This window comes from Enterococcus pallens ATCC BAA-351 (assembly GCF_000407485.1).
Taxonomy (GTDB): Bacteria; Bacillota; Bacilli; order Lactobacillales; family Enterococcaceae; genus Enterococcus_A; species Enterococcus_A pallens.
In genome coordinates, this window is the sequence record NZ_ASWD01000002.1 from 1 (window position 1) to 57,671 (window position 57,671).

Annotated in this window: 56 protein-coding genes, 1 tRNA gene, 1 rRNA gene and 1 other annotated feature (1 of these 59 running past the window's edge); of the genes, 15 read left to right on the forward strand and 43 right to left on the reverse strand. The window is 38.3% G+C overall.

Translation table 11 applies throughout. The features are described 5' to 3' along the window. From I588_RS27245 to I588_RS06685, 3 genes are all read right to left on the reverse strand, one after another. Window positions 1–81: ribosomal RNA gene (locus tag I588_RS27245) — 16S ribosomal RNA — on the reverse strand; the annotation flags it as partial. Window positions 82–518: 437 nt separating this feature from the next. Continuing rightward, entirely contained in the window at window positions 519–1,349 is an 831-nt protein-coding gene (locus tag I588_RS06680) for an endonuclease/exonuclease/phosphatase family protein (RefSeq protein ID WP_010755814.1), read from the reverse strand. A 14-nt stretch (window positions 1,350–1,363) separates the two neighbouring features. Next, on the reverse strand, window positions 1,364–3,547 hold the full coding sequence (locus I588_RS06685; protein ID WP_010755813.1) for a PTS transporter subunit IIBC: 2,184 nt from the start codon (window positions 3,545–3,547) through the stop codon (window positions 1,364–1,366). A 202-nt stretch (window positions 3,548–3,749) separates the two neighbouring features. Here I588_RS06685 and I588_RS06690 point away from each other — a divergent pair, with 202 nt between their 5' ends. The 6 genes from I588_RS06690 to I588_RS06715 all read left to right on the forward strand — a co-directional run bounded on the left by I588_RS06690 (window position 3,750) and on the right by I588_RS06715 (window position 11,184). After that, window positions 3,750–6,029 carry a glycoside hydrolase family 65 protein gene (locus I588_RS06690; protein WP_010755812.1) on the forward strand — a complete coding sequence of 760 codons (2,280 nt, stop codon included), beginning with the start codon at window positions 3,750–3,752 and terminating at the stop codon, window positions 6,027–6,029. A 1-nt stretch (window position 6,030) separates the two neighbouring features. Further along, the gene (gene pgmB, locus I588_RS06695) at window positions 6,031–6,693 is read left to right on the forward strand and encodes a beta-phosphoglucomutase (RefSeq protein WP_010755811.1); all 663 of its coding nucleotides are present in this window, start codon (window positions 6,031–6,033) and stop codon (window positions 6,691–6,693) included. A gap of 20 nt (window positions 6,694–6,713) precedes the next feature. After that, a complete protein-coding gene (locus I588_RS06700) occupies window positions 6,714–7,733 on the forward strand; it encodes a LacI family DNA-binding transcriptional regulator (RefSeq protein ID WP_010755810.1) in 1,020 nt (339 codons plus the stop codon). A 72-nt stretch (window positions 7,734–7,805) separates the two neighbouring features. After that, a complete protein-coding gene (locus tag I588_RS06705; RefSeq protein ID WP_010755809.1) occupies window positions 7,806–8,597 on the forward strand; it encodes a metallophosphoesterase in 792 nt (263 codons plus the stop codon). Window positions 8,598–8,758: 161 nt separating this feature from the next. Next, window positions 8,759–9,610: a MurR/RpiR family transcriptional regulator gene (locus tag I588_RS06710; RefSeq protein WP_010755808.1), complete on the forward strand. Its 852-nt coding sequence runs from the start codon at window positions 8,759–8,761 to the stop codon at window positions 9,608–9,610. A 413-nt stretch (window positions 9,611–10,023) separates the two neighbouring features. Further along, on the forward strand, window positions 10,024–11,184 hold the full coding sequence (locus I588_RS06715; RefSeq protein ID WP_010755807.1) for a hypothetical protein: 1,161 nt from the start codon (window positions 10,024–10,026) through the stop codon (window positions 11,182–11,184). Between the two features lie 378 nt (window positions 11,185–11,562). Here the strand turns inward: I588_RS06715 and sufB are convergent, their stop codons facing one another. The 17 genes from sufB to I588_RS06800 form a co-directional block, all read right to left on the reverse strand. Next, entirely contained in the window at window positions 11,563–12,957 is a 1,395-nt protein-coding gene (gene sufB, locus I588_RS06720) for a Fe-S cluster assembly protein SufB (protein ID WP_010755806.1), read from the reverse strand. A gap of 11 nt (window positions 12,958–12,968) precedes the next feature. Beyond that, window positions 12,969–13,442 carry a Fe-S cluster assembly sulfur transfer protein SufU gene (sufU, locus tag I588_RS06725; RefSeq protein ID WP_010755805.1) on the reverse strand — a complete coding sequence of 158 codons (474 nt, stop codon included), beginning with the start codon at window positions 13,440–13,442 and terminating at the stop codon, window positions 12,969–12,971. Then, window positions 13,429–14,664: a cysteine desulfurase gene (locus tag I588_RS06730; RefSeq protein WP_010755804.1), complete on the reverse strand. Its 1,236-nt coding sequence runs from the start codon at window positions 14,662–14,664 to the stop codon at window positions 13,429–13,431. The genes sufU and I588_RS06730 overlap by 14 nt, the downstream gene beginning before the upstream one ends. Next, window positions 14,664–15,941, reverse strand: coding sequence for a Fe-S cluster assembly protein SufD (gene sufD / locus I588_RS06735; RefSeq protein ID WP_010755803.1), 1,278 nt, complete (start codon window positions 15,939–15,941; stop codon window positions 14,664–14,666). Before sufD ends, I588_RS06730 begins: the two co-directional genes overlap by 1 nt. A 12-nt stretch (window positions 15,942–15,953) precedes the next feature. After that, on the reverse strand, window positions 15,954–16,724 hold the full coding sequence (sufC, locus tag I588_RS06740) for a Fe-S cluster assembly ATPase SufC (RefSeq protein ID WP_010755802.1): 771 nt from the start codon (window positions 16,722–16,724) through the stop codon (window positions 15,954–15,956). A 164-nt stretch (window positions 16,725–16,888) separates the two neighbouring features. Next, window positions 16,889–17,659, reverse strand: coding sequence for a DeoR/GlpR family DNA-binding transcription regulator (locus I588_RS06745; RefSeq protein WP_010755801.1), 771 nt, complete (start codon window positions 17,657–17,659; stop codon window positions 16,889–16,891). A 112-nt stretch (window positions 17,660–17,771) separates the two neighbouring features. Further along, the gene (locus I588_RS06750) at window positions 17,772–18,632 is read right to left on the reverse strand and encodes a ketose-bisphosphate aldolase (RefSeq protein ID WP_010755800.1); all 861 of its coding nucleotides are present in this window, start codon (window positions 18,630–18,632) and stop codon (window positions 17,772–17,774) included. Then, window positions 18,632–20,035 carry a PTS fructose transporter subunit IIC gene (locus I588_RS06755; RefSeq protein ID WP_010755799.1) on the reverse strand — a complete coding sequence of 468 codons (1,404 nt, stop codon included), beginning with the start codon at window positions 20,033–20,035 and terminating at the stop codon, window positions 18,632–18,634. The genes I588_RS06750 and I588_RS06755 overlap by 1 nt, the downstream gene beginning before the upstream one ends. Window positions 20,036–20,065: 30 nt before the next feature. Beyond that, window positions 20,066–20,530: a PTS sugar transporter subunit IIA gene (locus I588_RS06760; RefSeq protein ID WP_010755798.1), complete on the reverse strand. Its 465-nt coding sequence runs from the start codon at window positions 20,528–20,530 to the stop codon at window positions 20,066–20,068. 274 nt (window positions 20,531–20,804) lie between these two features. Further along, entirely contained in the window at window positions 20,805–21,650 is an 846-nt protein-coding gene (locus tag I588_RS06765; protein WP_010755797.1) for a MetQ/NlpA family ABC transporter substrate-binding protein, read from the reverse strand. Between the two features lie 18 nt (window positions 21,651–21,668). Further along, the gene (locus I588_RS06770) at window positions 21,669–22,355 is read right to left on the reverse strand and encodes a methionine ABC transporter permease (RefSeq protein WP_010755796.1); all 687 of its coding nucleotides are present in this window, start codon (window positions 22,353–22,355) and stop codon (window positions 21,669–21,671) included. After that, window positions 22,348–23,382 (reverse strand): methionine ABC transporter ATP-binding protein, encoded by a 1,035-nt coding sequence (locus I588_RS06775; RefSeq protein ID WP_010755795.1) that lies wholly within the window; start codon window positions 23,380–23,382, stop codon window positions 22,348–22,350. The genes I588_RS06770 and I588_RS06775 overlap by 8 nt, the downstream gene beginning before the upstream one ends. Before the next feature lie 54 nt (window positions 23,383–23,436). Further along, window positions 23,437–23,690, reverse strand: a binding site (T-box leader). A 63-nt stretch (window positions 23,691–23,753) separates the two neighbouring features. After that, window positions 23,754–24,086 carry a glycine cleavage system H family protein gene (locus I588_RS06780; RefSeq protein WP_010755794.1) on the reverse strand — a complete coding sequence of 111 codons (333 nt, stop codon included), beginning with the start codon at window positions 24,084–24,086 and terminating at the stop codon, window positions 23,754–23,756. Window position 24,087: 1 nt separating this feature from the next. Then, window positions 24,088–24,444, reverse strand: a complete 357-nt coding sequence (locus I588_RS06785; protein ID WP_010755793.1) for an arsenate reductase family protein — start codon at window positions 24,442–24,444, stop codon at window positions 24,088–24,090. Next, on the reverse strand, window positions 24,437–25,630 hold the full coding sequence (locus tag I588_RS06790; protein ID WP_010755792.1) for an FtsW/RodA/SpoVE family cell cycle protein: 1,194 nt from the start codon (window positions 25,628–25,630) through the stop codon (window positions 24,437–24,439). The genes I588_RS06785 and I588_RS06790 overlap by 8 nt, the downstream gene beginning before the upstream one ends. Window positions 25,631–25,718: 88 nt before the next feature. After that, complete coding sequence (locus I588_RS06795; protein ID WP_010755791.1) at window positions 25,719–26,348, reverse strand: DUF1361 domain-containing protein; 630 nt, start codon at window positions 26,346–26,348, stop codon at window positions 25,719–25,721. Window positions 26,349–26,499: 151 nt separating this feature from the next. Then, a tRNA-Thr gene (locus I588_RS06800) sits at window positions 26,500–26,572 on the reverse strand. Window positions 26,573–26,707: 135 nt separating this feature from the next. Here I588_RS06800 and I588_RS06805 point away from each other — a divergent pair. Further along, window positions 26,708–26,947, forward strand: a complete 240-nt coding sequence (locus tag I588_RS06805; RefSeq protein WP_010755790.1) for a hypothetical protein — start codon at window positions 26,708–26,710, stop codon at window positions 26,945–26,947. A 24-nt stretch (window positions 26,948–26,971) separates the two neighbouring features. Here the strand turns inward: I588_RS06805 and upp are convergent, their stop codons facing one another. The 6 genes from upp to I588_RS06835 all read right to left on the reverse strand — a co-directional run bounded on the left by upp (window position 26,972) and on the right by I588_RS06835 (window position 32,673). Then, window positions 26,972–27,601 carry a uracil phosphoribosyltransferase gene (upp, locus tag I588_RS06810; protein ID WP_010755789.1) on the reverse strand — a complete coding sequence of 210 codons (630 nt, stop codon included), beginning with the start codon at window positions 27,599–27,601 and terminating at the stop codon, window positions 26,972–26,974. A gap of 70 nt (window positions 27,602–27,671) precedes the next feature. Beyond that, entirely contained in the window at window positions 27,672–28,910 is a 1,239-nt protein-coding gene (gene glyA, locus I588_RS06815; RefSeq protein ID WP_034692592.1) for a serine hydroxymethyltransferase, read from the reverse strand. A 70-nt stretch (window positions 28,911–28,980) separates the two neighbouring features. Further along, entirely contained in the window at window positions 28,981–29,994 is a 1,014-nt protein-coding gene (locus I588_RS06820) for an L-threonylcarbamoyladenylate synthase (protein WP_010755787.1), read from the reverse strand. A gap of 197 nt (window positions 29,995–30,191) precedes the next feature. Beyond that, a complete protein-coding gene (gene prmC / locus I588_RS06825) occupies window positions 30,192–31,025 on the reverse strand; it encodes a peptide chain release factor N(5)-glutamine methyltransferase (protein ID WP_010755786.1) in 834 nt (277 codons plus the stop codon). Beyond that, window positions 31,018–32,091, reverse strand: coding sequence for a peptide chain release factor 1 (gene prfA, locus I588_RS06830; protein ID WP_010755785.1), 1,074 nt, complete (start codon window positions 32,089–32,091; stop codon window positions 31,018–31,020). The genes prmC and prfA overlap by 8 nt, the downstream gene beginning before the upstream one ends. Continuing rightward, window positions 32,092–32,673: a thymidine kinase gene (locus I588_RS06835; RefSeq protein WP_010755784.1), complete on the reverse strand. Its 582-nt coding sequence runs from the start codon at window positions 32,671–32,673 to the stop codon at window positions 32,092–32,094. 234 nt (window positions 32,674–32,907) lie between these two features. Between I588_RS06835 and I588_RS06840 the strand changes: the two genes are divergently transcribed. From I588_RS06840 to I588_RS06850, 3 genes are all read left to right on the forward strand, one after another. After that, window positions 32,908–34,305: a TrkH family potassium uptake protein gene (locus tag I588_RS06840; protein WP_010755783.1), complete on the forward strand. Its 1,398-nt coding sequence runs from the start codon at window positions 32,908–32,910 to the stop codon at window positions 34,303–34,305. A gap of 115 nt (window positions 34,306–34,420) precedes the next feature. Further along, window positions 34,421–35,773, forward strand: a complete 1,353-nt coding sequence (locus I588_RS06845) for a Mur ligase family protein (RefSeq protein WP_010755782.1) — start codon at window positions 34,421–34,423, stop codon at window positions 35,771–35,773. Next, window positions 35,766–36,458 carry a type 1 glutamine amidotransferase gene (locus I588_RS06850; protein WP_010755781.1) on the forward strand — a complete coding sequence of 231 codons (693 nt, stop codon included), beginning with the start codon at window positions 35,766–35,768 and terminating at the stop codon, window positions 36,456–36,458. Before I588_RS06845 ends, I588_RS06850 begins: the two co-directional genes overlap by 8 nt. Window positions 36,459–36,503: 45 nt before the next feature. On the opposite strand, the gene manA is transcribed toward I588_RS06850, so the two are convergent. The 12 genes from manA to I588_RS06910 all read right to left on the reverse strand — a co-directional run bounded on the left by manA (window position 36,504) and on the right by I588_RS06910 (window position 48,292). Continuing rightward, window positions 36,504–37,451 (reverse strand): mannose-6-phosphate isomerase, class I, encoded by a 948-nt coding sequence (gene manA, locus I588_RS06855; protein WP_010755780.1) that lies wholly within the window; start codon window positions 37,449–37,451, stop codon window positions 36,504–36,506. 13 nt (window positions 37,452–37,464) lie between these two features. Beyond that, window positions 37,465–38,496: a serine hydrolase domain-containing protein gene (locus I588_RS06860; protein WP_010755779.1), complete on the reverse strand. Its 1,032-nt coding sequence runs from the start codon at window positions 38,494–38,496 to the stop codon at window positions 37,465–37,467. 47 nt (window positions 38,497–38,543) lie between these two features. Beyond that, window positions 38,544–39,365 carry a VOC family protein gene (locus I588_RS06865; protein WP_010755778.1) on the reverse strand — a complete coding sequence of 274 codons (822 nt, stop codon included), beginning with the start codon at window positions 39,363–39,365 and terminating at the stop codon, window positions 38,544–38,546. 499 nt (window positions 39,366–39,864) lie between these two features. Continuing rightward, window positions 39,865–40,419, reverse strand: coding sequence for a DUF4428 domain-containing protein (locus I588_RS06870; RefSeq protein ID WP_010755777.1), 555 nt, complete (start codon window positions 40,417–40,419; stop codon window positions 39,865–39,867). After that, window positions 40,397–41,884, reverse strand: coding sequence for a xylulokinase (locus I588_RS06875; RefSeq protein ID WP_010755776.1), 1,488 nt, complete (start codon window positions 41,882–41,884; stop codon window positions 40,397–40,399). The genes I588_RS06870 and I588_RS06875 overlap by 23 nt, the downstream gene beginning before the upstream one ends. A gap of 17 nt (window positions 41,885–41,901) precedes the next feature. Then, window positions 41,902–42,945, reverse strand: a complete 1,044-nt coding sequence (locus I588_RS06880) for a zinc-dependent alcohol dehydrogenase (RefSeq protein WP_010755775.1) — start codon at window positions 42,943–42,945, stop codon at window positions 41,902–41,904. Between the two features lie 15 nt (window positions 42,946–42,960). After that, window positions 42,961–43,791: a PTS system mannose/fructose/sorbose family transporter subunit IID gene (locus I588_RS06885; protein WP_010755774.1), complete on the reverse strand. Its 831-nt coding sequence runs from the start codon at window positions 43,789–43,791 to the stop codon at window positions 42,961–42,963. Then, window positions 43,784–44,548, reverse strand: a complete 765-nt coding sequence (locus I588_RS06890; protein WP_010755773.1) for a PTS mannose/fructose/sorbose/N-acetylgalactosamine transporter subunit IIC — start codon at window positions 44,546–44,548, stop codon at window positions 43,784–43,786. The genes I588_RS06885 and I588_RS06890 overlap by 8 nt, the downstream gene beginning before the upstream one ends. Before the next feature lie 23 nt (window positions 44,549–44,571). After that, window positions 44,572–45,048, reverse strand: a complete 477-nt coding sequence (locus I588_RS06895) for a PTS sugar transporter subunit IIB (protein ID WP_010755772.1) — start codon at window positions 45,046–45,048, stop codon at window positions 44,572–44,574. A gap of 43 nt (window positions 45,049–45,091) precedes the next feature. After that, window positions 45,092–45,505: a PTS sugar transporter subunit IIA gene (locus tag I588_RS06900; RefSeq protein WP_010755771.1), complete on the reverse strand. Its 414-nt coding sequence runs from the start codon at window positions 45,503–45,505 to the stop codon at window positions 45,092–45,094. A 20-nt stretch (window positions 45,506–45,525) separates the two neighbouring features. Further along, window positions 45,526–47,427 (reverse strand): BglG family transcription antiterminator, encoded by a 1,902-nt coding sequence (locus I588_RS06905; RefSeq protein WP_010755770.1) that lies wholly within the window; start codon window positions 47,425–47,427, stop codon window positions 45,526–45,528. Between the two features lie 28 nt (window positions 47,428–47,455). Next, window positions 47,456–48,292 (reverse strand): class II aldolase, encoded by an 837-nt coding sequence (locus I588_RS06910; protein WP_034692393.1) that lies wholly within the window; start codon window positions 48,290–48,292, stop codon window positions 47,456–47,458. A gap of 496 nt (window positions 48,293–48,788) precedes the next feature. Between I588_RS06910 and I588_RS06915 the strand changes: the two genes are divergently transcribed. The 3 genes from I588_RS06915 (at window position 48,789) to I588_RS06925 (ending at window position 50,450) form a co-directional block, all read left to right on the forward strand. Continuing rightward, the gene (locus I588_RS06915; RefSeq protein WP_010755768.1) at window positions 48,789–49,178 is read left to right on the forward strand and encodes a DUF805 domain-containing protein; all 390 of its coding nucleotides are present in this window, start codon (window positions 48,789–48,791) and stop codon (window positions 49,176–49,178) included. A 194-nt stretch (window positions 49,179–49,372) separates the two neighbouring features. Beyond that, complete coding sequence (locus tag I588_RS06920; protein WP_010755767.1) at window positions 49,373–49,681, forward strand: rhodanese-like domain-containing protein; 309 nt, start codon at window positions 49,373–49,375, stop codon at window positions 49,679–49,681. Window positions 49,682–49,829: 148 nt separating this feature from the next. Then, on the forward strand, window positions 49,830–50,450 hold the full coding sequence (locus tag I588_RS06925) for an FMN-dependent NADH-azoreductase (RefSeq protein ID WP_010755766.1): 621 nt from the start codon (window positions 49,830–49,832) through the stop codon (window positions 50,448–50,450). A gap of 84 nt (window positions 50,451–50,534) precedes the next feature. On the opposite strand, the gene I588_RS06930 is transcribed toward I588_RS06925, so the two are convergent. Together I588_RS06930 and I588_RS06935 are read right to left on the reverse strand one after the other, a co-directional pair. Then, entirely contained in the window at window positions 50,535–51,704 is a 1,170-nt protein-coding gene (locus tag I588_RS06930) for an AI-2E family transporter (protein ID WP_010755765.1), read from the reverse strand. Between the two features lie 10 nt (window positions 51,705–51,714). Further along, complete coding sequence (locus tag I588_RS06935; protein ID WP_010755764.1) at window positions 51,715–52,059, reverse strand: PTS glucitol/sorbitol transporter subunit IIA; 345 nt, start codon at window positions 52,057–52,059, stop codon at window positions 51,715–51,717. 106 nt (window positions 52,060–52,165) lie between these two features. On the opposite strand from I588_RS06935, the gene I588_RS06940 reads away from it, so the two are divergent. Both I588_RS06940 and I588_RS27565 read left to right on the forward strand, forming a co-directional pair. Next, entirely contained in the window at window positions 52,166–53,185 is a 1,020-nt protein-coding gene (locus tag I588_RS06940) for a lactonase family protein (RefSeq protein WP_010755763.1), read from the forward strand. 15 nt (window positions 53,186–53,200) lie between these two features. Further along, window positions 53,201–53,362, forward strand: coding sequence for a hypothetical protein (locus I588_RS27565; protein WP_010755762.1), 162 nt, complete (start codon window positions 53,201–53,203; stop codon window positions 53,360–53,362). A gap of 239 nt (window positions 53,363–53,601) precedes the next feature. Here I588_RS27565 and I588_RS06945 read toward each other — a convergent pair whose 3' ends face one another. The 3 genes from I588_RS06945 to I588_RS06955 form a co-directional block, all read right to left on the reverse strand. Continuing rightward, window positions 53,602–54,021, reverse strand: coding sequence for a hypothetical protein (locus I588_RS06945; RefSeq protein WP_010755761.1), 420 nt, complete (start codon window positions 54,019–54,021; stop codon window positions 53,602–53,604). A 76-nt stretch (window positions 54,022–54,097) separates the two neighbouring features. Further along, entirely contained in the window at window positions 54,098–56,770 is a 2,673-nt protein-coding gene (locus tag I588_RS06950) for a cation-translocating P-type ATPase (protein ID WP_010755760.1), read from the reverse strand. 245 nt (window positions 56,771–57,015) lie between these two features. After that, window positions 57,016–57,671 carry the 3' portion of a tRNA 2-thiocytidine(32) synthetase TtcA gene (locus tag I588_RS06955; RefSeq protein WP_010755759.1) on the reverse strand. It continues 109 nt past the right edge of the window, so the window shows 656 of its 765 coding nt (coding positions 110–765); its start codon lies beyond the right edge, outside the window; the stop codon is at window positions 57,016–57,018.

Sequence of the window (57,671 nt, forward strand, 5' to 3'; positions counted from 1 at the left end):
ATGAAAGAAAAAGCGTTCGACTTGCATGTATTAGGCACGCCGCCAGCGTTCGTCCTGAGCCAGGATCAAACTCTCATAAAAAGTGTTTGAAACAGTCTTGCGACTGTTCAGCTCAATTTAAAAATTGATTCGCTAGCAATTGCTTGCTATGTTGTTTGCTTCTATTATATAGAAGCGCCCTACACATTTGGTTTGTTTTATTCGTTCAGTTTTCAAAGGTCTACTATATGATAAATCTGACAATCCGTTGTAAAACTTGTCGTTCCAACAACTTTTATATCATATCAGTTGCTTCATAATTAGTCAAGAACTTTTTTCATCTTTTTTCTGAAAAAATGAAATTATCAATCAGCAACTTTCATATCATATCTTTTATCAAAACGTTTGTCAACAAAAAGTTTTCCGAATATTTTCGTGAATTTTTTCTTTTTGCAGCAACGTTTTGTATCATATCATATACAGGGAGAATGTCAACAGCTTTGCCTAATTTTTTTCATAAAAAAACTGGTCCTATTAATCTAAGACCAGTTAATCTCTGCTTCTATCCCTAAATGATCGCTAATTAGCGGCAAATCTTTTCCGTCAAATACAGTTTTATACTTATTTACACGGAATGCAGCTTGATTGAAAATATAGTCTATTCGAATGCTTGTATGATTATTTTGCCAACCATCAATAGCTTTTTCAACCGTTCCTCTTCCATAACGAACCTCAGCCTGCTTATAGCTGTCCAAAAAGTTTAAAGGACTTTCCATTATTAATTGGTAGCCTTGGTCAGCTACTTCATCAGAATTGTTGAAGTCCCCCATGATCATCATTGGAAGAGATATTTTTTTTGCTTCGTTTTCCAATTGTTGCCACTCATAAGAGAAGCCTTCTGATGAAGAAATCCACCATGAAAAGTGACCATTAATTACTACAAAGTCTCTTCCCTGATGATTCGTCTTACTTATTAGGACATTTCTTGTGCGGTAATCTTTAGGATCAGCGCTTTCCGAAATAAGCAGTGAATAAGAGGCAAGGGGACTTTTTGATAAAAGCCCTACCCCTTCATGATAAATGTCATACCCAATATGGTTATATACCCAACTCCAGTAATAATTACAGCCTAATTCGTTCAGTCTATTCACCAGTAATAGCATAAAATTGTCTTCACGAATTGCTTTTTGCTTCAATACAGGCTGAAAATAATTGTTGGTAGTTATTTTGGCAGCGTTTCTACCTTGATTAACTTCTTGTAACGAAACTAAATAATAGTCATTTTTTTTGATTGTTTGTGCCAAAACCTCAATTTGCTTTCCCAGGTCCTCTTCCATATAGCTATGTGTGTTTAATGTTAATACCTTCATAAAACCCCACCTTCTTAGCTATCAATACTACCAATGCTTTCTCCTTTTTTCACTTGTCCAGTTTTATCAAAGTGATACGCTTCTATTTTTTCACCATTAGTGAAGATAACAATCATTGTAGTTAGCTTACCAGCTTTCTCAATCTCCGCCAAATTTACCTTAGCAATAGGCGTTCCTGCTTCAACCATCTGTCCCTCGTCGACTACTATATTAAACGGTCCGCCTTTTAAATCTACTGTATCAATACCCATATGAATCAATACTTCAATACCATTAGACGTTTCTAAACCAATGGCATGTCTTGTTGGAAAAACAGAGGTCACTTTTCCAGTCAGCGGGCTTACAATTTCACCGTTATCAGGGATGATTGCAAAACCTTCGCCCATCATCTTTTGTGAAAACACATCATCTTCAACTTGATCAATCGCGATTAGCTCTCCATCAGCTGGTGCGACTAACTGTGTATTCGCTCCAGAAAAATTAGTTTCTATTTTTTCAACAGGAGTTGTTGTGCTTTCTACCGAAACAGTTGGAATCTCAGCACCGGAATCTAATAAATCTTGAATATCTGATTTAAGAATATCTGCCTTCGGACCATAAACTGCCTGAACGCCATTATCCTTTACTAAAAGACCCATTGCTCCAGCTTTCTTCCATTGTGCTTCGTTGCCGACCTTTTGATTATCATTTACTGAAACCCGCAGTCGAGTCATACAAGCATCAACATCAGAAATATTGTTCGATCCACCAAGCAGATTAATAATTTGAACAATTTGAGAATTAGCATCCGCGGTTCCACTGTTGCTTGCAGTCGCTTCATCTGCCCCTTCATTTTCATAGTTACCATTTCTTCCTGGCGTAGCATAATTGAATTTTTTTATCATAAAATTCGCAACAAAATAAGTGAAAAAACCAAAGACAATGGTAACAATAACAAAGTTTAAGAAGTCACCGCCGATTCCTGCATTTAATCCCATCGGCAAGCGTGTCAATAATTCAATGTTACCAAATGAGTGAACTCGCAAATTAATGATGTCTGCCATCGCAAATGCGGCTCCTTGAATAACAGAATAAACAGCATACAATGGTGCTGCAACAAACATAAACATATACTCCAAAGGTTCCGTAACGCCTGTTAAGAATACCGCTGCTGCTGCTGAAACGTACATTGACTTGTATTGTTTAACTTTATCTTTATCAACATTGCGGTACATAGCAACAGTTAGCCCCATCAAAATACCCGATGAGCCAATCATTTGTCCTACTTTAAAACGCGCTGGTGTCCATTGCTCTAAAACTTGTGCATATTGTGCAGTATCTCCTGCGCCACGTAAGTTTACTAAATCTGTTGCCCATGCCAGCCAAAGAGGGTCTTGTCCAAATACTTGTTGTCCTGCCTGAGCTCCAGTCAGTATTTCATATGTTCCACCAAGAGCTGTATAGTTAATTGGAATAGTTAACATATGATGTAGCCCGAAAGGCAATAGCAATCGTTCCAAAGTACCGAACAAGAATGGTGCTAGGATTGGTGCTGTGTCTTGTGATTCAGCAATCCATTTACCAAATTCGTTAATTCCCGTTTGGATAACCGGCCATACTAACGCTAAAATTAAAGAAACTATTACGGAACGGAAAATGACTACAAATGGTACAAACCGCTTCCCATTAAAAAAGGTTAACACTTCAGGCAGTTTTCTGAAATTATAGTATTTATTATAAGCGGTCGCACCAACAAAACCTGCAATAATTCCGACGAAAACCCCCATATTTAGCGCTGGAGCTTCCAATACACTAGTGAAATAACCATCTACCATAATTTCTTGGCCTAAAAGCGTATGCGTAATTGCTTCAGGATTCGCTAACATTTCACTAGTTACGCCAAAAATTGCTCCTGTAATACGATTAATTAGAATAAATGCCAAACCAGCTGCAAATGCCCCTCCAGCTTTCTCTTTTGCCCAGCTTCCGCCGATTGCTAAAGCGAACAACACGTGAAGATTTCCGATAACCGCCCAACCGATATTCTCAATTACACTACCAGTCGTTACCAACCATCCTAAATTCTCACTAATCATAGGCAATGATTTACCAATACTAATCATCAGTCCAGCAGCAGGCATTACTGCAATAACAACCATTAATGCTTTACCGAACTTTTGCCAAAACTCAAAACTAAAAATACCTTTGATCCCTTTCATAAGACCTCTCCTTTAAAAAAATTATTAATGCAATCGGTTGCGCTGTTTTGCATTATACACTGCAAAAATACTTTTGTAAACTCTTCCAACAAAATTAATTATTTACTATAATGGTGATTTTTGTCAAGATTTAAGCTTTTACTTGACTAACGCAACCGATTGCGTATATGATAAAAGAAAAAGCACGCTTAGGAGGAAGAACATGAACCAAATTCAACGATTATTTGATATTGACCCTTGGAAAATCCGTACAACCACATTAGATAAACAAAACCGCCGCTTACAAGAATCCCTTACTAGTATCGGAAACGGATATATGGGACTGCGAGGCAACTTTGAAGAAACCTATAGTGGAGATCATCATAAAGGAACCTATTTAGCTGGCATTTGGTATCCTGATAAGACAAGAGTCGGCTGGTGGAAAAACGGCTATCCTGATTATTTTGGAAAAGTAATTAACGCAATTGATTTTTTACAAATGAAAATTTTCATTAATGAAGTGGAAGTTGATTTAGCTAAACAGGAAATGGTAGATTTCGAGTTAGAGCTAAATATGCAAAACGGTGTTCTATCCCGCTCGTTTACAGTAGTGTTAGGCGATGCTAAAGTCCGCTTTTCTTTTGAACGCTTTTTGAGTATTGTCAAGAAAGAATTAGCAGTGATTAAATTAACCGCCGAATGCCTTTCAGGCGATGCAACCATTAAGATCATTTCTAGTTTAGACAACAATATCCAAAACGAAGACAGCAATTACGAAGAAATGTTTTGGATTGAAAAAGAACGCGGCCACAAAGAAGAGATTAGTTTTTTGACTGCTCAAACTGTTCCAAATAACTTTGGAATTGAACAATTTTCAATCACTGCTGCTATGAAGCATCTTGGTACCCTGGAAGCACAAGTGCAACATGATGATCAACTAATCGTCTCTGAGCAATTCGAATGGACTTTGACTGCTGGCGAAGCTGCTGAAGTAGAAAAACGAGTAGTGATTTTAACGAGTCGAGATCTTCCAGAAGCCAAACAGCGGGAAGCAGCTGCGGAATTGCTAACTACTTATGATCAAACTTACGACGAGCTGTACAAAGAACAAAGCGCTGCTTGGGCAAAACGTTGGGAATTAGCAGATGTATTAATTGAAGGTGACGATGAAGCTCAGCAAGGAATTCGCTACAATATTTTCCAGCTATTCTCTACTTATTACGGCGATGATGAACGATTAAATATCGGGCCTAAAGGTTTCACTGGTGAAAAATATGGTGGTGCAACTTACTGGGATACTGAGGCCTATGCAGTACCAATGTATTTGGCTTTAGCAAAACCTGAAGTCTCTAAAAATCTATTGAAATATCGGCATAACCAATTGCCAGAAGCAAAAATTAATGCTCAAAAGCAAGGGTTAAAAGGTGCACTCTATCCGATGGTCACTTTTACAGGGATTGAATGCCATAATGAATGGGAGATCACCTTTGAGGAAATCCATCGGAATGGTGCGATCGCTTATGCTATCTACAATTATACAAACTATACAGGTGATGATAACTATTTGAAACAAGAAGGCTTAGAAGTGTTAACTGAAATCGCACGCTTTTGGGCTGACCGGGTACACTTTTCGAAACGCAATCAAAAATATATGATTCATGGTGTGACTGGTCCTAACGAATATGAAAACAACATTAACAACAATTGGTATACCAACACTATCGCAAGGTGGGTACTAAAATATACCTTGGAAAACTATTTACGATATCAGGATAGTACTTCTGTTATCATTACTAAAGAAGAACAAGTCAAATGGCAAGACATAATCGAAAATATGTACCTACCAGAGGATAAAGAACTAGGCGTGTTTGTTCAACATGATACTTTCTTAGATAAGGATCTTATGCCAGTAAGTGATCTTGCGCCAGAGGATCGTCCCCTTAATCAAAAATGGTCCTGGGACAAAATTTTGCGTTCTTGCTTTATTAAACAGGCAGATGTTTTGCAAGGAATTTATTTCTTTAATGACCAATTCAGCATAGAGGAAAAGAAAAGAAACTTTGAATTCTATGAACCAATGACAGTTCACGAGTCTTCTTTGTCCCCTTCCGTCCACGCAGTTTTAGCTGCTGAACTAGGAAAAGAAGAGAAATCGGTTGAGATGTATCAACGTACAGCTCGCTTAGACTTGGATAACTACAATAATGATACACAAGATGGCCTGCATATCACCTCTATGACCGGCAGCTGGCTAGCTATTGTCCAAGGTTTTGCCCAAATGAAGACCTTTAACAACAAATTAAGCTTCGCACCATTTTTACCTAGCAAATGGCAAAGCTATTCTTTCCATATTAATTATCGTGGACGTCTAATTGCTGTTGCAGTGAATGGAGATGAGGTTGCATTGAGCCTTAAAGAAGGTACACCATTTAACGTGGACATTTACAACCAAACAGTGGAGTTAGTTAACGAAGTGACTGTTCCACTAATTAAGGAGGGCTAACATGTTTAAGGGCGTACTTTTTGATCTTGATGGTGTTATTACAGACACCGCTGAGTACCATTATCAAGCTTGGAAAAAACTGGGAGCTGAAATAGGAATTACCATTGACCGCAAATTTAATGAACAGTTAAAAGGAGTCAGTCGCGACGATTCACTTACACGTATGCTGGAATACGGTGGGAAATCTACTGAATTTACACCTCAGCAATTTGTAGAATTAGCTGCTCGAAAAAATAAAAATTACGTAGAGATGATTCAAAAAGTCTCGCCAAATGATGTATATCCTGGTATTTTAGAACTGTTAGAAAATTTAAAACAAGCAGGAATCAAAATTTCATTAGCATCAGCTAGTAAGAATGGTCCATTTCTACTGAAACAAATGAGGTTAACTAATTATTTTGACGGCATCGCCGACCCTGCCAAAGTACAAGCAGGAAAACCTGCTCCAGATATTTTTATTGAAGCTGCTAAGATTGTCGGATTAACGCCGCATGAATGCATTGGAATTGAAGATGCTCAAGCTGGAATCACTGCTATCAAAGCCAGTGGTGCATTACCAATCGGTGTAGGAAAACCCGAACAGCTAGGTCACGACATCGCGCTTGTAGCATCTACTAAAGAATTAACCTTAGAATTTTTAGACGACTGCTGGAAAAAACAGTAGCCGAGAGAAGGGAGAGAATCATGACTGTTACTGTAAAAGATGTTGCAAAAAAAGCCGGAGTCTCTCCTTCTACCGTTTCTCGCGTAATTAACGATCATCCTAGTATCTCAAGTGAAACAAAAAAGAAGATTCGCCAGATTATGGAGGACATGGGCTATTTTCCTAATGTTACCGCTCGTAATTTAGGTAAACAACGAGCCAATTCTTTAGGAGTGATACTTCCGCCATTGGATTCCAGCGAACGAATCGGTAACCCGCTATATCTAGAGTTGATTAATGCTATTAACGAAACAGCCCATGATTTTCAGGTGACTACCGCTGTCGCTTCTGCTACGACAGCAAAAAGTTTATTAGAGAATGTCACACGGATGCATCGACAAAAACAGGTGGACGGATTTATTTTGACCTATTCAGAAAAAGATGATCCTATAGCAAAATATCTATACGAAAAGCAGGTTCCCTTCACTTTAATCGGACGGCCGGCAGAAAAGGAAGCCGAAATTGTCTATGTCGATAACGATAACCAGCTGCTAGGTAAGCAAGCTGCCGAATTTTTGTTGTCAAAGGGACATAAAAACATTTTGTTTGCCTCAAACGTGAATCAGCAAATAATCTTTTTCGAACGCTACTTCGGGTATCAAGAAGCGCTTATGCTGGCAAATCTGCCGACACATCCACCCATTACTTTGATTCAACCGGAAGATTATGCTACCTTTCCTGAGATTATTGAGGAAACAAAAGCAACAGCTCTAGTGGTAATCGATGATATTTTTGCTCTGCGAATTATCCAATTAGCGAATCTTTATGGCTATCAGGTACCCGATGATCTATCTATCATCAGTTTCAATAATTCAATTTTTGCGACCTTAGTACACCCTTACTTAACAACTATTGACATTGATATATCTGATTTAGGACGTTTAGGTACGCAAAAGCTCATGGAGCAAATCGAAAATCAACCAAGTAACGGTGTCCAATTAGTTGTACCACATCAATTGATCCAAAGAGAAACTGTCATCGAAAATCCTAAGAATCAATAAAAAGCTGAAGGCGCAACTTGTGGCCTTCAGTCTTTTTTCGCTATACTGCACAAATAGAAAGAAGGAACAAACATGCTGATTATTCTATTAGGTATAGCACTCTTTATATTGTACGCTCGATATGAAACCTTTAATTTAAAAGAAAAGCATTTTAGTCTGAAAAAGGAACCACAAATAAAAATCACAGAAGAGTCCACGGGTTCTTTCACAATTGCACATATTAGCGACGTCCATTTCTCAAGGTTCTATTCTGCAAAACGTTTTTCAAAAATTGTTGCTGCGATTAATCGACAGTCACCCGATGTCATTGTATTCACCGGCGATCTAGTAGAAGATTTTCGCTATTGGCGAAAAAAAGATTGTTCCGGAATCATCCGACAGTTGAAGGCTTTACAAGCAAATCAAGGGAAATTTGCTATTCTAGGAAATCACGACTATCAATCTGATGGCCAACAGCACGTACAAAACCTCTTAATAGAAAGCGGCTTTAAACTTTTAGATAATCGAACACAGTTAGTAAACTCCATTAGTCTTTCTGGGATTGAAGATAGTCAAGGAGGTAAACCCGACTATTCAATTACACCCCTACCAGCTGATTTTTCAGTTTTATTGCTTCACGAACCAGATCAGGTGAATCAAGTGCAGTTCCTATCAGCATTTGATTTGGTTTTAGCAGGACATAGTCATGGAGGTCAGCTTCGATTTCCTGGAGTCACTTACCGAAACCAAGGATCTAAAAAATATTGGGCAGGTACCTATCATCTATCTGATAAAACGATGCTTATCGTAAATACCGGTTTAGGAACTACAGGACCTCCATTACGGTTTCGTGTTATCCCTGAAATTCTTTATCTTCATTTGTGAAACCTCATCCCTCTATGATTTAGCGGTTTGAATGCTATTTCGAAACAAACGACAACGGAAAATAGAAATAATTATAGTCATTCATCATAAATCATTAAAATTTGAGGCGTAGTCTCGTGAAAAAAATGATATAATAAAGAAAAACGGAAAAGAGGTAGATTATGAGCGTTCTTTCCCATATGGACAGCATGAAAAAGGATATGTCTGCTGCCGAAAAGAAAATTTATCGCTTCATCTGCGATAATAAGGAGTCTATTCCTAATATGACAGCAAGCGAAATTGCTGCCGGTGCAGGATCAAGTGCACCAACAGTTGTACGTTTTTCAAAAAAGATGGGGTACAATAGTTTAACAGCTTTTAAAATCAGCCTTTCCGCTGAAACAAAGCAGCCTGCAGAAATTACTGGTTATAGTGATGTTGATCCAAATGATCCTTTCCAAGTACTAAAACACAAAGTAGCAACGAATGCCCAATTCACAATTAGCGAAACAAGTGAACTTTTTAATGAGAAAATTTTCAATGAAACTTGTAAACTCATTGAATCTGCTAATTTTTGCTTTGTTTCTGGTATAGGTGCCTCACGTTTAGCCGCAGATGACTTTGCACAAAAATGGACTCGCCTTGGTAAAAACGTAGTTTACGAAACAGATTATAACCTGCTCTTGCCGCAATTGGTTACTAATGCTAAGCATAGCGTACTATTTCTAGTTTCGAATTCAGGAAAAACGCCAGAAATGGTTGCATTTGCTGAAACTGCCAAAAGCTTAGGAATACCAATTATTGCTTTGACACAATTTGGTCAGAACCGTTTATCAAAACTAGCGGATATTCATTTACAGACATCTCGACCGATGGAAGCCGAAGCTCGCAGTGCGGCAACTAATTCGATAATCGCGCAATTTATTACCATCGATCTATTGTTCTATTTGTACACTAGAAGAAATCAAAAATATGCTAAGAAGATTTTGAATACACGTCACGCTATTGACACGTATCGGCAGAAGTATTTCTAATTTAAGCATCGAAGTTCTTGGCCAATCAGCCGGCACTTCGATGTTTTTTTATCAAATACCCTTTCCGAAATTAATCTTTTTCTAATTTTATTAACAAGTTAGTTAAAAGTTACATTGTGTAGTCAAGAGGTTATTTTTGTTAAATCTCCCCCAATATATAGTAATTACAGCTGATTTTACTATTGGCAAAAAAACTTTCAATAACACCCTTAATAAGTTAAAAAAATATTTGATTACAACGCAAAAATTGTTCCATAAAATAAATTTTGTTTAAAAAAACTGAGAGTAAACGCTTTCTTAGTTTAAAATACCTAATGATTCCACTAGAATCTACTATCTTATTTACTTAATACAAGGTAAACTATAGATATAAAATGTAGGATTTCCTATTTATACGGAGGGCGAGATTAGCAATGAAAGCGAAGAAAAAAAAACAGTTAAAAGCACAATTTTTAAAAGAATCTCCTTTATTTAAATTAAAAAAGGAAACTAAGGCGCTCCTTAAAAACGGAGAGAATCCTTATTTCCTTGCCTTAGACTGTTTGTATCACCGTTACCATATCACACATTTCGATAAATCTGATGAGCAATTAATGAATTTTCTTGAACGTTACTTATTAGAATTAATTGAACCTGTTAACTATCATGTCGGTCAGGAGCAATTATTGCATGACATGGGAAAATATCAGCACTTGTTAGAAACATATTATCTATTAAAAAATGATCCATCCGCATTTAAGCAAAGTGTTGAATGGCTGCAAGAGTTTTTTACCGATCAAATAGAAACAATCAAGCAATGGCCGGATCAGTTTATCCTAAGTATTTTTTCTGTAATAAAAGAAAACAATGCATTTTATTTTGTTAATGAGAGAGACCAGCAGAAATATTTAATCAAAAATTTTAAGGCATTAAACCTAAAAAGCCTAGCAGCCAGAAAGCTTCGTGTGATCGCTTTGATTGTTCCAATTGGAGAAGACTATATTTCTACCCCACCAATTATTAGCGATCCAGACCAAGTTATTTTGGCAGCTTTAAGAAAAACATCTGCTGAAGAAGCTGCTGAAGATACAATCTTGTGGTATACCAGCTTCTTACACGATCAAATTGGCGAAGATATGGATGAGGTATTCGAAAGACTAGATAAGAAGTTTAGTGAAGAATTAGGTGATACTGCTGGTTGGGACGATGAAGCAGACAAGGAGGATCCACCTTTTTATCCCGCGCAAAGGCAAGCCCTTGAAACTCCAGAAGGTTTTGCACGCAGACTGTTGGCTCAGGATGAAACGCTAAACGAGTTTATTTATCGTGAGCAAATGATGACCTTCTTAGTACAAATTATTAATCGTTTTCCTCAAATGTTTTTTGCAAAATCCAATGCTTTTTCTTTACTGGAAGCTTTAAGAGACATTTTTACAGACGAAGAAGTTGACGATGAACAGTTTGAAATGTACAGCAATTTTGCTTCTCTTTTCTGGTACGGTTTTTTAAGAGAAAATATGGCTGATGAAATTAAAGAAATTGAACCTTATCAGGTTTCTAAAGATTATTGGTTTGAACAATTTATGTCTTGTTAATTCAAAAATGAGACTCCCTGATAATGCTTTTACGTTTTACTTTAAGCGTTGAATCCACTTAAACTTCAAACCAAGTAAGTGATCAAAATACTGAATGCAATGATTAAAGTTAGACTAGTCTCCAACTTTAGTCATTGCAAACAGTCATTTGAACACTTTTTTATTTTTCTATTGAGGAGCATTAATAAATACGCAGTTTACCATTCCTTGATAATTATTAGGTTCTAATAATTGCTCCCTTTTATACCTGATCAAGAATACGTAAAAAAAGCATAGAACTCATTTCTCTTACATAAAGTCTTTACACTTTAGTTTTAAATGAAGTAAAAAGGTTCTAAATACTGATTATTCCCAGTATCTAGAACCTTATTCTACTGATTAACCGACTGATCCTTCCATTTCAAACTGAATCAGACGATTTAATTCTACTGCATATTCCATTGGTAATTCCTTCGTAAATGGTTCAACAAATCCCATAACAATCATCTCAGTCGCTTCCTGTTCCGAAATACCACGACTCATTAGATAATACAGCTGTTCCTCAGAAATTTTAGAAACCTTGGCCTCATGCTCCAAAGAAACATTACCATTCATGATTTCGTTGTAAGGAATCGTATCCGAACGGGAAATGTCATCCATGATAATTGTATCACACTCAATGTGGCTAAATGAGCCTTCACTATTACGAGTAAAGCGAACTGTTCCACGATAATCTACTGCTCCGCCATCCTTCGCAATTGACTTAGAAACAATAGAACTAGAGGTATTTGGTGCATTATGAATCATTCGTGCACCATTGTCTAATACAATATTCTTTCCAGCAACAGCGATTGACAACATAGTACCACGAGCGCCTTTACCATTCATGTAAACACTCGGGTATTTCATAGTAACTTTAGAACCTAAGTTGCCATCGACCCATTCCATAGTAGCATTCTCTTGTGCTTGGCCTCTCTTAGTTTCTAAACTGTAAACATTATTGGACCAATTCTGAATCGTCGTATAACGACAATAGCCATCTTTTTTAACAAAAACTTCTACCACAGCTGCGTGCAGACTATCTGACGAATAAGTCGGAGCCGTACAGCCTTCAACATAATTGATGCTGGCGCCTTCATCTACAATAATCAAGGTACGTTCAAATTGTCCCGTATTGGCTGCATTGATTCGGAAATATGATTGAATTGGAATATCAGTTTGAACCCCTTTTGGTACGTAAATAAAGGTTCCACCTGACCAAGCAGCTGAATTTAAAGCAGCCAATTTATTATCTGATGGCGGTACCAAGGTACCAAAATATTCTTTAAACAATTCAGGATATTCCTTCAATGCAGAGTCGGTATCCGTAAAGACGATCCCTAATTTCTCAAATTCATCCTTCATATTATGGTAAACCACTTCTGACTCATACTGGGCCGAAGCACCTGCTAAGTATGCGCGTTCTGCTTCAGGAATTCCTAAGCGTTCAAAGGTTGTTTTGATTTCTTCAGGAACATCGTCCCAGTCACGAGCAGGCTTATTGCTTGATTTGATATAATAATTAATTTTATTGAAATCTAGGTCACTTAAATCTGGACCATAATCAGGCATATCTAGTTTGTAGAATGTTTCCAGAGATTTCAAACGAAACTCTAGCATCCACTCAGGTTCTCCTTTAACGCGGGAGATTTCGCGAATTACTTCTTCCGACAAACCTTCACCAGTCGTAAAGACGGGTTTTACATCGTCGTGGAAGCCAAATTGGTACTCATCTTGCAGTTCAGGTACAGTCATAGTTCCCGCTCCTATTCTTTATGAAATTGACCAGCTGTCGCTTTTCCCTCTTCATCAGTTAACGCTTTTCCTAAAGCTTTCCAAGCCAAAGTAGAGCACTTGATTCGAGCAGGAAACTTAGCTACCCCGCTAAGCATTGCCGCTTCACCTAAAGCATCAGTATCTTCGTCAGATAGTTGGTTGCCTTGAACCATTTGGGCAAAGCTGACAGCTAAATGTTCTGCTTCTTCAACACTTTTTCCGATCACAGCATCTGTCATCATGGATGCACTGGCTGTACTGATAGAACAACCGCTGCCGGAGAATGCAATATCATTGATTACACCGTCTTTAACCGACAGTTCTAGTTCAATGACATCACCACAGGTTGGATTGTTCATCTCGATTGTACGGGTAGACTCATTCAGCTTCCCAAAATGATGTGGGCGAGATGAATGGTCTAAAATTACTTGACGATACAAATTGTCTAATCTAGATAGCGCCATTTTTAAAAAACTCCTTTGTGGCTTCTAAAGCAAAAATTAAACGATCAGCATCAGCTTTTGTATTATAGAAATAAAAGCTGGCCCGAGCAGTTGCCGGCAAATTCAAGTATTTCATCAAAGGCTGTGCACAATGGTGTCCTGCTCTCACCGCAACTCCCTCCATGTCAAGGGCGGTTGCTAAGTCATGAGGATGCACACCCTCCAAGTTAAAGGATAAAACACCTGTATGACTTTCAGCGTCCTGCGGCCCATAAACAGTCAGGCCTTCAATAGCCTGCAGCTTAGGCAACACGTAATCAACTAGCTCTTGCTCATATTGATGAATATTATCCATCCCAATAGCAGTCAAATAATCAATGGCTGAGCCTAAAGCAATGGCACCAGCAATATTGGGTGTTCCTGCTTCAAATTTCCAAGGCAGTTCTTTCCACGTGCTGTCATACAAATTAACAAAATCGATCATTTCCCCGCCAAATTCAACGGGTTCCATTTGCTCTAAAAGCGTTCTTTTGCCATATAATACACCAATTCCAGTCGGACCGCACATCTTATGTCCACTAAAAGCAAAGAAATCACAATCTAATGCTTGAACATCTACCTTCATGTGAGGAGTTGATTGAGCACCGTCTACAATCATGATCGCTCCATTTTCATGAGCAAGCTCTGTTAACTGACTAATTGGATTAACCACACCTAAAACATTGGATACTTGAGCAACTGAAACAATCGCTGTTCTTTCATTGATCACCTGCTGCGCTTCTCCCAGATCAATAACCCCGTATTCATCCATAGAAAGATATCGCAGTTTAGCACCTTTACGCTTTGCCAGTTGTTGCCAAGGGATAATGTTCGAATGATGCTCCATAAAAGAAATGACAATTTCATCACCTTCGTTTACGAAAGCATCCCCATAGCTGCGGGACAACCAGTTTAACCCAGTTGTTGTTCCCCGGGTAAACAGGACCTCAGCAGTTTCTCTTGCATTGATAAAAGCTCGCGCCTTTTCCCGAGCACCTTCATACTTCGCGGTAGCCCGTTCCGCTAATGTATGAACCCCACGATGAACGTTGGCATTATCATTTTCATAGTAATAGCGCATAGCATCTAATACTTGTTTAGGCTTTTGCGTAGTCGCTGCATTGTCTAAGTAGACTAACGGTTCATCATTTACTTCTTGAAAAAGAATCGGAAAATCTTCCCGAACTTTGGTAAAATCGATCATTATTTTTTCAACTTCCCTTCGATCGTATCGATCAGTTGATCTTGAGCAGCTTTCACCGGAATAGCAGTTAAGACAGGGCCTAAAAATCCACGAATGACCAAACGTTCAGCTTCATCTTTAGCTAGACCACGACTCATTAAATAGAATAATTCATCAGGATCTACCCGACCAACACTAGCAGCATGTCCAGCAGTGACTTCATTTTCTTCAATCAGCAGAATTGGATTGGCATCACCCCGTGACTTAGTCGACAACATCAAAACACGGCTTTCTTGTTGTGCATCTGCTCCTTTTGCACCTCGTAAAATATGACCAATTCCGTTAAAGGTTAACGTTGATTTTTCTAGAATAACTCCGTGCTGTAAAATATGACCAATCGTATGCGGTGCTTTGTTGGTCACACGAGTATCAATTCCTTGAATTTGCTTACCCGTACTGATAGCAACAATTTTTACTTCAGAATGAGCACCTTCACCAACTAAATCGGAATCAAAATCTGCAATCACATTACCATCATTCATAATCCCGATTGCCCAGTCGATCATTGAATCTCGCATCAAGTAGCCGCGACGATTCATATAAGTTGCCATATTATTGCCTAAAGTATCGATTGCTGAGAACTTAATACGAGCACCCGGTTTAGCAATAACTTCTACCACGACATTCCCAGATATCTTTTTAGCCTCAGCACCTTGAGAATCAAAACGCTCCAAGTAAGAGAACTCACTATTTTCTTCAGCAATAATTAGGATATGTTTAAAGAAATGCGCGTCGTCATTGCCATTATGGATGAACAACGATTCCAACGCTTCCTCAATTACAACATTTTTAGGAACATACAAGAAAACGCCATTGTTCATAAAAGCTGCATGCAAAGCAGTCAGTGAATTCTCATCCATGGGAACAGCCTGCTGCATATAATACTCTTTAACCAATTCTGAATGTTCTTTCATCGCTGTCATTAGATCAGTAAAAATGACACCTTTTTCAACTAATTCAGGTGAAATTTGTTCAAATATTGTTGTATCTCCTGCTTGAACAACCATTGGATTGTCTGCCATTTGTTCAAAATCAGGAACTGTCCCTGCTTCCAATTGACGTTCCGGCTTTACATTATACAAATTCCAACGAGCAAATTTTACTTTTTCGATGACCGGTAACGGCAAATCTTCAATCTTTTCCAAAGCAGCCAATCGAAGGTCAGTCATCCATTGAGGTTCTTCCCATGAAGCAGAATAAGACTTCACGGCATCAAGATAATCTATCCATTTTGTCATTTATCTTGCCTCCTACACTTCTTCTTTGTATTCAATACCTAATTCAGCTGAGATACCAGCATAACCTTCAGATTCCAGACGTTTTGCCAATTCAGAATCACCAGTTAGTACCACTCGGCCATCCATCATGATATGAACCACGTCAGGTACAATATAATTTAACAGGCGTTGATAGTGAGTGATGATTAACGCTCCAAAGTTATCTCCGCGCATCGCATTGATTCCTTTTGATACAACCTTCAAGGCATCAATATCCAATCCTGAATCGATCTCGTCCAAAATAGCAAAAGTTGGTTCAATCATCAACAATTGAAGAATTTCATTCCGTTTCTTTTCGCCGCCAGAAAAGCCTTCGTTTAAGTAGCGTTCCGCCATTTCTTCCGGCATATTCAGCAATTCCATTTTAGCATCTAATTTTTTCAAAAAGTTCATGACTGAAATCTTGTCTGCTTCTTCACGACCCGCATTCATTGCTGCTCGCATAAATTCAGCATTGCTGATTCCAGGGATTTCGCTAGGGTACTGCATGGCTAAAAACAAACCTAAACGTGCCCGTTCATCCACTTCTAATTCCAAAACATTGGTTCCGTCAAACAAGATTTCTCCTTGTGTAACTTCGTAATTAGGATTTCCCATAATTGCTGCTGAAAGGGTTGATTTACCCGTTCCGTTTGGCCCCATGATGGCATGGATTTCTCCAGTTTTCATCGTTAAGTTGACGCCTTTTAAAATTTCTTTATCTTCAATGGATACATGCAAATCTTTAATCTCTAAAACAGACATGAAATTCCCTCCAAAATATTTTTTCGTTCTCACCTATTTTAGACTAATTGAGAATGTAATTCAAACTAATTCGGTCATTTTCTAAAAGAAAACTAGAATTTGTTTAGAATCATTCTTGTATTAGCGCAATTAGAAAATTATACACTCGCCTGAACCAGAACTATCTAGTACAAACACTTTATATGATGATTGTGTAATTTCTTCATTTTTTCCGCTGCTAATGGTTGATCGGTGATCAAATAATCAATTTCATGGCAAGCAATCCCTTGATACATGTATTTATGATCCAACTTATCAGCGGTTGCTAATACCACCAATTGATTGGCTTGTCGACGAAAGGCCTTCTTCATAAACGCTTCACCTTCGTGTGTTTCAGTAACACCATGCTCAAAATCTAGTCCTCGGCAACCGATAAAAGCCATGTCAGCATTATAACTTAGACTGTCATTATAAGCTTTTGATCCATTGATCGTTGCCCGCTTTGGTACAATTGACCCACCCAATATAGAAACATGCGCTGAAGTAAATTCGCTTAACATAGCCGCAGTCAGTACTCCGTTAGTTATAATTTGTAACCCGTCAAACTTACTTAGATTCTTAATCAAATGCAGACTAGTTGTACTGGAATCCAGAAAAATCACCATGTCGTCCTTGATCAAGGTTGCAGCAACATTAGCTATGTACTGCTTATTGTCCTCTTCATCCAACCGAGTGACCTTCATTAAATAAGGTACATCAATTTTTTTATTATCAACAATCATCGCTCCACCGCGTGTTCGACGAATTAGTCCACTTTTTTCCAGCATGATTAAATCTCGTTTAACAGTAGCCTCACTATAATTCACCAGTTCAATTAAATCGACTACACGGGCAAATTGATTCACCTTCAAATAATTGACAATCTGCTGCTGACGATCTTCAATGACACTTAGCATAAAATATTGCTCCTCTCTATATGATGGTTGCTAATTCAATTTTAGCGTTCATTGAAAAAGAAAGGCAACCCTTTTTGTTTGTAGCCAAAAGGGTTGCCTTTCTTATTGTTGATTAATATAAATCAGCCTTACCTACTGTTTGAAGTACCGTCATTTTATGACGTACAACAGCTTTTACTTTTTCATTTGCCCCTGGGAAAACATCTCCTGGCTCAAGCATGTCAGGATTCTCTGATAAAATTTCCCGCAAAGCATCAAAGAAAACACTCTTTAAATCGGAACTTAAATTTACCTTAGCTACTCCATGTTTCACAGCTTCACTTACTTCTGAATCTGGATTACCAGAGCCACCATGTAGAACAAAAGGAATATCAATTCGTTTATTTAACTCCTTAAGCAATTCAATGTTCAGCTTAGGCGTCATATTTTTTGGATAAAGTCCATGAGCCGTTCCAATTGCAACTGCTAATGTATCAATTCCTGTTTCCTTAACGAAGGTCTCTGCCTGATCTGGATCGGTGTAAATAATATTGGCAGATCCACCTTCTGCAGAACCGTTGTTGCCAATTGTTCCTAATTCCGCTTCCACCGAAACATTCACGTTATGCGCTAATTCAACAACCTGTTTAGTTATAGCCAAATTATCCTCATAAGGCTGAGCAGAAGCATCAATCATTACGGAGGTGTAACCATTGCGAATCGCTCGCATAACATCTTTGATCGTACCACCATGATCCATGTGAATTACCACTGGAACACTGCTGTTATGGGCATATTCACGGGCTGCCGCGACAAACTCATTATTCAGATAAGCAATCTCATCAGGATGGATTTCTAAGATAACTGGTGCATTTTGAACCTCAGCTTCTTCCATAATTGCCTTCATCATGTCATAACTGCAAATGTTAAATGCAGGCACTGCAAACTTATTTTCTTTAGCAACAGCCAGTAAATCCTTCATTGTATATAACATTATACTTCCACCTCATTAGTTAATTTTTCTTCTGTTTCTTCTATTGTTACAGGTTTCTTTAACAAGCCAACCGACAAAGCGGTGACAACTGTTCCTGCCACCAAAGCTAGAAGATACATTGGCAGGTTGTTCATTACATTAGGAATCAGCATTACCCATATTCCGCCGTGGGGAGCCATTGAAGTTACACCAGCTGCCATTGAAATACCCGCCGCTGTAGCTGATCCCAGCATTAGGCTTGGGATAACCCGGATAGGATCGGCCACTGCAAAAGGAATGGCCCCTTCAGTGATATAAGAAGCGCCTAAAATCCAGCAGGACTGTCCGGATGTCCGCTCTTCTTTGGTAAATTTATTTTTGAACAAGATAGTAGCTAGCGCCAGTCCTAGAGGCGGTGTCATTCCTGCTGCCATACAAGCTGCGATTGGTGCATTTACTCCCGCAGACATTAAACCAATTGAAAAGGTAGAAATAGATTTGTTAATTGGGCCTCCCATGTCCGCTGCCATCATTACACCGATCAGTAGACCAAACAGCAATCCCGAGGTATTACCAAGTCCGTTTAACCAAGAAGTCAATGCATCTAAAACCCATGCAATTGGCTGATCGATCAAAAAGACCATGGCTAAACCGATCAATAAAATAGAGACTAATGGAACTACAATTAGTTGGTAAATAGCCGCAAATTGTTTTTTGATAGAAATTTTATTTGCCATGAAGTTAGTCACATAACCTGCTAACAGACCGCCAATCATCCCGCCTAAAAATCCTGATCCACCATTTGCGGCAAGTAAGCCCGCGACGATTCCTGGAGCAAATCCTGGCTTGCCAGCTATCGAACTAGCAATTCCTGCTCCTAACGCTGGTACCATCATGGCAAAGGCTGTACCACCGCCAATAGTAGAAAGTGCACCTGCCAACACATTGTAATCCGCTGACTCAGGATCAGACGCGGTGATACCAAATGCAAAACTCAGTGCAATAATGATTCCACCCGCAATGACAAATGGCAGCATGTAGTTTACACCATTCATAAAGTGATTATAGATTCCTGCTTTTTGCTGGGAAGACTCAGCTTTTTTTTCAGAAGATACTCGCATCGTCCCTTGATTGTTTAGCGCTTCTTCAATAACTTTCTCTGCTTCCTTAATAGCTCTACCAGTTGAAACTCGCTTAACCTCTTTGCCAGCAAAACGAGATAGGTCAATGTCTTTATCCACCGCAATAATAATGGCGTCTGCTGCTTCGATCTCAGCCCTTGTTAATTCATTTTCAACTTTAGCTCCCTGCGTTTCAAACTTTGCTTGATATCCCAAGCTGGCTGCAGTTACTTCTAGCTTTTCCGCCGACATATAAGTGTGGGCAATCCCTGTAGGACAAGCAGTAATTCCGACAATCTTCATAATGATTCCTCCCATTTCTTCTCGACCAATTTAAGAAACTGTTTCGGTCGTATTTCCAATAATTTTCATTACTTCATCTGAACTAGCAGCCGCTTTTAATTGATCTCTAAACTCCTTATTCATGAGTTTTCGAGATAATGTACTTAAAATAGCTAAATGCATGTCAGAATTCTTTTTGGGAACTAAAATAGCAAATACACATTCAATTGGCTGATCATCTAATCCTTGATAATCTTTCATACTGCTACCATGAACAAAACACACTGTTGGTTTTAAGACGTGCCTACTTTTAGCATGCGGAATTCCAAAACCATCCTCAATTCCTGTTGATGTTTCAGCTTCTCGCTTGTATAGATCTTTTACGATATTCTTAGCTTTAGTTGCCCGACCATTTTCCTCCAGCAGCTGACCGATTTGTTCAAACAAGTCTCTCTTTGATCTGATTGAATCATCAAAAATAACTAAATCACTCATCATCATACTAGATAGATTCATTAAAACACTTCCCCTAATAGTTATGTTAACGTTTTCCTTCATCTGTGATCACTATAGCATCGTTAACTAAACCGTTCAATGTTTTGAATGTTTTTAGGTAAACAAGTCTTTTTTAGCTCTTTTCGTTCAAATTAGTTGAACGAAAACGTTCACTAGTCTTTTGTTTTTTTATGTATAACAGAAATTCGAATAGAACTTACAAAATAACTAAAAAAAGCCTTCTCGACGTTTAGATCACTCTAATCCGTCAAGAAGGCTTTATCCATTCTATTGTTTATTCATTTACTGGCTTTACAGATCCATCCCATTTTTCTAGAATCCAGTCTTGAACATCTTTGCTATGCAGAACTTCCATTAGCTTTTGGATACGTTCATCATCCTTGTCTTCTGAACGAGTTGCCACAATGTTTACGTAAGGAGAGTTATCACTTTCCAGCAAGACAGAGTCTTTAATTGGATTTAAACCGGCACCGTAAGCGAAGTTCGCATTGATTGCCACCAAATCTCCTTCATCATTGCTATAAGTTGAAGCCAATAATTCTGGATTTACTTCATGGTTAAATTTTAGATTTTTAGGATTGTCTTTAATGTCATCAAAAGTTGCTGTTTCAATATCCACACCGTCTTTTACGGTAACTAGATCAGCTGCTTCTAAAATCGAAATTACTCGACCCCAGTCAGATTCAGAGTTAGACGAAATAATGGTTGCTCCATCCTTTAAATCTTTGATGTCAGTAATTTTCTTAGAATACAAGCCCATTGGTTCAATATGAACAGCTCCTACATCAGCAAAATCATAATCATTCTCTGACACAGCTTTTTCAAAGAAAGGTTTGTGTTGGAAGTAGTTTGCATCCAAATCACCTTCTGCCAGTGACTTATTCGGCAGCACATAATCATCGAACTTCTTAACTTCTAAATCAATGCCTTCTTTTGCCAAAATCGGCTTAACATGTTCCAAAATTTCCGCATGAGGTGTTGGCGATGCTCCTACAACTAAAGTTTTGTTGCTAGCTTCTCCACCACTGCTGTCAGTTGAGCTGTCACCGCCGCTTCCACAAGCTGCCAAACCAACCGTCACTAAAGCAACTGCTGCTAAACCTAAAAATTTCTTTTTCATCCTATTTTCCTCCAATTTTTATCGTTTATCTGTTTTCTTCGTCAAGAAGTCACCGACTCCTTGAACGATAAACACAATAATTAAAATAATGACCGTTGCCAGTAAAGTAACAGTATAATTGCCTCGCTGATAACCTTCTTGCCAAGCCAAGGCACCTAATCCACCTGCACCAATGGCACCAGCCATGGCAGTAAAACCAATCATAGTGATGGTTGTAACCGTAATTCCTGAGATCAAAGCTGGCAAACTTTCTGGAATCAATACTTTATAGATGACTTCTAAATAGCTGGCACCCATTGAATCAGCTGCCTCCAATACACCGCTATCTACTTCACGAAAAGCAATTTCGACTAAGCGAGCATAAAAAGGAGCCGCTGACAGAACCAAAGCTGGAATGGCTGCTTTAGCCCCCAACATCGTTCCAACCAATAATTTGGTGAACGGAATGATCAAAACCATTAAAATCATAAATGGTGTTGAACGAAAAATATTTCCGATAATTGATACAACGCCATACAATAGACTTCTAACGCCGTTTTTCTTTCTTCCTAGCGTATATAGAGCCAACCCTAAAAGTAAACCAATCACAAAGACTAGAATCATTGAAGCAATCGTCATAAATAACGTATCAAAAATAGCCTGTCTCAAAGTTTCTGTGTCAATCTGCTCAAAATTCAGATAAGTTTCGCTAAAGCTTTTATCCACGATGGATCACCTCCACGTCAACATTTTGGCTGCGAATAAACGCCAAGGCTTGATCAATTTCCGTTGAAGCTCCAGTCAATTGTACAGTCAATGTGCCAAACGAATTACCATCTGCTCGTTCAATATTGCCATACACAATACTGATGTCTACTTGGAATTTTCGAATTGCCTGAGATACCACCGGTTCGCCAGCATTGTTTTCTAAAAAATGCAAAGTGACTAACGTACCATCAGGGTTTTCTTTCAGAAATTCTTTCGTTAACTCTGATGTATCCGACTTTGGTTCCAATTCCTGTTGAACAAATAGCTTCGTAACTTCTTGTTGTGGGTGACGGAAAACATCTTTCACAAACCCTTCCTCCACAATTTTCCCTTGTTCCATGACAGCCACCTTATTGCAAATCTTGCGAATAACATTCATCTCATGGGTTATTAGAACAATCGTTAAGCCCAGCTTTTCATTGATATCTGCCAACAGCTCCAATACCTCTTCGGTTGTTTGCGGATCTAATGCACTAGTAGCTTCATCACAAAGTAAAATATCTGGATCGTTGGCTAAAGCTCGGGCAATTCCCACCCGCTGCTTTTGCCCACCTGATAATTGTGCTGGATAGGCATCGCCACGACCTTCCAGTCCGACCAGCTTCAGCAACTCCTCTGCTTTTTGTTTGCGCTGTTCTTTTGCAACTCCTGCCAGCTCTAACGGCAGTTGGATATTTTCCAAAACGGTTCGAGACCATAACAGGTTGAAATGCTGAAAGATCATGCCAACTTTTTTACGAAAACTCCGTAAATCTGTCCCATGCATTTTAGCTACGTCTTGACCTTTAATAACTACTTCACCTTTAGTCGCTGTTTCTAATCCATTTAATAAACGGACTAATGTACTTTTTCCTGCTCCAGAATAGCCGACAATTCCATAGACATCTTTAGGCTCAACTGATAAGTCCACTCCGCTGACTGCGTGGATCTGACCACTCTTGCCAGAAAACGTCTTTTCTACTTGGCGTAATTCAATTAATGCCATTACTCTTCCCCCTTGAAAAATAAAAAAGCTTCCGTCCTAAATGCACTTGTATACACTTAGGACGAAAGCTTGACTTTCGTGTTACCACCTATATTTGTGATTGCCTCGCGACAACCACCTCATCCAGTACTTGAACGTTGCAATTCGCATACTGAGGTGCTGTAACGGGCACTCCCGTAACTGACTCACTTACGCTCGTCAATTCTGCTCAAAGACCATCTTCCATCTCATTATCGTTATCCCCTCTCAGCTTAACGGGACTCTCTTAGAACGTTCATCAGATGTACTCTTCTTTTCATTGCTTTCTCATATGATATGAGAGGATTATAACAAATTTAAAATTTATCTGTCAATCCATTTTATCTTTTTTCTTAAAGTGTTTCGAATTCTTCAACATCAACTTGTCTAAAAGACAACAGCCAAGCATCCAACTCATCCTCGGTATTCAAGGCGGCAGGGTCCTTTTCTGCTTTTTCATTAATTGAAGAAACTACTCCTGTTACTGGACTTTTGAACTCACTTACGGCCTTTTCTGCTTCAACTTCTAAAAATGGTTCGCCAGCTTTAATTGTTTGACCAATTTTTGGAAAAGAGACAAATGAGACTTCGCCTAATTCATCTTGCATTTCTTTTGTCAGTCCCATACAAAAATCCTTATCATTGTGCAAAATCCATAATCCATCTTTTTTCTTTAGATGTGTCATTTTATTCAAGTGCTCCTTTATATGCGTCTTCGTTAAATCCATTGATCAAAAATTTTCCTTCTTTAACAATCATCGGCCGTTTAACCAACATGCCGTCGCTAGACAATATACGACTTGCTTCTGAAATCGTCAAGTCATTTATTTGATCCTTAAGATTTAGTTCACGATATTTCATACCGCTTGTGTTGAAAAAACGGCGAAGTGGTAAATCTGACGATTCAATCAACTTCTCAAACTCTTCCGCTGAAGGTGTCTGAGTAATCAAATCAATTGCTTCAAAATCAATTGCTTGCTGAGTTAACCAAGCCTTGGCTTTCTTACAGGTTGAACATTTAGCATATTCATAAAACTTATACACGACGGCTCCTCCTATTTTCCAGCTTTTTCGCAGTTTGGTACCGCATCGACAAGATCAATCCAATCCCCATCATATTACCTAAAATAGATGAACCACCTTGACTGATAAATGGCAATGGGATACCTGTTAAAGGTAACAGCCCAATGTTTGCACCAATATTTTCAAATACATGGAACAAAATCATCATAATAATACCTGTTGCGATATAAGCATAAAATTCATTATTCATATCAAAGCATACACGAATCATACGATAAATCAATACAAAATACAGGAGTATCACAAATGCTCCACCAATAAAACCAAAGTTCTCGCCAATGACACTAAAGATCATATCTGATTCACGAACCGGCACATAAACGTTGCTCACATTATAGCCTGTTCCAAACATTCCGCCAGAGCCTATAGCCATTAATGCATGAGCTAGTTGAAAGCTCTGTCCTTGAGGATCATGGAATGGATCTAACCATGAATCAATCCGAGCAAATTGATAGCTTTTAAAGCCCACATGAGTCAACAGCTCACGTCCAAACTCTGTCGTTACTAACAAAATAATTGATGTACCTAAAACAGCAACAATTATGATACTTGGAACCACAATCAGCCAAGAAATTCCGGACATTAAAAACATGCCCGCAAAAATTGCTAAGAAAACCAGCATTGTCCCGAAATCTTTTTGCATCATTACCAAAACTAACACGGGAATAGTTACCAAGAATAGCTTGCCGATTAAGAATAAGTCAGTTTTCAATGTACGTAAATGATTTTTCAAATTGTGCTGAGTAATAATCAGCGCCATCATTAAAATGTAAGCAACTTTCATCAATTCAGATGGTTGAAAGGTCATAGTCCCCACCCTAAACCAGTTCTTTGAACCTGTAGAGGTTGCCAGTTCTGGATCATAATATCGCAGTAATGCTAACATTACGGCTAATCCAATAACATACAGAAACGGCGTTATTCGCCATAACCACTTTGCATCCAAATGCATAATAATTACTACTACTAAGGCACCAAGCGCATACCATAAACCTTGCATAGCGATGCCGCGAAAAATATTTGGATCTCTTGGGTCGTGTGTCAACGCCACATAGAGGGAAAGCAAACCAATCAGACAAAGTAAGAAGACTGGCAAAATTACCCCGTAATCAATACGATTGTCTTTATTTCTTTTTAGCGTATCCATGTCTCATCCCTTTTCCAACGATATACTTGCCTATTATAGCCGCTTCCTATCATAAATAAAAGGTAGCTTGGCTGACTTTGTAAAAAATTTATTCTTCTTTTTTTCTTTGTGTAATTTCCTTTAATAACAGCCAGATTACCAGCTGTATTATCATAAATAGGAGTACAAATTGCAGCTTTTCTATGTTCCAAATGCCCAGCAACAAATTTAACGTTGACAGTGGGCGGAGAAGCAGTTCAATTGAATGGATGCGATCAAACCGACCTATATAAATGGCAATTGCGGCTAAAAATGCCAAAACAAACAAATACAACCAAAAAAATCTTTTTACATTGGGTAATTGTCTAACTAGTTGGAAGACTTGGTTCATTCCAACAACTACCATTACTATGATCGGTAGTACCAACAAAAGAAAAAATAGCCACTCTTTGGGGTCATTTTGAAATCCTCCCCCACTTCGGTAAATGTTTAAAGACTCTAAGTGTAATAAATCAGTCAATAAATACGGAATATTAGGGAAAAATAGAAGCCATATCCCGCTGAACAAATAACGCCATTTCCCATGTACCCGCAGTGTTAAACAGCCAAATTCGATTGGCAGCCAAGCTAAAAAAACGTTCAGAGCCATAAATGAGAAGGGAGTGGTACAAAGTATCATAGTAATTATATAAGCCAGCAAAAGAACCCGATAAATAATTGGTTTATATTGAATTTCCATCTATTAAAGCCTCTTTCTGTGATTCCTTTATGCGTAAACAAAGTCGATAACCCTCGCTGAAGGATTACCGACTAAAGTTAAATAGAAAAAATATAGAAAAACACCGTCATACTCCAAGTATAAATCTTGATATGACGGCGTTTTAAGGTAGTGCCAGCTGCAGGGATCGAACCTGTGACCTGCGCGTTACGAGTGCGCTGCTCTACCAACTGAGCTAAGCTGGCTAATTAATACAAATGAAATTATAGAAAACTTTTAACAAAAAGTAAAGCCCCAACTCCTCCAAAAAGCGGTTACATGAAATTTTATGAAAAATGTGGTATAATTGAACAGTACAGTATAAAGGGGGAATTTTTTACATGGCAACATTTGGTAAAATGACAACGCAGATTGACCCTTCAGAAGCAGGAAAAGCATTTCCTGTTGAGACACGTGTAATGTTCACTATTCGCAATCAACCTCAAACTGGTGTTATTACAAAGCAATTAAAAAATGCAGCGGTTGTAGAGCTAGATGAAAATGCCAAGAATGGCGAATTAGTCAATCATTCTAATGGGGTTGTAGTTATTAACTATAAACAAATGAAAAAAATTCAGTGATCCTAAATGGATCACTGAATTTTTTTATTTAGTTCCAAATAATCTGTCACCAGCATCGCCTAAACCAGGAACAATATAGCCATGCTCATTCAAATGATCATCTAAAGCAGCTGTGTAAATATCAACATCTGGATGTGCTTCTTGCAGTGCTTTTACCCCTTCAGGAGCTGCCACTAAACAAACAAATTTCATGTTTGAGGCACCGCGTTTCTTCAACGAATCAATTGCCATAATAGCAGATCCACCTGTTGCCAACATTGGGTCAACAATAAATAATTGACGGCTATCAATATCATCTGGCATTTTGAAGAAATACTCATGAGGCTCCAGCGTCTCTTCATCACGGAACATGCCAATGTGTCCAACTTTAGCAGCAGGAATTAATTCTAAAATTCCATCAACCATTCCGATACCTGCACGCAGAATCGGAACAATCGCTACTTTTTTACCTGACAATGTTTTTTGAATAGATGTTTCAATTGGTGTTTCGATTTCAATATCCTCTAAAGGCATGTCACGAGATACTTCATAGGCCATCAAATTGGCGATTTCACCAACAACCTCACGAAATACTTTCGTTCCACATTCCTTGTCTCGGATAATGGTTAATTTGTGTTGAATTAATGGATGATCAATTACTTGAAACTTTCCCATAATGAATAGCTCCTCATCTATAATTTACTTTTATTATAAGGTAATCTTCACTAGAAAACTAGTCATAATCCTAGTCATTAAGCGGATGTGCGTCGGTTAATTCCAAAACCGCTTTTCTTACAGCCTCTAAACGACTTTCATCGCCTTTTGAACGCAAGGTTTCGACAATTAGTTCAGCGACTTTTCTTGTATCTTCTTCTTTAAACCCACGACTAGTAATAGCTGGTGTACCGATTCGAATACCGCTTGTTTGGAACGGACTCTTCGTTTCAAAAGGAATAGAATTTTTATTGACTGTAATATGAACAGAATCCAATAAATGTTCTGCCTCTTTACCCGTCATCTCAAACTCAGTAACATCAACTAAAATAAGATGATTATCACTTCCGCCGGAAATGACACGGCTTTCTGGTGCTTGGTTGAAAACCTTCACCATAGCCTGAATATTATCTAACACTTGTTGTGAGTAGTCTTTAAAATCATCAGACATTGCCTCTTTTAAAGCGATTGCTTTAGCAGCAATTATATGTTCTAATGGTCCCCCTTGAGTTCCTGGGAAAACAGCACTATTGATTTTTTTAGCCAAATCTTCATCATTGGTTAAAATTAATCCACCTCTTGGTCCGCGCAACGTTTTGTGAGTAGTTGTTGTTACAATGTCAGCGTAAGGAACGGGACTTGGATGTAATCCTGCAGCCACTAGCCCAGCAATATGAGCCATATCCACCATTAGTTTTGCTCCTACTTCGTCAGCAATCTCACGGAAGCGTGCAAAATCAATGGTGCGACTGTAAGCACTAGCACCGGCAATAATCAATTTAGGTTGATGCTTACGTGCTAGGATACGTACAACTTCATAATCAATTACTTCGGTTGCTGGATCGACACCATAAGCCACAAAGTGATAAGTCTTTCCGCTAAAGTTTACAGGAGAACCATGAGTTAAATGTCCACCAGCTGCCAAGTCCATTCCTAAAACAGTATCGCCGGCTTCAATTAATGAAAGGTACGCCGCTTGGTTGGCCTGAGAACCAGAATGGGGTTGAACATTAGCAAATTTCGCACCAAACAGCTCTTTAGCCCGATCAATCGCTAAATTTTCAACAATATCAACGAATTCACAGCCTCCATAATATCGTCGTCCTGGATACCCTTCTGCATACTTATTGGTTAAAATACTCCCTTGTGCTGCACGAACTGCTCCAGAAACAATATTTTCTGAAGCAATCAACTCCAAGTTGTTTTGTTGCCGCTGCGTTTCTTTCTCTATGGCTTCCCATACATCGGGATCTAATGCTTGATAATTCAAATACATCCTCACCTTTCCTGATTGTTGTATCTAGTATACGAAAAGATTGACATATAATCGAATGTTTTGGCTAATTTTTTTTAAAATATTTTTGGGCGGCGGCTTTTTTCAGCCGATTCATATAGGCTGCACCTAATTCATTTTCTCTAAACACCTGAGCCAAAATCACGTCACTACGCCCAGCTTCATCCAATGAGCGTAAGCCGCTGTATAAACCGCGAGTAGCTGATTCTATAGAATCATCTGCAAAAATATAATAGTCTGCTGCCTGATATTTCTCTGTAATTGACGGTCCAGCTAATAGTGCAACACGTTTGTACTTTTGTTCAGCCCATTCAACTGCCTGATCCCAATCCTCGTCTCTGACCATGACAACAGGAGTGTCTGGTGCATAATGTTTATATTTCATCCCTGGAGCTTTAGGAGATTCACTTTCCTTTACTAAATGCTTGTCTAGGAAAACTTCTACTTGCAGAACTTCCTCTAACTTTTCCTTAGTTACGGCACCTGGACGTAAAATAACAGGTTCGTCTCCACTTAAATCTAATACTGTCGATTCCACGCCAATTTGTGTTGCTCCATCATCTAAAATACCAGCTATTTTTCCTTTTAAATCATGATAAACATGTGCTGCAGTCGTAGGACTTGGTTTGCCAGAAGTATTTGCACTAGGCCCTACCAACGGAGCGGCCGTCTTGCGAATCAATTCAATAGTTATTTTATTATCTGGCATTCGAAAGGCAGCTGTGGATAAACCGCCTGTTACAACAGGACTTAAGCTGTTCTTTTTAATTGGAAAAATCAAGGTAAGTGGACCTGGCCAGAAGTGCTGAATAATTTTTTCAGTCAGTGGATGATAGTTGTCCACAAATACTTTTGTCATTTCAAAATCTGCGACATGAACAATTAACGGGTTATCGCTAGGACGTCCTTTAACCTGAAATACTCGCTTGACTGATTCGGGTAAAAGTGCATCAGCTCCTAATCCATAGACCGTTTCGGTAGGAAAGGCTACCAACTCCCCATCTCTCAACAGTTTAGCTGCATAGTCCAATTGCTCTGCTTGGAATATTTTCGTTTCCACAGTTTATCCACAGCTCCTTTTTTCTAATTTCTCGTTCTATCAAATGTTTCTTAACGGCTATCCACGGACTGTGGATATTGATTTTGTCAAGTGTGCATAACCTTGTTGATAACTTTTAAACAGCTCTATCACTTGATAAATCAATGTTCTTTTATAAATTCATCGGTTCAAAAAAATTTTATCCACACTAATTTTATCTACGAAACAACAATCATACGGTCATTGCCAGATAAATCTTTTTTTACTTCAACATATTTGTCAGGAAAAGCAGTCTCCATTATCTCTTTAACTAGTGAACCTTGTTTAAAACCAATCTCCAATAATACCATTCCGTCTGGCTTTAAGCAGTTTGGAGCTTCTTCAGCAATCTTTTGATATATAGCCAATCCATCGTTTTCAGCAAATAAAGCTTTTTTAGGCTCATAGGTTCGAACACTCTCATCCATTAACATCCATTCAGAATGACTAATATAAGGCGGATTACTAATAATAATATCTTGCGGCTCACTGATAGTTGATAAAACATCACCCAAATAAAATGAAACACTTGCTTTTAGATTGCTAGCATTTTCTTCAGCAACCTTCAGCGTTTCTTCTGCGATGTCGACAGCTTGAACCTGCCAATCAGGACGTGCTAATTTCAAACTAATCGCAATTGCTCCTGTTCCTGTTCCTATGTCTACAACTTTTAAACACTGCCGCTGTTGATTTTTTTCTAAACAAAGCATAACTAGCTCTTCGGTTTCTGGACGAGGAATCAGAGTATCCTTCGTCACTTTAAAGCGATGACCTAAAAAATCACTGTAACCTAAAATATATTGAGCTGGGATGTATTTAAGAAGCTGCTGAGTATCTGCTTGAATGCACTTCTCTTCTTCAACCGTGATTGCTTCACGCATATGTAAAAGCCACTGGGTCTTGTCCCAGCCCTTACGTTCTAGAAATAGGTATTCAATTGCATAGCCTTCTAGACCTGCTTCTTCTAAAAAAGAAGAAGCCCTTGAAAGGACTTCTACGTAGGTTTTAACCATTTTGCATCTCTTCCAGTTTCTTCGTTTGATCATACATAATCAAGGCATCGATAATTTCGTCCAGCTTACCAGTTAAAATTTGATCTAATTTCTGGATCGTTAAACCAATTCGATGATCGGTTACGCGATTTTGCGGAAAATTATAGGTACGGATACGTTCAGAACGATCTCCTGTCCCAACCGCTGATTTACGACTTGCATCATATTCAGACTGAGCTTCTTGCGAAATCTTATCGTATACTCGTGCTCTTAAGACTTTCATCGCTTTCTCACGATTTTTCAACTGTGAACGTTCGTCCTGCATTGCGACTACTACACCTGTGGGAATATGGGTCAGACGTACAGCTGAAGCAGTCTTATTAACGTGCTGTCCACCAGCTCCAGAAGCATGATAAATATCTGTACGAATATCTTTTTCATCAATATCAATTTCAACTTCTTCTGCTTCAGGCATAACAACAACAGTTGCGGTAGAAGTATGAATTCGTCCTTGTGATTCCGTTGAAGGCACACGTTGTACTCGATGAGCTCCACTTTCGTATTTTAATTTCGAAAATACATTGTCTCCGGTAATCATCATGATTACTTCTTTGTAGCCACCGATACCCGTAACATTGGCATCCATGACTTCCGTTTTCCAACCTTGTGCTTCAGCATAACGCTGGTACATATTAAATAGGTCACCAGCAAATAGTGCTGCTTCATCGCCACCAGCTGCCCCACGAATTTCCATGATAATGTTTTTGTCATCATTCGGATCTTTGGGCAGTAGTAAAATTTTGATTTCTTCTTCTAAAACTTCTTTTTCTTTTTTTAATTCTGACAATTCTTCTTTTGCCATTTCAGCCATGTCAGCTTCCAGATTTTCACCTAGTAATTCCTCAGCTTCGCTGATTCCCTCAATTACTTTTTTGTAACGACGGTAGGTTTCAACGGTTTCACGGATACTTGCCTCTTCTTTAGAAAGCTTCATAAACCGTTGTGTATCAGTAATAACCTCCGGATCACTTAGTAATTCACCTAGCTCTTCATAACGATCTTCAATACTTTGTAACTGATCGTACATTTATTCATCCTCCTTAATTTCCGGGTGCAGATAATGGTTGCGGCAAACTGGATAGTAAGCCTCATTGCCGCCAATCTGCACTTGATCACCTTCGTAAACTGGTTTGCCATCAATAAAATGCAGGTTCATTGTGGCCTTTTTGTGACAAAACCAGCAAATCGTTTTTAATTCTTCTAATTTATCTGCATACAACAGTAGATATTTCGATCCTTCGAATAATTCATTTCGAAAATCATTTTTCAACCCAAAAGCCATCACTGGTATGCCCAATTCATCAACAACTTGGGCAAATTCCAAAACATGATGCTTTTGTAAAAATTGTGATTCATCAACTAAAACACAATATGGTTTATAGTCTAATCCTTTAACGTATTGATAAACATTCGTGTCAGCAAAAATCGGAGTTGCTGGACGCTTTAAGCCAATTCGACTAGCGATCATGCCAACACCATCTCTAGTATCCAAACCACTAGTCATTAATACAACTGGTTTATTTTGTTCCTCATAATTATGAGCAACCTTTAAAATTTCTATGGTCTTTCCGCTGTTCATTGCGCCATATTTAAAAAAAAGCTGTGCCATCTCTATTCACCTTTCACTACATTCCTATCGTATTATAGCTGAAAAGCAGTATTTTTTACAGTCATAATTTCTATTCTCTGCTGATTCTCTAAAGAAGAAGGAAATTCTTTGTAATTTTTGATATTTCCGTAAAGAAATTGCCCCGGCAACTAAGAACTGAGGAATTCTTCTTTCTTCTATTTGCAAGCATGATATACTAGTGATAATTATTGATAGAAGGAGTCTATTGTCCCTATGAATTTTTCCCGTCGACTGAACTTCGTGAAGCGAAGTTTGCGTAGATTGGACAATCGGTTCTCATCGATCCAAATTATCGTTTTCTACTATTTGATCATGACACTGTTGTCTTTACTTCTTTTTTATTTACCAGTTTTTCGTCAACAAGATTCCCATGTTCCTTTTTTGGATATGGTTTTCATGGCTATTTCAACCGTTTCAGTTACTGGCTTAACTACTTTTGATATTAATTCGGTCTTTAATGAGGCTGGAGTTGTCATGTTGGAGATATTGTTTCACGTTGGCGGCTTAGGGATTATGATGATCAGTACCTTCTTTTTTATTGTCTCTAAACGAAGGATTACCTTGAAGCAGCGACAATTGATTATGACTGACATGAATCAGCCACGTTTAAGTGGAGTTGTTTTACTGATCAAAATCACCTTAACTATGCTGTTATGTACAGAATTAGTTTTCGGTACCATTTTTTCAATCTATTTTTACATGATGGGCTATTATTCGAAAATTGGTGAAGCGATCTTTTATGGTTTTTATCAATCAATTTCAGCAGTGACTAATTCTGGATTTGATGTCACGGGAAACTCAATTATTCCGTTGGCCAACGACCACTTATTTTTGATCGTCATTATGTTCTTGATTTTTATTGGCGGAATTGGTTTTCCAGTGTTGATGGATTTCTATGGCTGGATTATGCATCGTCGGTCTACTTCAAAAATACCTTTTCGTTTCAGTTTGTTCTCTAAAATTGCTCTTTTGGCTTTTGTTGTTTTGTTTGTGGGCGGAACTATTATCATTTGGCTGCTGGAAAAAAATCATAGCTTTCATCAACTATCCTTTGGTGATCAATGGTTAAATTCTGCCTTTTATTCCATGACTACGCGAAATGCTGGTTTGCAGATTCATGATTTGAATCAATTTCAAAATACTACTCTCATCATTTTCTCTATGTTGATGTTTATTGGGGCATCCCCCAGCTCAGTTGGGGGTGGAATTCGAACGACAACGGTTGCTATTATTGGTCTTTATCTATACTCTTTTTTGAAAAATGAAGAAGATATCAATATTTTCAATCGACGAATCCCACAAAATGATGTTCGTAAGTCTGTAGTTGTTTTTATGCTTTCTATGGGCATGTGCTTTTTTAGTATCCTGTTTTTAACAGCAACAGAAGAACACTCCTTGATTTCTATCATTGTAGAGGTAACTTCAGCCTTTGGAACAACCGGACTGTCTTTAGGCATTACCGATGATTTGTCTGCCACTGGCAAGATTATGATTGCCATACTTATGTTCATCGGGCGAATTGGAATGCTTTATACGTTGCTGCTATTTGTTCCAAAAGAAACTCGTGACTTAGGGTATGAATACCCTGAAGAAAAAATTATTATTGGGTAGGAGTTCAGCTCCTGCCTTTTTTGCAGAAAACTTAAGAATAAGAAAAGCTGTTTAAACTTTTTTTTCAAGTATGATAAGATAAACTAAATTTGTTCAAAGACATGGAGGATGTACTATGGGGTTACGAAGTCATCTGGCAATTGCAGCCGGCAAGACCTCCCAATGGGTATTAAAAACTTTTTTTAAAGGCGGCTCAAGTTATCCTGGTCAATTGGCCTTAAAGCTTGATCCTCATATTCTAGATACACTGGCAAAAGATTATAGTGTTGTTGTCGTAACTGGAACTAATGGAAAAACCTTAACAACGGCATTAACTGTTAATATCTTGAAACAAGAATTTGATCAAGTGTTAACCAATCCTACAGGTGCCAACATGGCTCAAGGAATTGTCTCTACCTTCCTGCAGGCCAACGGAAAAAAAGGATCAAAGAAATTTGCAGTCCTTGAAATTGATGAAGCTAGTTTAAGTAAAGTAACCGAGTATATTAAACCCGAACTATTTTTGTTCACCAATATTTTTCGTGATCAAATGGATCGTTATGGAGAAATTTATACAACCTACAAAATGATTGTTGAAGGAGCGGCTAAATCTCCTAATGCACCGATCATTTGTAACGGTGATTCTCCTATCTTTAATTCTCTAGATACGGTAAATCCGAGAAAATATTACGGATTTGATCATTTGCCTGATCAAGAACAAGAAGCTCACTATAATACTGATGGACTGTTATGTCCTAGATGTCAGCACATTTTACGCTATCAAATGATCACCTATGCAAACTTAGGGAAATACTTCTGTCCAAACTGCGGCTTCCATCGGCCGGAGTTAGATTACAAATTAACCAAAATGCTAGATATGGACAATACCTCTTCAAATTTTGTCATTGATGGTCAGGAATACAAAATTGAAGTTGGTGGGATGTATAATGTTTACAATGCTTTAGCAGCAACTGCAGTAGCAGAACATTTTAATGTCTCTCCTGAAAAGATTCGGCAAGGTTTAGGGTACGATGAAAAAGTATTTGGCCGTCAAGAAGAATTTACAATTGGCGATAAGAAATGTACTTTGGTCTTAGTAAAAAACCCAGTTGGCTTGAATCAAGTTATTGATATGATCGGATTAGCTCCTTATCCCTTCTCCTTAGTTTCTCTATTAAATGCTAATTATGCCGATGGAATTGACGTCAGTTGGATTTGGGATGGGAATCATGAAGCTTTTGCCAACATGGAAATTCCTGCTGTTATTGCCGGTGGCGATCGTCACACAGATATGGCACTTCGCTTGAAGGTGGCAGGTATCCCACCAGAGCACTTGTCAGAAAAAGAGAGTCTCTCAGATGTAATTGAAGCAATTAAAACTGTTCCAACTGAGCACGTTTATATTTTGGCTACTTATACGGCTGTATTGCAGCTGCGTAAAGAATTAGCGCAAAAAGGCTATATTGATGGAGGAATGGATCGTGGCTAACTATCAATTAACAATGGCACATTTATACGGAAATCTGTTAAATACTTATGGTGATAACGGCAATCTGTTGATGTTTCAATATTATGCTAAACAAATGGGTATTGAATTAACTACAGAAATTATCAGCATCCATCAAGACTTTGATCCGCAAAAATATGATCTAGTTTTTATCGGCGGTGGTCAAGACTATGAACAGGTAATTGTTTCTAAAGACATTCAAGATAAAAAAGAAGCACTTACCGAATATATCGAAAACGATGGGGTTATTTTAGCTGTTTGTGGTGGGTATCAGTTATTGGGCCACTATTATATCGGTGCAAACGGTGAAAAAATTAATGGTATTGGGGCACTGGATCACTATACCTTGAGTCAAGATAACAATCGCTTTATTGGCGACATTATTATTCACAACGAAGAGTTTAATGAAACATATTACGGTTTCGAAAATCACAATGGTCGAACCTTCCTTGGTGAAGGTGAACGACCTTTAGGCAAGGTTGTTCAAGGACAAGGTAATAATGGTGAAGATGAAGGAGAAGGAGTCATTTATAAAAATGTTTATGGTACCTACTTCCATGGACCAATTCTTTCCCGCAACAAAGCTTTAGCACTAAGACTTTTACACACCGCACTAAAAAATAAGTACGGCGAAGAAGTTGAGCTTCCAGAACTTCCAGCAGAATAAGAAAACAGCTTGATCCGTGTGAATTGTGGATCAAGCTGCTTTGTTTTATTTTCCTGGGGTAGAAGCGATGATCTTCATTTCACCTTCTAGTGACCACATTTGAATATCAGACGGAAGAATACAGCTAGTTCCCGGCTGAAGTTCATAGGATTGACCATCGACAACCAGGTTTCCATAGCCTTCTACTACAGTCATTAATGTGTATAAGCCTTGTTTTGTCACGGAAAGCAAACCAGAAACATCCCATTCATATACATTGAAAAAGTCAGTTTCTAGATAATTTATAATTGATGACTCACCATGTTTCGTTTCTTTTACTTCTAATTCAGGACTGATTGCAGGAACTGTTGTTACATCAATAGATTGCTGAATATGCAGTTCACGTTTTTTTCCATGATCATCTTTCCGATCATAGTCATATACACGATAAGTTGTATCTGAGCTTTGCTGAGTTTCTAAAATCATAATACCACGACCGATTGCATGAATCGTTCCACTTGGTACATAGAAAAAATCGCCTTTTTTCACTGGTACTCGTCGCAATAAACGTTCCCACTCGCCAGCTTTAATCCACTCAGCTAGTTCTTCTCGCGTTTTAGCATTGTGACCGTACACAATTTCCGCACCTGGTTTAGCATCAATGATATACCAGCATTCAGTTTTACCTAATTCACCTTCATGTTTCAGGCCATAAGTATCATCTGGATGAACTTGAACAGACAAATCATCTTCTGCATCCAAAATTTTGGTCAGCAAAGGAAAAACATCACCTGATGCATTGCCAAATAATTCTCGGTGTTCTGCCCACAGCTTGTCTAACTGCCAACCTTTAAAAGGACCATTTTCTACAACGCTTACTCCATGGGGATGACCACTGATCGCCCAATCCTCACCAATACTGTCGTTTGGCAAATCAAATCCGAAAACCGTATGAAGCTGATTGCCTCCCCAAATTTTTTCTTGAAACACTGGTTTTAAAAATAATGGTTCCACGTCGATAACTCCTCTATTTTTGATATAGTGCTGCACGTTCCGCTAAATAAGTTGCTAAAATATCATCACGCTGACGCAAGTACTCACTTCGATAGTCTTGCGGATGTACCCGGTTAGATAAAAAGAGAAATGCTGACTGTTTCATCGGATCAACAAGCATAAATGTTCCAGTATAGCCGGTATGAAAAAGTAATGTCTCCTGATCCATAGAGCTAACTTTTAAGTCCCAGCCGATACTGCGCTCTCCTTTTCCAGAAGGTGTTCGATCAGACAATAAAAAGTTGATTGTACTCTCGTGCAAGTAAATCTTACCGTTAACCCTACCAAAATTCAAATACATTTGAGTAAATTTTTTCAAATCTTGCATATTTGTAAACAATCCGGCATTTCCTGCATGCTTTGCTAAAACTCTAGCCTTAGGATCGTGGGTAATTCCTTGAAGTATTTGGCCATTAGTCAATTTTTCAGTTGGAACAAAACGATCATCAATAACCTTTGGCAAAAAACAGCTGTTAGTCATTTCTAAAGGCTGTAACACTTCTTCACGAAAAATGTCGACTACATCTTTTTGGTACCAATGCTCTAGCAGAAAACCAAGTAATATTGTTCCTGCATCTGTATATTTCACTTGCTTTCCTAACAATTCTCCCGATTTCAATATTAAATAAGCGGATCGTAATTCCTGCGCATTTAATTTATCTCGATTGGGAATGTAGGTTTGAATATCTGACGTATGGGTCAGCAAATGTCTCAAGGTAATATGCGAGTCTTGAAAATTTGGCAATAAGGTCTGTAAAGGTTGATCCCAATCAAACTTCCCTCTTTCCCAAAGCCTTAGCATAACAGTAGTTGTACAAATTACCTTCGTCAAGGAAGCCACATCAAAGATCGCATTCTCTTGCATTGGCCGTTGCACAGGCTCAATTTGTGCTAGTCCAATTACTGAAGTCTGTTCTTGTTCTCCCTCGATAAAAGTATATACTGCTCCGGGAAAAACACCTTGATTCATTTTTTCTTTAAGCTTCTTAGTCGTTTTAGGAAACATTCTTTTCTCCTATCAAAAAAACCGCGTTCTCACGCGGCAATCTCTTACTATTTTAAAACAAACCACCATTCGATGCCAACTGAGTCGTAGATGGTAATCAACGATTGTTTTTGATCGACAAAAAATTCTTTGTTGTTTTCATTTAAATGATCAATTAGTGCCAACAAATCCTCTTTCGTAACAATAAATTGCAAAAAATCTAAGCCTAATACTTTATCTGTAGGCTTATCAATTGTTCCACCACTGGCTTGCGATAGACCTACATGGAAATCTCCCCGGTTTAAAATTCTTAGATGTCCAGACTCCTCTTGAACCTTCAAGCCTAAAATCTCAGATAAAAAATCTTCCTCTTTTGCTAAATCGCTTACGTTTAAATGAACCCGACCAAAATAGGACTGATGAATTTTTTCTTTTTGCGTTGATTTAGCTGCTAAAGAATCTACATTGAAAGTATTCGCTTCTTCAGTTGAACTGTTTTCGTCTGGTGCGTAAAAAACTTCAATTTCATTGCCTTCTGGATCAACTAGTAAAATACCTTTTTCTTTTTCTGTTTTCAGAGCACTGTTAATTTGGTAATCATTTTTTTGTGCACGATATACAACGTTTGCCAATTCTTCTTCATTGGGAACTGCCAATGAAAAACGCTGCATTTTTTTAATTTCTCCCTTGTGATCCTCTGCTCGCGGGCTTTCTTCCAGCCATAGTAATTCAGTCATTGGCTCTTTATAACCTAAAATTGCTAATTCATTTTCTTCTCGCAACAAATGAAATCCTATGATATCTCGATAAAAATGAATCATCAAATCACGATCTTTCACTCGAACCGCAATCGTTTTAAGTGCGAGATTACCCAAATTGAATTTCCCCATCTTATTTAATCCCTCCATATTCATCCTAATTTTACCCATAGCACGTAAATACCGCAAGTGATAGCCTCCCTAAAGAGAAGTATTCCTTAAAATGTTCGGTTTTACGCTCATTCAGCCTTCCATCTTAGAAAACTAATTGTTTTACAAAACAAAGTGGATCCATTTCTACCTAAATAAAGTTTCCCAGCAACTCGCTCACTGAACAGTTTTATAGTCATAGTGTTATACCAAGTAGTTCTCTTAATTTAGAATCTTTTAACACCAAAATATCCTCACTGCGGTCAAACTGAACATAATCAAATTCCAGCTCAATTAGAAGAGCCGTTTCAAAAACCTACATCCTCTCAAAAAATTAAACTGACTATTCAATTTTTTTGTTGAATATTATGTACCATGAGACATCATTTTACCAAGAAAAAAAGCTGCTTACTCTTATAAAGAGAAAGCAACCCTAAGTCAAAGCAACAAGCGCGAACATTTTTCCACTCTTGTTTTTTTGTTATTTAGTATAAAGGACCATGTCTTTTGATCGATTAATTTCAGTAACAATGTTCTGTGCGAGTGATTTCATCGTTTTATAAGGCATACTGCTGCGGCTGATATAGTTAGGAATCAGCCAGATATCTCTAGTTACCTCATTTCCCTCTATGAAAGTAATCGCAACCTTAATACATCCTAATGTTTGCTGCTTTTTCTTAACAATTTTTTCGATTTTATCTTCCACCAGCTGACACTCCTTAATCGCTGAAAATGAGTAAATTTCAGGTTTCAGTGCTTCTTTTGTGTATTTTTTATGGTGCGGAAGACACAGCTGCTTTTGCTGATCATCAAACAGAACCAGTTGGTTGATTCTGCGAGAAATTTCAAAAGGTTCTGCTTGCTGCTTTTTATCAAAATTTTTTAACAGGTCGTACAATTCTGCTCTGGTTTTTGTCTTAATGGTTTGAGTAAAGTTTAAGCTCACTTTTTCATAGCAGTGCTTGCAGACATAACCATCTGCACACTTAAATTTAATAAAACGTAAAGAACGATTACAAATCAGACATTCTCCCATTTTCAGCACCTCCTGCAGATAGAAACATTTGGACTAACTTTATATATCTTTGATAACAATCCTCATAGCTCTTACATAGTAATTGCTTTGGGTAAACCATTTGGTATTCATTATCGGGAAAGGAAAAACTTCCCTCTACGCCAATAATTGCTAAAATCGCTGCCCCATGAACAGCTTCTTGGGAGGAGACTATTCGCTTAATTGGGTAACCTAATACGTTGCAGATGATCTTAATCCACAGTTCACTTTGAGCACCGCCGCCGACTATCGTAAAATATTCTGGCTGCTGTTTATTTCGCATAGCTTCAAATAGCTGTCGAATACCGAAAGCCACCCCTTCTAATACAGCTAAATACATTTCTTCCCGAGTCGTTTCCAAGCCTAAACCAACAAAAGCCCCACGCAACATAGGATTTGCAAATAACGTCTTCTCTCCATTCATATGTGGGAAAAATTGCACATCATTTTTTCCTAAAAGATTATCGTCAATCTGTTTTTGTTCTTTTGAGTACTCAGTAGTATGTAAAATCTTCTCCATCCACCAGCTGTTTACTTTGGCCCCTGCCTGAACAGTTCCTTGTGTGATAATAGCGTTGTCCGTTTCCGTAATTTTCGCAACAACATTTTTTCCTTTTGGTTTTAAGCAATGCGTTTGATCAGGAATGACTACCACACCTGATGTTCCTAAAGAAATTAACGGCTGATTCTCCTCAAAGCTGCGTGAAACTAAAGCTGCCGCTACATTATCTCCTGTACCGGCTATTACAGGTATTTTCGTATCAATCTCAAGTATTTCACATACATTAGGGGTTAAACACCCCACAATCGTTGATGCAGGTTTTATTTCTGGAAATAATTGTGGGTCAAAATCAAATAGCTGCTGCACCTCTTTTGACCAAGTGTCTGTATATAGATTATACATAGAGGAAGTTGAGGCATCACAATAATCAGTGGTATAAGTTCCTGTAAGCTTCAGCTTTACATAATCCTTCGCAATTAAAATTTTAGCAATTTGATTATATTTTTCTGGTTCATTTTCTTTTACCCATAATAAACTGGCTAAGGGACTTCCAGGCGAAACCACTTGCGACAGATGAGCTGTTTGTTCTTTTTTTTGCAGTTGCTGCTTTATCATCGGAATAGCTTCCTTTGTCCGATTGTCATTCCACAATATAGCTGGTCGAACAGACTCTCCCTGCTGATCAACAAAAACTATAGTATGCATCTGCCCCGTAATCCCAATTCCTGCAATCTTTTTAGCAGGAATGTGCTGGAGCAGCTCTTTTAGCCCCTCCAACACGATGTCAACCCAGGTATCTGGGTTGATTTCCGTCCACCCTTTGCAAGGTGTGCGGTAGTTATAGGCGTACTGCATCTCATACACCGCTTCTAGTTGTTGAGTGACTGCAGATATCTTTATAGCTGTCGTACCAATATCCAAGCCAACATAGATCGGCTGCTTCATCGCTCTCCCTGCTTTCTTTAATCAAAGGTAATCATTGTTTTTAATGTTTCAGGTTTTAAAGCATACTCAAATGCATTGGCTGCTTGAGTATAATCAAATGTTTTATCTAAAAGAGGTGTAAGATCAATTAAGCCTTTGGCTATCAGTTGAATCGAGCGATAGAACGTTCGAATAGTCGGACTGACTGTACCTGTTATCACTTTTTCATAGGAATGAACTGCTCCCATGTTAGTTGGAACAGGCTCATTCGGATGAAGAGAACTAAACATAAATGTTTGTCCACCTGTTGCCGTAAACTCCATTGCCTGCTGTGCAATCCCTGGCAAAGCAGTCGTATTAAAGACAACGTCCGCACCACGACCTTCTGTTTGTTCTTTGATGTATCCAACAGCATCCTTCTGTGTTGGATCAAAGGTCACATCGGCACCTACTTTTTCAGCAAGCAGCCGACGTTCTGTATTTGGTTCGCTGACCAAAACTCGAGCTCCTTTTAATTTTGCCAGCATTACATGCATCAGGCCCATCACGCCCCCGCCGATTATCAGAACATCTTGTCCAAATAAAATATCTGCTCGCTCAACACTATTCACCACGCAAGCCAAGGGCTCAGTAAAAGCACTATGTGTATATGGCACTTCTTTCGGATACTTATACAAATCCCAACTCTTTACCGCAATATATTGAGCCATTCCGAAGAAACCTGACAGTCCAGCTGGGTTTTGAAAAGTTGAAGAAGAGGCAACCTCCGTACACAAGTTTTCACGACCAATTTTACAGTAATGACATTCACCACAAGCTGGAATGATGTATTTTACAACATGATCCCCCAATTTAAAGTGGTTTGGATTTACTTCAGAACCTACCTCTACCACTTCACCACTAAATTCATGTCCGCCAACTCGGGGGAACGAGTAAACCGTGTCCCCCAAATAATCACGAATATCATTAGTGCATAAGCCATTAGCTCGAACCTTCATTAGCACTTCATCTTTTTCAATTACCGGAGTCGGCAATTCTTGAATTTCTAATTGCTTCACTCCCACTTCTACAATTGCTTTCATGATAGAATCTCCTGTCTAGCCTAAAATTCCTAAGAAACCTGCCGCAATACCGACAACTACAATTAGACCGATAACCTTCAAGGAAGACCAGCCGCGTTTCATTAACCAATAAATCAACATAGTAAAGGCAAAAGGCAAAATATTTGGCATAACTGCATCTAGAAACTGTTCCTGAACCTTAAAGGTCGTAGTTGAGCTGGCGATTTCTAAAGCCACATGCATTTTAACATAGCTTGAAATCAAACCACCCATTACCATACAACCCATGATTTCAGCTCCACGTAATACTTTGTTTAGGATACCTTTTTCTAGAAAATCCATCACCGCATCAGCCCCGGCTCGATACCCGAACATGAAATTGGCATAACTCATTCCCCAGGCAATTGCAATGATAGCTACTGCGTAAATGATGGAGCCCCAAATAGTCCCTTTAAGCGTCAAATCAATCGTGATTGCCAATAAAATTGGAATAAGAACCCCTTGGAAAATAGTATCTCCAATTCCTGATAATGGTCCCATTAATGAAGTTTTCAAGCTGGTGATAAACTCACTAGGAATTTCTACACCTTTGGCTTTTTGTTCTTCCAAAGCAATGATCATCCCGATAATACAAGAACCAAATTCAATATGGACATTGAAAAACTCAATTTCCCGCTTCATCATTTCTTTTTTCTTTTCTGGATCGTCATTGTGAAGTCGTTTGGAAATTGGAACAAACACATGAGCGACTGCTTGCCCCATCATCCGTTCATAGTTGTAGCAGGTTTGCGGCAGGTTCTCCCAAATCAGCCAAGAGCGGAATAGATCTTTTTTGCGAATCAAGCTTCCTTCAACCTCTTTACTCATAGATTTCTTCCTCCTCTGAATCAGATTTATGACTAGTTGCTTGTACATAAATTAAAGCCGACAATCCAGCAATTACACCTAGCGGCAATAAATCGAGTCCTGAATACGTCGCTAAAATAAAGCCTAAAAATAAGAAGACGCGTGCTTCACCTTTAAAAATATACTGTAAGGTAATCGCTACCCCCAAAGCAGGCATCATTCCACCGATTACAGTGAAGATGGTCAATGCTGTTCCACTTAAAGCTTCAATAAAACCAGATATATAGCTGGCACCAAAGTAAGCAGCTAAACCGCAGGGAATAATGGTCATTAGAGCAGTCATCAATTGTGGAAAGAGCACATTTGCTCGCCAAATCTTGTGGTATTCACCCTTTTCAATATAATTATCTGCAACGTGTACAAAAACCGAACCAAAAGTCATTCGACCATACCAGACGATTGTTCCCAGCAAACCGATCGGAACAGCTACTGATAGTGCCGTTTCCGCATCTAAACCACCAGTAATAGCAAATGCTGTTCCCAAAATCCCAGCAAGAGCCATATCTGCTGGCATTGAGCCGCCAGCCGAGATAAATCCTAAATAAACCAAATTAATCGAAGCGCCTGTCATTGCACCTGTCAAAGGATCCCCTAAAATAATTCCAGTTACCAGCCCACAAACTAATGGACGCTGCAGTGACCATAAACCAACAAACGGCAGATTCCCAATCGCTAAAAAGTAAACTACCCCACAAAGAAATGCTTGAAAGATGGACATACTTATTTCCTCCTTTTCTATAATTACAATAAGTTCGTAATTTCGATAAGTCGTTGTTCTGGTACCAATTGATAAAACACATGAACTCCCTTATCCACCATTTGACGAATTGCGTTTATTTCCTCCTCGTCACAGGCCACGTTTTTAATAAACGGTTTCCGTTCATCACGAATCCCCATACCACCCAAGTTAACCTGTGGCAGCTCAATTCCTCCTTCAACTAATTTGGCATACGTAATTGGTGTCTTCGTTAATAACAAAATCCGCTCCTTTTCGTTATAAGGTTTTTTCAGCTCAGCAATGCCTTCTTCCACTGTGAAGGCATCAACTCTTACCTTTGTAGGAGCCAAAGCTTTCAAAATTCTCTTTTGAAATGGGTCACTAGCCACTACATCATCAATAATGACAATGTGATTGATACTGTACGAGGGTGTCCATGCCGTTACTACCTCCCCATGAATTAAGCGATCGTCCACTCTTGCAAAAACAATATTTTTCATTTTTTCTCTCTCCTCTTTTTGGATGTTCTCAAGAATCTGCTAACTACTCCTCTAAGTTCTGTTCCAAATAATTATTTACATCAATGACTGTCTTTGGCGCCTGGTGCAAAAGCTTTACAGCAATTTCTTCGGCTGTAAATTCTTCATTCATTCTAGCCATAAACGCTTCTAAAACTATCGGCAGGTTCATTCCTGTAATGTGACGAATTGGAAAGACCCCCATCAACGAAACCACCGCATTAAAAGGACTGCCGCTAAACAAATCGGTAAAGCAAATAATATCCTCTCCACCGCCGAAATCTTCAATAGCTTCCTTAACCTGAGCCGCTAAGCCGCCAATGTCATCTTTAGGATAGAGCCCAAAAGCTCTCACATCTGTTTGCTCACCAACAATCATTTGAGCACTGCCCAAGATACTTTTTGCTAAATCACCATGGGATACAAAAATGTATTTCATGTATTATCCTCCTCGCTTTTTTAAATATATTCATCTAGCAGCTGTGAAAGATTTTCTTTGAAGTTCTCAAATGTAGGGTCTTTGATTAAACGATCAACAAACCCTTTTTCCTGGATTATTTTTCCAAGATAATTCCACAGCTGAAAAACTTTTGCATTATTCTTTTCGATCGCTACCAACATGACTAAGCGAACCTTATTTCCATCAGTATCCCAGTTCAGCTCATCCTTTAACAAAATGACTGAAACAAATGTTTCTGCCATAATCGGATTAATCGGATGCGGTAAAGCAATTCCATTGCCAAAGTAGCTGCTGCCCAGACCTTCTCGCAGTTCAACCGCCTCTCGCAGCTGGAACACCTTATCCCCGACTTTGGTTACAGAAATGGAGCAAATCTTATCTAACACTTCTTTTTTTTCACTAAAACGTCCATGGTAGAACAGCTTTTCATTAAATAAATTCACAATATCGAACTTGTCATTAAAGCCATCAATTGCTAATTTGATTTTTGAATATTCCGTTTCACTAGGGAAAAAACTAATTAAAATTGCGCCAATTTTGTCGGTAAATTCTGTTTGCTCTGTTGTAAAAATCACATCATAATCCTCTACATCAATTGCTTGAATTTCATGGGTGTTCAGCAGCGTTAAAACAGTTATCTCATTTGCAAACCAAGTAGCAAAACGTTGACGAAGCAAGACACTCTCACTGCGCTTCAAGCTAGTAATAATTAAAATACGTTTCTTTCCAGAAATATCATTGTACTTCGCTAAGTATTGATTAAAATAAATGGCTAAATAAGCAATTTCGCCTTCTTCAATCCGCTTATGAATATTTTCCTGTAGCAGCAAGCACATATAGGCTGCAATATCAAAAGCCAATGGAAATGACTGCTTGATGTGATCCAATAATTGGTTTTCATTTTGAATATTGTATTCAATTCTAGTTAAAAGTGGCATCAAGTGCAGAGCCAAAGAAATTCGCAAATCAATTTCTTGTCTAAAGTCAATGTCGAATTTTTCATTAATTTCCTTTAATGAATGTAAGATAAAGGTATTTACCTCTTCAGAAATATAGTCATCATTTTCATAATCGCTTTTTCCTTTAATATAAATCGCTAAATTAATTGCTTCCTCGTGGGATACCTTGAAGTAAAAGCGCTCAGCTAATTTGGCAAAAATTTCGTTGGCAACGTCTATTTCTGATTCAAAATCACTAGTTTCTTCTAACTCATGAGCACCAATGTAAAATCCCGTGTTCATTCGTTTAATCGCCATCTCAATATGGACGATCAAATTTTGGAAAAGCGTTTCTGAAATATGATAATGATGTTTCAGCAATACACTGACCAAAATCTTTTCGATATCCTGCCGTAAGTTCTCTTGATTACTTAAGTTATCTTGATTTTGATGAATTTCGATATGCCCCAGCTTTAGCAGGCATTTCCGTTTGTTGTATTCGCTGCCGACTATTACAATCCCTGAATTTCTTTTGCGTTCAATTGTCAACTGATAATTGCTTAACAGATTGTCCGCTTCTTTTAAATCAGAATTAAGCGTTGAAGCCGAGATAAACAGTCGATCCATTAACGCTTGACGGCTTATTGGCTTTTTTTGATTCAGCAGTAAAATACATAGTTTTCTCACGCGATCTGATTGGTTTTGTTCATTAAACATTTCACCATCTGTCATAGCCTTTTGATAAAGCTTTGTATCGTTAATCACCAGCTTACTTCCCTTTGAAGCTACGGAAATGAGTTCAGCATAGTTCTCCTTGGCTAGCTCTTCACGAATTCGTTTAATATCGGTTTGAATGGTGCGCATACTTACGTCAAATTTATTTACAAAATAGTCAGCAGTTAAAAAAGAGGGGCTATGAGTTTCGAATACTCTTAGTATTTCTTTTTGTCTTTTACTTAACACGATGGCTTCCCCTCCCTCGTTTTTATCTTTACTTGCCGTTGACTTCTCCAATGATCACTTTTACACGTTCTTCTACCTGTGCGATTGCTTTCTTGGACAACGACATAATGTCAAACTCATTGTGGTTCTTTTCATAGGCTTGGCCAAAGGTGCGAATGAATGCTTGACGGAGATCTGAGCCATAATTCACTTTAATCAAATTTTGTTTTTTAGCTCTTCTTACTTGCTCGAAAGGAATCCCCGATCCACCGTGTAAAACTAAAGGTACTGAAGAAATTTGTGCAATTTCTTCCAACAATGGAAAATCCAGGTTTGGTGACAAATCCATCCCGTGGACATTGCCAATAGAAACCGCCAGTAAATCGCAATTGGTCCGCTTAACAAATTCCGCTACATCAGCTGGATTTGTTTTGGCATCTTCTTCAGCAATGTGATCATCTTCTTTTCCACCGATTGCCCCAAGCTCTGCCTCAACAGGAATGCCATAAAAGTGGCAATACTCAACGGTTCGCTTCACTTCCCTAATATTTTCCTCAAAAGGAAGATGTGAAGCATCAACCATGATAGAAGTAAAGCCAGCATCGATGCAGGCTTTTACATCTTCAAAGCTTTTCCCATGATCTAAATGCAAAGCTATAGGGGTAGTCACCTCCTGCATGGTGGACTTAACCATGTCAGCGATAATCTTCGGACTTGATAGTTTCAAATTGCTGGAAGAAATGGCAATATAGCCACCCAAGCCCGTTGCCTGATAACCCTTTATAATAGCCGTTGTTAATTCATAATTGGTTGTATTGAAGGCAGGTAATACCAAGCCTTTTTCCCGTGCATACTCCATGAGCTTGTACCCATTTACTAGTTGCATTGATTTCCCTTCTTTCTCTCTTTCTACGTCCATCTTATACTGAAAAAGAAAGGAGAAGGATTGGACATTTTGCATGATTGTTCCTGCAACTATTTTTTGTAAAAAATACTTATTTAGTGAACAAAACATGCTTTTTTTCGGCTAGAACAAAGAAAGCATCTATTCACACAATTGGAATAGCCTTGATCATTCGAATCATTTATTTATGCAAGCCCAGATTGCAGGAATAATCCTGCAATTTTTTGTTGCTATATACTGCTCCTTCTTATGAACCACTCCTTTTTATTACTTGCTCTCATTCTCTTTTTTTTGCTTCTATTTGACGTAGCTGCTTTTGTACTGCTTATAAAAAATTGTACTATACATTGAAGAGGTTAAATTTAAAATCAGCAAATGACTTCGTTTGCAAGAGGTACTTTGTCAGTTTTCCTAAACTAAGCCGATCATTTGACTAATTATTCTTTTAAAGAGAAACTAAATGAGAGGAGTGATATCGATGATTCAAGCATATAAAGAATATTGGAAAAACATTACGGTGATGGACGCTCGTGCTACTCGCAGTCAATATTGGTGGCCGCAGGTAGCTAATTATTTAGTCTTATTTCTGTACAGCTGGTTAACTAATCTATCGAGATACTATGATTTTTCAACAGAATCGGTAAAAGAACTGAACATTCGTGTATTGATCTTTTTAGTTCTTTCATTTCTAATTTGGTTAGCAAACTTTACTGTCCGTGCAAGAAGACTGCATGATACGAATAAAAGCAACTGGTGGATTTTGCTTTACATCATTCCTATTTTAGGACCGATTATCATGTTTGTACTACTAATTTTGCCAAGTAAACCTTTTTCACGCTGGACTATCAATCAGTCAGAATTATCCTAAGTTAGATTCTTAGAGTCAGAAATTTCTGGCTCTTTTTTGTGCCATTTTTTATTTACCCGGTCTTATTTTGCCTTATTTGTGAATCTTTCTTTAAAGATACTTAGACTATTTAAAGAAGTTTCCAATAGTACTTGTTTTCACAAGTTATCTGTATTAATATCTGGAGCAAGCATAAATGGAACAGAGGGATAATTATGAACGATTCAATTACCATCCAAGAATTTTTGGTACTTTCGGCTAACGATAGCCTGCATGTGCTGGACCTCAGAGATCCAGATATATTTGATACAACAGATTTGGCAAGCTTTACTGAGCTCACAAAAATTCCATTAACACAATTAGTAAATCAATTTACTCAACTGGACAAAACCAAAACCTATTACTTATTTAGTCAATTTGGCGACCAATCAGAAATAATGGCACGCTTTTTAAGACAAAAAGGCTATCATGTAGTTAACGTTATTGGTGGTGCAACTGCCTTTACTCACTATCTAGCAAGCTAAGAAAAATCAATAATACACCTCATTTATCTGTTCTATTAGACAAATGAGGTGTATTACATTTTATTAGTACTTTTTGTAAGCAAATAAATTGAGAATTTTGACCTTATCCGATACTATTAAGATACATTGGAAGAAAGGGAGTATATTAATGGCAAAAGTACTAGTTGTGAAAGCGCACCCGCTCACAAATGAAGATTCACAAACACTAACTGTGTTAGATGCATTTATTTCAGCTTATCAATCAGAACATCCTGAGGATATTGTCGACATTGTTGATTTATTTCAAGTAAGTCTACCGGAGATTGATCAAGATTTATTAATGGCTTGGAAAGAACTAAGTCAAGGTAAAGAGTTCACAGATTTGGGTTCAGACCAACAAGAAAAAGTTCGCTTATTCAATGATTTCACCGAACAATTCTTAGCTAGTGATAAAATTGTCATTGCAAATGCCTTGTGGAACTTGAATATTCCAACCCGTTTAAAAGCATGGTTTGATACTGTTAACGTGGCAGGCAAAACATTCAAGTATACAGCAGAAGGCCCTGTTGGTTTAACAGAGGGTAAAAAGGCCTTGCATATTCAATCCAGCGGCGGTGTTTACGATGGAAAAGATTTTTCAGCGATGTATGTAAAAGAAATGCTGAAATTTGTTGGTGTTACTGACTTCTCAGCTGTTTACATTGAAGGTGCAGACTATGATCCTAATCAACGTACTGCTATTGTAGATGCAGCAAAAGAAAAAGCCGTTGAAATTGCTAAAAACTTTTAACAAACTCACAGCTTTATGCTGATTCAAATAAAAGAGGTCACTAGAACCAAATCACAAAAGATTGGTTCTAGTGACCTCTTTTTGTTACGAATCAGCTGACTCTTCTACAGCTTCTTCGTCATTGTATAGTGTCGAGACACTCTTGTACCATTCGAAGACATGTGTAGCGATTACTTTCGCCACAGCATAGAATGGAATACCTAATATAATTCCAGCTAGTCCAAAAATTTTCCCAGCTGTCAGCAGGACGAACATAATGGTTACTGGATGAATTTCCAGCTGGCTGCCTAAAACTAAAGGAGAAACAATTCTACCTTCAATCGTTTGTTCAATTGCAAATACAATGATTACTTTTACCAACATAATCGGCCCAGTCACAATTGCAATGAATACAACTGGAACCATTGCTAAGAATGATCCTAAATAAGGAATCAGATTTAGAAAACCAGCTAAAACGCCTAGCAGAATGCCGTAGTTCAATCCCACAATGGAGAAACCAATCATAAACATCACCGCTACTGCAAAAGCAACTGTCAGCTGTCCACGAATATAAGAGGCTAGCTGCTGATTCATTTCACTCAGCACACGATAAGTTGGGCGTCGCATTCTATTTGGCAAAAAGGAAACTAAGTATGGCCCTAAACGTTTACCATCCTTCAATAGGAAAAATAGAATGATCGGTGCTGTAAACAAAGCAATCACAATATTAGTGACTACAGATACCACACTACCTAAACCTTGCAAGGTTGCTCGTGAAAGATTTTGAGTCAAGTCAGTAATAGATTCCAATATCTTTTGCGCACTATTTTCAATATATTCCTGAATTGAACGGAAAGAAGGATCTTTAAACAGCTGATCAGCTTTCTCACCAATTGTATTGATATAGCCTGGAAAGCTTTTAACAAGAGATTGAATCTGCTCTCTAATCTCTGGAACAATTACCACGATTCCCCAAACCAGCAATAGTAAGACGACAATGAACAATAGGATAATACCGTATTGCCGCTTTATTCCCTTCTTCTCCAAGTAATTAACAACTGGATTCATCAAGTAAAAAAGAATCCCGGCTAACACCATAGGCAGCCCCACAATAGCAAAAAACTGCCCCACAGGTTCGAATAGGTAGGAAACTTTGGTAAATACTAATAAAATCAAAAGTAAAAGTAAGACAACTACTAGGCCCACTACTACCTGATTATTTAAAAACCACTTCCAAAACCAGGAAGTCTTTTCCGTAAATTTCTTTTTATCCATGCATTCACTCCTACAAGAAGCTGATTTCCATTCCTGCTTCAACAGTTGGTACAACTTCGGGTTCTAAATAGACGCCATTAGCACTTTCGTTTTCGCTTTTCTTAAAGAAAAGTGTCGCATGACCGATTTCATTTAAGTTTTGGTTGGCTAGACCTCCTAATGCTGTTACTTGGTACACTTGTTCACCAAAGCGAATTTCACTGCCAACCTTCAAATCAAACGGCTGTGCATCGACTTTCCGCTGAACGATCGAATGAATCGCTAGTTCCGGTGTAACTGATTCACCAAAAAGAATCAGAAGGGGTTCTTCATTGACTGCTTGTTCTCCAATTTGAATAATTTCTGTTTTTGTCATCATTCACGCTCTTTTCTAGTTTCTTGTTCAATTATATCATAAACTTGTAGCTATCCAAGTCTCTTCCATACTGGTAAAATATAGACAACCAATAAAGGAGGATATTATGATTAAAACGATTCTTTTAGGAACTTATACTCGAAATAGAAGCGAAGGAATTTATCAAATTCAGTTGGATACTGAAAAAGCAACGCTGGATAACTTAAAACTAGTTACTGAAGAAATCAGTCCGACTTACTTAACAAAAAGTCAGGCTGGCAATCTTTATTCTGTTACAACCAGAAATGAAGAAGGCGGTGCATCCAGCTACGACGCGCAAATGAATTTTTTGAACGCAGTAACCGAAGAAGGCGCCCCTTTATGTTACGTTGGAGTAGATGAAGAACGCCAATTGCTTTACGGGGCTAATTATCATAAAGGTGAAGTGAACGTTTATCGAATCGAAAAGGATGGCTCGCTAACCGCTGCTGCTTCTGTTTTCCATGATGAAGAAACTGGTCCACATGAAAATCAAAACACAGCCCATGTCCACTACACTGATCTAACACCAGACAAACGTTTAGTCGTATGCGATCTTGGTACTGATCATGTTTATACTTACGATGTTGACCAAGATGGACAATTAACCGAGGTGGCTATTTATACTAGTCAGGCTGGCAGCGGCCCTCGTCATATTGTTTTTCATCCAGAGAAAGATTTAGCTTACTTGTTTGGTGAATTGGATAATACAGTTACTGTTTTAGACTATAATCGTGAAGATGGCAGCTTCCGTGCCATTCAAACACTCTCCACTCTTCCTGAAGATTTTTCTGGTGAGAGCTCTGGTGCAGCGATTCGCATCTCAAATGACGGTAAATTTTTATATGCTTCAAACCGTGGCCATAATTCAATCGCTGTCTACAGTATTTCTGAAGAAGGAAAACACTTAGAGGCCATTCAATTTATTTCTACCGAAGGCGATGGTCCTCGTGACTTTAATCTAGATCAGGAAAATCAATACGTTGTTTGTGGAAATCAAAACACCGACAACTTAACCTTGTATCGTCGTGACTCAGCCACTGGTAAGCTAGAACTGTTGCAAAAAGATATTTATGCACCTGAATGTGTTTGTGTTTACTTTGATTAGAAAGGGTTTTGAATAATGAATAAAGAAGAAGTTCTGGAACGTCTTAGTAAAGACTTGAAAATTCCACGCTTTACCGGAAAAATTGAGGACAAAGAATATACAGAAGAAGAGTACCAAAAACTTAAAAATGATTTGAATGACTACTTTGAAAACTATGTGCGCAATATAGAAAACTAATGAAAAGGTGCTGGGGAAATACTTGATCATTTCCTCAGCCTTTTTTATTCAAGGTACAAAAAAACCACCGACTGGGGATCGGTGGAAAAAGGAGTAAATATTTTAAGGAGAAAATACTTACGTAATAAAAAGAAAAGGTTGTTTAGGTTATGGATATAATATACCCTAAACAGCCTCTTCTGTATTTAAAATCACGTTATATTAAAATTAGAAAACGTTTGTTTTGTTTGCCTTTTTTCTTATTTTAGTAAAAGGTTCGTAATTTTTTGGATCGTTTTATAGATCGTATCAGTTGCAAGATCCTGTTTTTGTTCAGCCGCATCAAAGGCTTTAACATTGACTTCTGGCAGTAAACTGTCCGTCATTTCTTTACAGCCAGCTACGTAATCCACATAGGCTTTTTCAAATTTTTTATGATTTCCCATTACCTTAGCAGGCGGCTTTAATAATTGAATTTTTTTCAAATTCAATTGATAAAACTCCGTTCCTTCCGCAAATAATTCATGGATTTCAGAAATTTCCTTAGAATCAAGTTCCTTTTTCTTGTCAATGGCATTACGGATTTTTTCATAGCTGGGATGAAGTTTTTCCCCCATCTCTTCGGTGTTTTTTATGATTTCATTGATTTCACGTGCATAAAATCCTACATTGGGACGCATACTATCTCTCCTCTTACATATTCGTTCTTAAAAAAGCTGCCGCAAAAGCGACAGCTTTTCTATTAGTTATTATACCTTAATTCAGTGCTTTGCGTTGGAAGAACTTCACAATTTCTACAATTGGAATAATCGCAAAGGATGCCCCTAACACAATGCCCCATTGATATAAATCAAGATGAGCTACTCTGAAGACATCGTTTAGTCCTGGAACAACAATGATCACCATCATTAAAGCAAAGGATAGCAAGATTGCCCAGTTAAAGGTACGGTTGCGGAATGGTCCAACCTTGAAAATCGATTGATGCACTGATTTTACGTTAAAGGCATGGAACAGTTGCATTAAGCCTAAGGTAGCAAAAGCCATGGTTAAGGCATCTGAATGGATTGCGTCATAGGTACTGTGAACCGGCCACTGAATTGCAGACCAGTAAACAAACAATACCGTAGCACCTTCTAAAATACCTTGATAGATAATACTAGAAAATACACCGCCTGAGAAAAGGTTAGAGTTTCGGCCACGCGGTTTGTGAGACATTAAATCTTTTTCAGCAGGTTCCATTCCCAAAGCAATCGCTGGGAAAGTATCTGTTACTAAGTTGATCCACAATAAATGAATTGGTAATAAAGTATCCCAACCAAACAATGTAGCTAAGAACAATGTCAATACTTCACCTAAGTTAGCAGCTAACAAATATTGCACAGATTTTTGGATATTTGAGAAGACTTTACGGCCTTCTTCAACAGCGACAACAATTGTTGCAAAGTTATCATCGGCTAAGACCATGTCAGAAGCTCCTTTGGATACTTCAGTCCCTGTGATCCCCATTCCGATACCAATATCTGCTTGCTTCAAGGCAGGCGCATCATTCACGCCATCACCAGTCATGGCAACAACTTTGCCTTCTTTTTGCCAAGCTTTTACGATCCGCACTTTGTGTTCAGGGGAAACCCGAGCATAAACCGAGTACTCAGAAACTTTTTGTGCAAATTCTTCATCGCTCATTTCGTTCAGCTGAGCGCCAGTTAAGACTGCATCATCGTCACCTTGTTCAACAATCCCTAAACGAACTGCAATTGCTTCAGCAGTATCTTTATGGTCGCCTGTGATCATAATTGGACGAACACCAGCTTCTTTAGCGACACGTACTGCCTCTGCTGCTTCTGCCCGCTCAGGATCAATCATTCCTACCAGTCCAGCAAAAATCAGATCATTCTCAACAATTTCAGATTCCATTTCTGTTGGAATAGTATCGACTATTTTGTACGCCATACCTAGAACTCGCAATGCTTGTTGCGCCATATCGGTATTGTTAGCTAAAATATCACTTTTTTCTTTTTCGGTCATTGGAACAATAGTATCATCTAATAATACTTTATTCGTACGCGTCAGTAATACATCTGGTGCACCTTTGACAGCAACTAAATATTTACCATCAGCTTGTTCATGAATAGTACTCATCAGTTTACGATCTGAATCAAAAGGTAATTCAGCTACCCGTGACTCTTTTTGTACTTCCTGACGAACATCAAAGCCTTTGTCCAAACCAAATTGTACTAAAGCCGTTTCGGTTGGATCACCAATCAATCCGCCTTCTTGACTAAATTTGGTATCGTTGGCAAAGTTCATGACTTTGACTGCCATTAAATTATTAGGAATTTCCTCTTTAGCACCAATCTGCTGATTGTTCACATAGAGCTTTTCAACCGTCATTTGGTTTAAAGTTAAGGTACCCGTTTTGTCAGAAGCAATAATATCAGTAGAACCTAATGTTTCAACAGCTGGCAATTTACGAATAACCGAATTACGTTTGGCCATAACTTGAGTACCTAAAGCCAAAATAATTGTTACAATTGCAGGCAACCCTTCTGGAATAGCAGCTACAGCTAATGAAATTGATGTTAAGAACATCTCATCCCACGAAGTTCCATTAATCGCAATACCGACTACAAACATAATTGCCGCAATCACGATAATTGCAATCGTCAAGAATTTACCCAATTGATTCAAATTATTTTTCAGCGGTGTTTCAGTTTCATCCGCCTGAGCAAGCATTCCAGCAATTTTACCAACTTCCGTATTCATTCCGGTATTAACTACTACACCACGGCCGCGACCATAGGTGACATTACTATTAGAAAAGGCCATATTAACTCGATCACCAATACCTACATCCTGCTCATCAATAACGATCATTTCTTTTTCCACCGGCACAGATTCACCAGTTAAAGCAGCTTCTTCAATTTTCAATGAAGCAGCTTCTAATAAACGCAAATCAGCAGGAACCACATCACCAGCTTCAAGCATCACGACATCACCAGGTACTAGTTCTGTTGATTTGATTGATTTTATATGATTGTCTCGCAGCACATTGGCATTAGGAGTGGACATTTCACGCAATGCTTCAATTGCTTGTTCAGCTTTGGATTCTTGCAGTACACCCATTACTGCATTAATAATGACAACTGCTAAAATTATGATTGAATCCACAACTTCGTGAGAGACCACGGCTGAAATAACTGCGGCAAAAATCAAGACGATGATCATCATATCTTTAAACTGTTCGAAGAAACGAACGATCATACTTTTCTTTTCGCCCTCATCTAATTCATTGGGACCAAATTCATTGATTCTTTTTTCAGCCTCACTTGAAGACAAACCCTCCTGTGATGATTGCATCTTTTCTAAAACTGCTTCAGGCTCTTCAGCATAAAAAGGATGCGATAATTGTTGCTTTTTCTCCTCTGACATGTTCTTCCTCCTTTGTTATTCTGCACCACCAAGTCTACTCTACTTCCTGAGAAAAAGGAAAAAAAATAGACTTGTGTATGCTTAAAGAACATACATAAGTCTCACTATTTAAGACAACACCAGAAATTTCTTTCTTGCTGGTGGCGTTGCCACAGCTTCAGCTGCTAGTTACTCCCTCATGAATAATACAAGTAGAATTATACCATGAGGAAATACTAGAATTCAATCGGTCCCAAGTGATTCTTTTAAGATAAAAGGCTTTCATCCATACTTTTTGTCCAAAAATCTTGTTCTGTCCCCTGCTCCATCCCCATAATAAACTTTTCACGGATATCGTGATAGTCTTCAGCAAGAGTTGTAACCAGCTGCTTCATTTCTTCCCGTTTCGTTTGTTTATCTACTGGACAAGGATTGAATATCACTGGCAGCTCTTCGCGTTTTACAAAGCGGATAATTTGTTTTTCCTCAATATAAATTAATGGTCGAATTAAGGTTACACCCGTTTTAGTCAAATAGCTTTTTGGTTCAAAGCTGTTTAAGCGACCATGGAAAAGAAAATTCATAAAATAAGTTTCAATGGCATCATCCAAATGGTGACCCAAAGCAACCTTTTGACAGCCTAGTTCTTTGGCACGGTTGTAGAGAATACCTCGACGCAATTTGGCGCATAAGGAGCACGGAGAACGTTCCTGACGAATATCAAAGACCACTTTAGCAATATTGGTAGGAACGATCTCCAGCTGATAGCCCAATTTCGCTACAAACTCCTTCAAAGGAGAAATATCACAGCCTTCAAATCCCATGTCTAAGCATATTGGAATCAATTCGAAGTCAAAGCCTAGACGACCTTGACAACGAATCTGATCCAATAAGTAAAATAATGAGGTACTGTCCTTACCGC

Excerpts from the sequence above, each read along its gene's own strand:
- sufC (WP_010755802.1), bottom strand. The coding sequence starts at position 16,724 with ATGTCTGTTTTAGAGATTAAAGATTTGCATGTATCCATTGAAGATAAA.
- upp (WP_010755789.1), bottom strand. The coding sequence starts at position 27,601 with ATGGGAAAGTTTCAAGTAATTGATCATCCATTAATTCAACACAAATTA.
- prfA (WP_010755785.1), bottom strand. The coding sequence starts at position 32,091 with ATGTACGATCAGTTACAAAGTATTGAAGATCGTTATGAAGAGCTAGGT.
- I588_RS06730 (WP_010755804.1), bottom strand. The coding sequence starts at position 14,664 with ATGATCGATTTTACCAAAGTTCGGGAAGATTTTCCGATTCTTTTTCAA.
- I588_RS06805 (WP_010755790.1), top strand. The coding sequence starts at position 26,708 with ATGGCAACATTTGGTAAAATGACAACGCAGATTGACCCTTCAGAAGCA.
- I588_RS06880 (WP_010755775.1), bottom strand. The coding sequence starts at position 42,945 with ATGAAAGCAATTGTAGAAGTGGGAGTGAAGCAATTAGAAATTCAAGAA.
- I588_RS06910 (WP_034692393.1), bottom strand. The coding sequence starts at position 48,292 with ATGCAACTAGTAAATGGGTACAAGCTCATGGAGTATGCACGGGAAAAA.
- I588_RS06860 (WP_010755779.1), bottom strand. The coding sequence starts at position 38,496 with ATGTTTCCTAAAACGACTAAGAAGCTTAAAGAAAAAATGAATCAAGGT.
- pgmB (WP_010755811.1), top strand. The coding sequence starts at position 6,031 with ATGTTTAAGGGCGTACTTTTTGATCTTGATGGTGTTATTACAGACACC.
- I588_RS06765 (WP_010755797.1), bottom strand. The coding sequence starts at position 21,650 with ATGAAAAAGAAATTTTTAGGTTTAGCAGCAGTTGCTTTAGTGACGGTT.
- I588_RS06760 (WP_010755798.1), bottom strand. The coding sequence starts at position 20,530 with ATGAATCTATCTAGTATGATGATGAGTGATTTAGTTATTTTTGATGAT.
- I588_RS06790 (WP_010755792.1), bottom strand. The coding sequence starts at position 25,630 with ATGGATACGCTAAAAAGAAATAAAGACAATCGTATTGATTACGGGGTA.
- I588_RS06680 (WP_010755814.1), bottom strand. The coding sequence starts at position 1,349 with ATGAAGGTATTAACATTAAACACACATAGCTATATGGAAGAGGACCTG.
- I588_RS06865 (WP_010755778.1), bottom strand. The coding sequence starts at position 39,365 with ATGGGGAAATTCAATTTGGGTAATCTCGCACTTAAAACGATTGCGGTT.
- I588_RS06795 (WP_010755791.1), bottom strand. The coding sequence starts at position 26,348 with ATGGAAATTCAATATAAACCAATTATTTATCGGGTTCTTTTGCTGGCT.
- I588_RS06745 (WP_010755801.1), bottom strand. The coding sequence starts at position 17,659 with ATGCTAAGTGTCATTGAAGATCGTCAGCAGCAGATTGTCAATTATTTG.
- I588_RS06895 (WP_010755772.1), bottom strand. The coding sequence starts at position 45,048 with ATGAAAAATATTGTTTTTGCAAGAGTGGACGATCGCTTAATTCATGGG.
- I588_RS06945 (WP_010755761.1), bottom strand. The coding sequence starts at position 54,021 with ATGCGTCCCAATGTAGGATTTTATGCACGTGAAATCAATGAAATCATA.
- I588_RS06935 (WP_010755764.1), bottom strand. The coding sequence starts at position 52,059 with ATGACAAAAACAGAAATTATTCAAATTGGAGAACAAGCAGTCAATGAA.
- I588_RS06920 (WP_010755767.1), top strand. The coding sequence starts at position 49,373 with ATGAACGATTCAATTACCATCCAAGAATTTTTGGTACTTTCGGCTAAC.
- I588_RS06950 (WP_010755760.1), bottom strand. The coding sequence starts at position 56,770 with ATGTCAGAGGAGAAAAAGCAACAATTATCGCATCCTTTTTATGCTGAA.
- I588_RS06690 (WP_010755812.1), top strand. The coding sequence starts at position 3,750 with ATGAACCAAATTCAACGATTATTTGATATTGACCCTTGGAAAATCCGT.
- I588_RS06875 (WP_010755776.1), bottom strand. The coding sequence starts at position 41,884 with ATGAAGCAGCCGATCTATGTTGGCTTGGATATTGGTACGACAGCTATA.
- I588_RS06840 (WP_010755783.1), top strand. The coding sequence starts at position 32,908 with ATGAATTTTTCCCGTCGACTGAACTTCGTGAAGCGAAGTTTGCGTAGA.
- I588_RS06750 (WP_010755800.1), bottom strand. The coding sequence starts at position 18,632 with ATGTTATATACAATGAAGGATTTACTGGCTGTTGCTAAAGAAAATAAG.
- I588_RS06710 (WP_010755808.1), top strand. The coding sequence starts at position 8,759 with ATGAGCGTTCTTTCCCATATGGACAGCATGAAAAAGGATATGTCTGCT.
- I588_RS06845 (WP_010755782.1), top strand. The coding sequence starts at position 34,421 with ATGGGGTTACGAAGTCATCTGGCAATTGCAGCCGGCAAGACCTCCCAA.
- sufU (WP_010755805.1), bottom strand. The coding sequence starts at position 13,442 with ATGGCGCTATCTAGATTAGACAATTTGTATCGTCAAGTAATTTTAGAC.
- I588_RS06930 (WP_010755765.1), bottom strand. The coding sequence starts at position 51,704 with ATGGATAAAAAGAAATTTACGGAAAAGACTTCCTGGTTTTGGAAGTGG.
- I588_RS06925 (WP_010755766.1), top strand. The coding sequence starts at position 49,830 with ATGGCAAAAGTACTAGTTGTGAAAGCGCACCCGCTCACAAATGAAGAT.
- I588_RS06775 (WP_010755795.1), bottom strand. The coding sequence starts at position 23,382 with ATGGCATTAATTGAATTACGCCAAGTAGAAAAGACGTTTTCTGGCAAG.
- I588_RS06715 (WP_010755807.1), top strand. The coding sequence starts at position 10,024 with ATGAAAGCGAAGAAAAAAAAACAGTTAAAAGCACAATTTTTAAAAGAA.
- I588_RS06885 (WP_010755774.1), bottom strand. The coding sequence starts at position 43,791 with ATGAGTAAAGAGGTTGAAGGAAGCTTGATTCGCAAAAAAGATCTATTC.
- I588_RS06780 (WP_010755794.1), bottom strand. The coding sequence starts at position 24,086 with ATGACACATCTAAAGAAAAAAGATGGATTATGGATTTTGCACAATGAT.
- I588_RS06890 (WP_010755773.1), bottom strand. The coding sequence starts at position 44,548 with ATGTCCATCTTTCAAGCATTTCTTTGTGGGGTAGTTTACTTTTTAGCG.
- prmC (WP_010755786.1), bottom strand. The coding sequence starts at position 31,025 with ATGGTTAAAACCTACGTAGAAGTCCTTTCAAGGGCTTCTTCTTTTTTA.
- I588_RS06685 (WP_010755813.1), bottom strand. The coding sequence starts at position 3,547 with ATGAAAGGGATCAAAGGTATTTTTAGTTTTGAGTTTTGGCAAAAGTTC.
- I588_RS06915 (WP_010755768.1), top strand. The coding sequence starts at position 48,789 with ATGATTCAAGCATATAAAGAATATTGGAAAAACATTACGGTGATGGAC.
- I588_RS06835 (WP_010755784.1), bottom strand. The coding sequence starts at position 32,673 with ATGGCACAGCTTTTTTTTAAATATGGCGCAATGAACAGCGGAAAGACC.
- I588_RS06700 (WP_010755810.1), top strand. The coding sequence starts at position 6,714 with ATGACTGTTACTGTAAAAGATGTTGCAAAAAAAGCCGGAGTCTCTCCT.
- I588_RS06900 (WP_010755771.1), bottom strand. The coding sequence starts at position 45,505 with ATGAAATACATTTTTGTATCCCATGGTGATTTAGCAAAAAGTATCTTG.
- sufD (WP_010755803.1), bottom strand. The coding sequence starts at position 15,941 with ATGACAAAATGGATAGATTATCTTGATGCCGTGAAGTCTTATTCTGCT.
- I588_RS06705 (WP_010755809.1), top strand. The coding sequence starts at position 7,806 with ATGCTGATTATTCTATTAGGTATAGCACTCTTTATATTGTACGCTCGA.
- I588_RS06755 (WP_010755799.1), bottom strand. The coding sequence starts at position 20,035 with ATGAAGATTGTCGGAATTACTGCTTGTCCTACAGGGATTGCCCACACT.
- I588_RS27565 (WP_010755762.1), top strand. The coding sequence starts at position 53,201 with ATGAATAAAGAAGAAGTTCTGGAACGTCTTAGTAAAGACTTGAAAATT.
- sufB (WP_010755806.1), bottom strand. The coding sequence starts at position 12,957 with ATGACTGTACCTGAACTGCAAGATGAGTACCAATTTGGCTTCCACGAC.
- I588_RS06940 (WP_010755763.1), top strand. The coding sequence starts at position 52,166 with ATGATTAAAACGATTCTTTTAGGAACTTATACTCGAAATAGAAGCGAA.
- I588_RS06870 (WP_010755777.1), bottom strand. The coding sequence starts at position 40,419 with ATGGGAGAATGTCTGATTTGTAATCGTTCTTTACGTTTTATTAAATTT.